52 protein-coding genes are annotated in these 55,572 nt (G+C 52.0%); 29 read left to right on the top strand and 23 right to left on the bottom strand.

All coding sequences use genetic code 11. The features are described 5' to 3' along the window. Positions 1–109: 109 nt before the first annotated feature. Positions 110–298: a hypothetical protein gene (locus ABD937_RS19645; RefSeq protein ID WP_345257605.1), complete on the bottom strand. Its 189-nt coding sequence runs from the start codon at positions 296–298 to the stop codon at positions 110–112. Between the two features lie 477 nt (positions 299–775). Here ABD937_RS19645 and ABD937_RS19640 point away from each other — a divergent pair, with 477 nt between their 5' ends. Both ABD937_RS19640 and ABD937_RS19635 read left to right on the top strand, forming a co-directional pair. Continuing rightward, complete coding sequence (locus ABD937_RS19640; RefSeq protein WP_345257603.1) at positions 776–1,819, top strand: DUF932 domain-containing protein; 1,044 nt, start codon at positions 776–778, stop codon at positions 1,817–1,819. A gap of 279 nt (positions 1,820–2,098) precedes the next feature. Next, the gene (locus ABD937_RS19635) at positions 2,099–2,569 is read left to right on the top strand and encodes a JAB domain-containing protein (protein ID WP_345257602.1); all 471 of its coding nucleotides are present in this window, start codon (positions 2,099–2,101) and stop codon (positions 2,567–2,569) included. Between the two features lie 15 nt (positions 2,570–2,584). Here ABD937_RS19635 and ABD937_RS19630 read toward each other — a convergent pair whose 3' ends face one another. Continuing rightward, positions 2,585–2,887, bottom strand: a complete 303-nt coding sequence (locus tag ABD937_RS19630) for a hypothetical protein (protein WP_345257601.1) — start codon at positions 2,885–2,887, stop codon at positions 2,585–2,587. A gap of 148 nt (positions 2,888–3,035) precedes the next feature. Here ABD937_RS19630 and ABD937_RS19625 point away from each other — a divergent pair, with 148 nt between their 5' ends. The 4 genes from ABD937_RS19625 to mobC all read left to right on the top strand — a co-directional run bounded on the left by ABD937_RS19625 (position 3,036) and on the right by mobC (position 7,731). Beyond that, a complete protein-coding gene (locus ABD937_RS19625; protein WP_345257600.1) occupies positions 3,036–3,947 on the top strand; it encodes a toprim domain-containing protein in 912 nt (303 codons plus the stop codon). Between the two features lie 151 nt (positions 3,948–4,098). Next, the gene (locus ABD937_RS19620; RefSeq protein ID WP_345257599.1) at positions 4,099–4,485 is read left to right on the top strand and encodes a plasmid mobilization protein; all 387 of its coding nucleotides are present in this window, start codon (positions 4,099–4,101) and stop codon (positions 4,483–4,485) included. Next, entirely contained in the window at positions 4,479–5,729 is a 1,251-nt protein-coding gene (locus ABD937_RS19615) for a relaxase/mobilization nuclease domain-containing protein (protein WP_345257598.1), read from the top strand. Before ABD937_RS19620 ends, ABD937_RS19615 begins: the two co-directional genes overlap by 7 nt. A gap of 19 nt (positions 5,730–5,748) precedes the next feature. After that, positions 5,749–7,731, top strand: a complete 1,983-nt coding sequence (gene mobC / locus ABD937_RS19610; RefSeq protein ID WP_345257596.1) for a conjugal transfer protein MobC — start codon at positions 5,749–5,751, stop codon at positions 7,729–7,731. A gap of 89 nt (positions 7,732–7,820) precedes the next feature. Here the strand turns inward: mobC and ABD937_RS19605 are convergent, their stop codons facing one another. Continuing rightward, positions 7,821–8,114, bottom strand: a complete 294-nt coding sequence (locus ABD937_RS19605) for a hypothetical protein (protein WP_345257595.1) — start codon at positions 8,112–8,114, stop codon at positions 7,821–7,823. 176 nt (positions 8,115–8,290) lie between these two features. Between ABD937_RS19605 and ABD937_RS19600 the strand changes: the two genes are divergently transcribed. From ABD937_RS19600 to ABD937_RS19590, 3 genes are read left to right on the top strand one after another with little or no spacing between them, the layout of a single operon-like run. Further along, entirely contained in the window at positions 8,291–8,644 is a 354-nt protein-coding gene (locus tag ABD937_RS19600; RefSeq protein WP_345257593.1) for a hypothetical protein, read from the top strand. A 39-nt stretch (positions 8,645–8,683) separates the two neighbouring features. After that, on the top strand, positions 8,684–9,085 hold the full coding sequence (locus tag ABD937_RS19595; RefSeq protein WP_345257591.1) for a heavy-metal-associated domain-containing protein: 402 nt from the start codon (positions 8,684–8,686) through the stop codon (positions 9,083–9,085). A gap of 10 nt (positions 9,086–9,095) precedes the next feature. Then, entirely contained in the window at positions 9,096–11,315 is a 2,220-nt protein-coding gene (locus ABD937_RS19590; RefSeq protein WP_345257590.1) for a TonB-dependent receptor, read from the top strand. Positions 11,316–11,948: 633 nt separating this feature from the next. On the opposite strand, the gene ABD937_RS19585 is transcribed toward ABD937_RS19590, so the two are convergent. Further along, complete coding sequence (locus ABD937_RS19585) at positions 11,949–12,950, bottom strand: hypothetical protein (RefSeq protein ID WP_345257589.1); 1,002 nt, start codon at positions 12,948–12,950, stop codon at positions 11,949–11,951. 42 nt (positions 12,951–12,992) lie between these two features. After that, the gene (locus tag ABD937_RS19580; protein ID WP_345257587.1) at positions 12,993–16,541 is read right to left on the bottom strand and encodes a metallophosphoesterase; all 3,549 of its coding nucleotides are present in this window, start codon (positions 16,539–16,541) and stop codon (positions 12,993–12,995) included. A gap of 190 nt (positions 16,542–16,731) precedes the next feature. Between ABD937_RS19580 and ABD937_RS19575 the strand changes: the two genes are divergently transcribed. Then, positions 16,732–17,301 (top strand): DUF3347 domain-containing protein, encoded by a 570-nt coding sequence (locus tag ABD937_RS19575; protein ID WP_345257586.1) that lies wholly within the window; start codon positions 16,732–16,734, stop codon positions 17,299–17,301. Between the two features lie 12 nt (positions 17,302–17,313). Here ABD937_RS19575 and ABD937_RS19570 read toward each other — a convergent pair whose 3' ends face one another. Both ABD937_RS19570 and ABD937_RS19565 read right to left on the bottom strand, forming a co-directional pair. Further along, positions 17,314–17,598, bottom strand: a complete 285-nt coding sequence (locus tag ABD937_RS19570; protein WP_345257585.1) for a hypothetical protein — start codon at positions 17,596–17,598, stop codon at positions 17,314–17,316. A gap of 188 nt (positions 17,599–17,786) precedes the next feature. After that, the gene (locus ABD937_RS19565) at positions 17,787–18,107 is read right to left on the bottom strand and encodes a hypothetical protein (protein WP_345257584.1); all 321 of its coding nucleotides are present in this window, start codon (positions 18,105–18,107) and stop codon (positions 17,787–17,789) included. Between ABD937_RS19565 and ABD937_RS23955 the strand changes: the two genes are divergently transcribed. Continuing rightward, complete coding sequence (locus tag ABD937_RS23955) at positions 18,069–18,440, top strand: four-helix bundle copper-binding protein (RefSeq protein ID WP_484489539.1); 372 nt, start codon at positions 18,069–18,071, stop codon at positions 18,438–18,440. The genes ABD937_RS19565 and ABD937_RS23955 overlap by 39 nt on opposite strands. Positions 18,441–18,483: 43 nt before the next feature. Continuing rightward, positions 18,484–19,380: a cation diffusion facilitator family transporter gene (locus ABD937_RS19555; RefSeq protein WP_345257581.1), complete on the top strand. Its 897-nt coding sequence runs from the start codon at positions 18,484–18,486 to the stop codon at positions 19,378–19,380. Between the two features lie 25 nt (positions 19,381–19,405). On the opposite strand, the gene ABD937_RS19550 is transcribed toward ABD937_RS19555, so the two are convergent. Beyond that, entirely contained in the window at positions 19,406–20,167 is a 762-nt protein-coding gene (locus tag ABD937_RS19550) for a murein L,D-transpeptidase catalytic domain family protein (protein WP_345257580.1), read from the bottom strand. 264 nt (positions 20,168–20,431) lie between these two features. On the opposite strand from ABD937_RS19550, the gene ABD937_RS23930 reads away from it, so the two are divergent. From ABD937_RS23930 to lpdA, 7 genes are all read left to right on the top strand, one after another. Beyond that, on the top strand, positions 20,432–20,749 hold the full coding sequence (locus ABD937_RS23930; protein ID WP_425185815.1) for a DUF6660 family protein: 318 nt from the start codon (positions 20,432–20,434) through the stop codon (positions 20,747–20,749). A gap of 213 nt (positions 20,750–20,962) precedes the next feature. Then, on the top strand, positions 20,963–25,351 hold the full coding sequence (locus tag ABD937_RS19545) for a CusA/CzcA family heavy metal efflux RND transporter (protein WP_345257579.1): 4,389 nt from the start codon (positions 20,963–20,965) through the stop codon (positions 25,349–25,351). Positions 25,352–25,364: 13 nt separating this feature from the next. Continuing rightward, positions 25,365–26,609, top strand: coding sequence for an efflux RND transporter periplasmic adaptor subunit (locus ABD937_RS19540; protein WP_345257577.1), 1,245 nt, complete (start codon positions 25,365–25,367; stop codon positions 26,607–26,609). 91 nt (positions 26,610–26,700) lie between these two features. Further along, entirely contained in the window at positions 26,701–27,312 is a 612-nt protein-coding gene (locus tag ABD937_RS19535) for a hypothetical protein (RefSeq protein WP_345257576.1), read from the top strand. 10 nt (positions 27,313–27,322) lie between these two features. Beyond that, positions 27,323–29,359, top strand: coding sequence for a heavy metal translocating P-type ATPase (locus ABD937_RS19530; RefSeq protein ID WP_345257575.1), 2,037 nt, complete (start codon positions 27,323–27,325; stop codon positions 29,357–29,359). A 41-nt stretch (positions 29,360–29,400) separates the two neighbouring features. Then, positions 29,401–30,003: a lipoprotein signal peptidase gene (locus tag ABD937_RS19525; RefSeq protein WP_345257574.1), complete on the top strand. Its 603-nt coding sequence runs from the start codon at positions 29,401–29,403 to the stop codon at positions 30,001–30,003. Between the two features lie 12 nt (positions 30,004–30,015). After that, positions 30,016–31,416, top strand: coding sequence for a dihydrolipoyl dehydrogenase (lpdA, locus tag ABD937_RS19520; protein WP_345257573.1), 1,401 nt, complete (start codon positions 30,016–30,018; stop codon positions 31,414–31,416). Positions 31,417–31,722: 306 nt separating this feature from the next. Here the strand turns inward: lpdA and ABD937_RS19515 are convergent, their stop codons facing one another. Together ABD937_RS19515 and ABD937_RS19510 are read right to left on the bottom strand one after the other, a co-directional pair. Further along, positions 31,723–32,097: a hypothetical protein gene (locus ABD937_RS19515; RefSeq protein WP_345257572.1), complete on the bottom strand. Its 375-nt coding sequence runs from the start codon at positions 32,095–32,097 to the stop codon at positions 31,723–31,725. 51 nt (positions 32,098–32,148) lie between these two features. Further along, positions 32,149–32,547, bottom strand: coding sequence for a hypothetical protein (locus tag ABD937_RS19510; RefSeq protein WP_345257571.1), 399 nt, complete (start codon positions 32,545–32,547; stop codon positions 32,149–32,151). Between the two features lie 17 nt (positions 32,548–32,564). Between ABD937_RS19510 and ABD937_RS19505 the strand changes: the two genes are divergently transcribed. Then, a complete protein-coding gene (locus ABD937_RS19505; protein WP_345257570.1) occupies positions 32,565–33,224 on the top strand; it encodes a hypothetical protein in 660 nt (219 codons plus the stop codon). Between the two features lie 13 nt (positions 33,225–33,237). Here the strand turns inward: ABD937_RS19505 and ABD937_RS19500 are convergent, their stop codons facing one another. Further along, positions 33,238–33,900, bottom strand: coding sequence for a metal-dependent transcriptional regulator (locus ABD937_RS19500; protein WP_345257569.1), 663 nt, complete (start codon positions 33,898–33,900; stop codon positions 33,238–33,240). Positions 33,901–34,006: 106 nt separating this feature from the next. On the opposite strand from ABD937_RS19500, the gene ABD937_RS19495 reads away from it, so the two are divergent. The 3 genes from ABD937_RS19495 to ABD937_RS19485 are packed head-to-tail and all read left to right on the top strand — an operon-like array spanning position 34,007 to position 36,881. After that, positions 34,007–35,209 (top strand): di-heme oxidoredictase family protein, encoded by a 1,203-nt coding sequence (locus tag ABD937_RS19495; protein ID WP_345257568.1) that lies wholly within the window; start codon positions 34,007–34,009, stop codon positions 35,207–35,209. A gap of 2 nt (positions 35,210–35,211) precedes the next feature. Next, positions 35,212–35,661: a Rieske (2Fe-2S) protein gene (locus ABD937_RS19490; protein ID WP_345257567.1), complete on the top strand. Its 450-nt coding sequence runs from the start codon at positions 35,212–35,214 to the stop codon at positions 35,659–35,661. Then, entirely contained in the window at positions 35,658–36,881 is a 1,224-nt protein-coding gene (locus ABD937_RS19485; RefSeq protein ID WP_345257566.1) for a hypothetical protein, read from the top strand. The genes ABD937_RS19490 and ABD937_RS19485 overlap by 4 nt, the downstream gene beginning before the upstream one ends. 458 nt (positions 36,882–37,339) lie before the next feature. On the opposite strand, the gene ABD937_RS19480 is transcribed toward ABD937_RS19485, so the two are convergent. The 12 genes from ABD937_RS19480 to ABD937_RS19425 form a co-directional block, all read right to left on the bottom strand. Continuing rightward, a complete protein-coding gene (locus ABD937_RS19480) occupies positions 37,340–37,708 on the bottom strand; it encodes a transmembrane 220 family protein (protein WP_345257564.1) in 369 nt (122 codons plus the stop codon). An 88-nt stretch (positions 37,709–37,796) separates the two neighbouring features. Next, complete coding sequence (locus ABD937_RS19475) at positions 37,797–39,152, bottom strand: alkaline phosphatase family protein (RefSeq protein ID WP_345257563.1); 1,356 nt, start codon at positions 39,150–39,152, stop codon at positions 37,797–37,799. A gap of 12 nt (positions 39,153–39,164) precedes the next feature. Continuing rightward, positions 39,165–40,385 (bottom strand): metabolite traffic protein EboE, encoded by a 1,221-nt coding sequence (gene eboE / locus ABD937_RS19470; RefSeq protein ID WP_345257562.1) that lies wholly within the window; start codon positions 40,383–40,385, stop codon positions 39,165–39,167. Further along, complete coding sequence (locus ABD937_RS19465) at positions 40,382–41,554, bottom strand: 3-dehydroquinate synthase (RefSeq protein WP_345257560.1); 1,173 nt, start codon at positions 41,552–41,554, stop codon at positions 40,382–40,384. The genes eboE and ABD937_RS19465 overlap by 4 nt, the downstream gene beginning before the upstream one ends. Before the next feature lie 49 nt (positions 41,555–41,603). Further along, a complete protein-coding gene (eboC, locus tag ABD937_RS19460; RefSeq protein WP_345257558.1) occupies positions 41,604–42,509 on the bottom strand; it encodes a UbiA-like protein EboC in 906 nt (301 codons plus the stop codon). Next, positions 42,509–43,513: a TatD family hydrolase gene (locus tag ABD937_RS19455; RefSeq protein ID WP_345257557.1), complete on the bottom strand. Its 1,005-nt coding sequence runs from the start codon at positions 43,511–43,513 to the stop codon at positions 42,509–42,511. The genes eboC and ABD937_RS19455 overlap by 1 nt, the downstream gene beginning before the upstream one ends. A gap of 49 nt (positions 43,514–43,562) precedes the next feature. Next, entirely contained in the window at positions 43,563–44,444 is an 882-nt protein-coding gene (locus ABD937_RS19450; protein ID WP_345257556.1) for an EboA domain-containing protein, read from the bottom strand. A gap of 328 nt (positions 44,445–44,772) precedes the next feature. Next, complete coding sequence (locus ABD937_RS19445; RefSeq protein ID WP_345257554.1) at positions 44,773–47,001, bottom strand: TonB-dependent receptor family protein; 2,229 nt, start codon at positions 46,999–47,001, stop codon at positions 44,773–44,775. Positions 47,002–47,136: 135 nt separating this feature from the next. After that, complete coding sequence (locus ABD937_RS19440; RefSeq protein WP_345257553.1) at positions 47,137–48,147, bottom strand: cytochrome-c peroxidase; 1,011 nt, start codon at positions 48,145–48,147, stop codon at positions 47,137–47,139. An 8-nt stretch (positions 48,148–48,155) separates the two neighbouring features. Further along, positions 48,156–48,989, bottom strand: a complete 834-nt coding sequence (locus ABD937_RS19435; protein ID WP_345257552.1) for an MbnP family protein — start codon at positions 48,987–48,989, stop codon at positions 48,156–48,158. 209 nt (positions 48,990–49,198) lie between these two features. Beyond that, positions 49,199–49,360, bottom strand: a complete 162-nt coding sequence (locus tag ABD937_RS19430; RefSeq protein WP_165871596.1) for a hypothetical protein — start codon at positions 49,358–49,360, stop codon at positions 49,199–49,201. A gap of 53 nt (positions 49,361–49,413) precedes the next feature. Next, positions 49,414–49,983: a DUF6934 family protein gene (locus ABD937_RS19425; protein ID WP_345257551.1), complete on the bottom strand. Its 570-nt coding sequence runs from the start codon at positions 49,981–49,983 to the stop codon at positions 49,414–49,416. Positions 49,984–50,155: 172 nt separating this feature from the next. Here ABD937_RS19425 and ABD937_RS19420 point away from each other — a divergent pair, with 172 nt between their 5' ends. From ABD937_RS19420 to ABD937_RS19395, 6 genes are all read left to right on the top strand, one after another. Next, positions 50,156–50,623, top strand: coding sequence for a glycine-rich domain-containing protein (locus tag ABD937_RS19420; protein ID WP_345257550.1), 468 nt, complete (start codon positions 50,156–50,158; stop codon positions 50,621–50,623). A 14-nt stretch (positions 50,624–50,637) separates the two neighbouring features. Next, a complete protein-coding gene (locus tag ABD937_RS19415; RefSeq protein WP_345257548.1) occupies positions 50,638–51,588 on the top strand; it encodes an SDH family Clp fold serine proteinase in 951 nt (316 codons plus the stop codon). Between the two features lie 169 nt (positions 51,589–51,757). Further along, positions 51,758–52,321 carry a helix-turn-helix domain-containing protein gene (locus tag ABD937_RS19410; RefSeq protein WP_345257547.1) on the top strand — a complete coding sequence of 188 codons (564 nt, stop codon included), beginning with the start codon at positions 51,758–51,760 and terminating at the stop codon, positions 52,319–52,321. Between the two features lie 85 nt (positions 52,322–52,406). Continuing rightward, positions 52,407–54,827, top strand: coding sequence for a heavy metal translocating P-type ATPase (locus tag ABD937_RS19405; protein ID WP_345257545.1), 2,421 nt, complete (start codon positions 52,407–52,409; stop codon positions 54,825–54,827). Between the two features lie 79 nt (positions 54,828–54,906). Next, entirely contained in the window at positions 54,907–55,116 is a 210-nt protein-coding gene (locus ABD937_RS19400; RefSeq protein WP_345257544.1) for a heavy-metal-associated domain-containing protein, read from the top strand. Between the two features lie 222 nt (positions 55,117–55,338). Then, the coding region (locus ABD937_RS19395) for a hypothetical protein (RefSeq protein WP_345257543.1) at positions 55,339–55,572 on the top strand (234 nt) is incomplete at its 3' end.

Here is a 55,572-nt window from a genome sequence, read left to right as displayed (position 1 = left end):
CAATCCGCTGCCAAACTTCATCAGGTACACTGTATCTGCTCTTCACGGAAGTTTATCTACAAAAAGCAAACCCTCCGCCAATTGTCAACACAACCTAGGAATTGTCCTGTTAATGTAACACATCTTCAGCGCCCAGAAGTGTTGCGTGAAACGTTCCTGCCCGATCAATTTGATCATCAGTCAGCTCTGCCGTAAAGGTGTATTTTTCATAGTCGATAGAAGGACGGCGAACATTTATGTGAAACATACATTCAGCGAGGTCACCCAGAGAAGGAAAAGAAAGTGTAGCTAGTTTCATAACAGAGTAAGCAAATTTACTTATAGTGCCCCCTGTTGCACGCATTTGTTCGGTCAAAGCGAGGAATTCTTAGGCAGGACGGGTGGTGAACGTTTTCTCTTGTGCTGTTGCTCACGATTGGAAAGCTTTGAGAACAACAAGATCTGGACTGTGCACCTAAACGTTAAGCCGGTCGCAGGGATCAAACTAGAATCCAACTTTCGAAATGCCGGCCAGTTTTGTAAGAAACGGGTAAAAGCGAAAGCAAAGTTAGCGGCTGCACTGCCGCAGGTTCAGTACGCTGCCCAAAAGACTACGGCATAAAACAAAGCGGCCAATCATTTCTCTACCCACGATTTATTCCGTTTCCTTTTGGGACTTCTGCAGCCGCCTTTGGGAAAGCTTTCTTTTTTCCCTTTTTCTTTTACAAAACTATTTTTTTAATCAAACCGCAGCAGTACCGCCTGCGGGATACAAATCAAAGCTGGGTAGCACACTATGGCACACAATCTTCATTTCAACGAAACGACGGGACAGCACAGCTTTTTCTCCGTAAAGCAAAAAGCCTGGCATGGTCTGGGAACCATCGTACAAGACTACCCTACGAGTGCCGAAGCACTCCGCTTCGCCGGGCTCGACTACCAGGTAGAAAAGCGTCCACTATTCACGGCCGCAGGTGCAGCGGATGAGAGCGGAACCATCCCTGTTTTGCAGTCAGTGGCCACCGTGCGTACCGACACCGGTGACGTTCTCGGGGTGGTCGGCAAGGATTACGAAGTCGTGCAGAATGTTGACGCGTTTGCGTTCTTTGATTCCATTGTTGGCGGCGATGGCATCCAGTATGAGACAGCCAGTGCACTTGGCAAAGGCGAGCGAATTTTTATAACTGCCAAGCTGCCCTCCTATATACGCGTGGGCCGGGAGGACTTGATCGAGCAATACCTTTTCTTGACCACCTCCCACGATGGCTACGGGAGTATTACAGCCGCGTTCACCCCGGTCCGGGTTGTCTGCGCCAACACGCTCAACGCAGCTATGAACCAGCGCAGCAATACCATTAAAATCCGCCATACTGCTGGTGCCGGTGCCCGCCTTGAGATGGCCCACCAGCTCATGGGAATTACCAACAGGCTGTCGAGCCAGCTGGAGGCAATTTTCAACCACTGGAGCCGGGTGCAGATTACCGACCGGGAGGTGAAAAAGCTCATTCAGCTCGCCCTGGCGCCGACAAAGGAGACGGTGGCGCAATTGCAGGGAAAGGGTAAGGATGGCCTGTCTACCTACTTTCAAAATATGTGCGAGGCTGCCTATGAATATGCCTTGAGCCACCCAAGCCAGAACACCGATACCACCCGCGGTACTCTCTTCGGCGCCTACAATGCTGTAACCGGGTACTTTCAGAATGTCCGGACCTATAAGAGCGAGGAGGCAAAACTGAAATCGCTGTTACTAAATGGCTCTGCTCAAAGCAAAGTGCAAAACGCCTTTCGGCTTTGCGAAGGCTTCGCTCAGAAAGGCAACTCAGCCTTATTCTTAAACTAGGGTGCCAGGGGCTGCGGCCCCTTTTCAACTATTCGCGGCCGCCCTCCGGGCGGCTTCGTTCGCCTGGAGCTTCCTTAAAGGCTTTACTGTAGAAGGGGTATTCATTGACAGCTTGCACAAAGTTCGCCCAAGGCGCCGCCGCAGGCGGGCAAGGAACTACGGCATAAAATCACCGGTAAGGATTTTCAAAGCAGGATTTATTCCGTTCCTCCTTGCGCCTGGTGCGCCGCCGGGCGGATGGGGTTCCATAATCAATTCAATCACTCTAAACAAACGATTATGGAAAAGAAGATCACGGTAGAAGCTATCGGTAAAGTCGCTGAAGTAGAACTGGTGTATAAGTCGCAAGTCAAGGCTTCCGAGCGGCCGCAGATCACTACTTCTTCCGATGCTTTCAATGTGCTGCACCTGCTTTGGGAAGATGGAAAAATGGACCTCGTGGAGCAATTCAAGGTGCTGTTCTTAAACCGCGCCAACAAGGTCCTTTGCATCTTCAACGTTTCTTCCGGCGGCATTACAGGCACCGTGGCGGATCCAAGACTCATTTTCACAGCCGCTCTGAAGGTTCATGCCGTCGGCCTGATCCTGGCCCACAACCATCCTTCCGGAAACCTGCAACCCTCGCGCGCCGATGAGGAGCTGACCCGGAAGATCAAAGGCGCTGGGGAATTCCTCGACATCAAAGTCCTGGATCACCTGATCCTCTCCTCTGAAGGTTATTATTCTTTTGCAGACGAAGGGCTTTTGTAAGCCCTTTTTTTACTCTTACCCCTTCCCGTCGCTCTCTCTGAATGCATCCAGCTTTTCGTTCATTTCGTGGAGGCCGGCCTTCTGCAGTAGCTCACTAGAGAATGCCGCCAGTTCCTGGAGCGTTTCTGGGGCGATCAAATCTAAAACGCCGGTGCCCTTCACTTCTTCTCCGTCGGGAGCCAGCCCGCGTTGGATCACTTTGCTAAGGAGTAATACGTTCTTTCGTGGCATGCGCAGATCCACCTTCACGGTGTCTGCCATGCCCGGGATGCTGAGGACGGTGTCATAGAGTTTGGCGAGGTCATTTTTTGAAAGCATAACATCACATTTTTCTTGTTCACAATTGCGGTTAACCATCCAAAACTAATTCCGCAATGCTGTATGCTCCCCCTCAGTATCTGAAGGGGTGATGAATGGAGCTTTTGTGCTGCCTAATTTGGTCAGGTGGATCTTGAAAATGTGTGGTATGAAAGAGTTTAGCAACGGGCTTTCCTGCAAGGACGCTAATAGCCTGGATCTGGTAGATTATCTTGCTCGGCTGGGGCACACGCCGCAAAAAGTCCGGGGTGTGGATTACTGGTATTTATCACCACTACGTAACGAACGGACACCGTCTTTTAAAGTCAACCGTAGGCTGAACGTTTGGTATGATCACGGAGAAGGTGCCGGCGGGACACTCGTGGATTTTGGGTTGCGTTATTTTGCCTGTACTATTCCCGAACTGCTGGTTCAACTTTTCGGAAGCTTTCCCACGATACAGCAGCTTCCCACTTTTCAGATCGGCGCACAGGAAGCCCCAGAAAAAAAGTTAGACATTCATGGTGATCGGCCGATCCAGTCACTGTCGCTACAGCGCTACCTGCATACCCGGAAAATCCCGATTTCACTCGCTCAAAAGTACCTGCGCGAAGTTGTCTTCTCCCTTGCAGGCAAGCGGTACCTGGCGCTTGGTTTTCCGAACCGTTCCGGCGGCTACGAATTGCGTAATGATTGGTTTAAGGGAAGCAGTACTCCCAAGGACATTTCCTGTTGCTTCCGGGGTAGCCGGGAGCTCGCCGTTTTCGAAGGCTTTTTCGACTTTCTTTCCTTTCTCTCCATCCATCAAAAACAAGAGGTACCGCGACTGGACTTCCTGGTTCTTAACTCCCTTTCTTTCGCTCCGAAAAGCCTCGACGTTCTGACAGCTTATAGGCAGGTTCGGCTTTACCTCGATAACGACAAGGCTGGGGAAAAACACCTCCGGCAGCTGCTCAAGGATTGCCCTCAGGCGAAAGATGAACGGCGCTTTTACCAAGGCTATAAGGACCTCAATGACTGGTTAATGCATATGGGTAAAGGCACGCGTTTCCGACAGCGCCCTCCCTTTCACTCGCCTTGAACGCTCTTTTTTGGTGGGCCGCACCGAGGCCAATTCAGGCTGCCGGTACCCGCACCCGGCAAGATGTACGATTGTCGGACAATCGGAGTCGCGGTCCCCTCTTGCTCGGAACTCGCGGGGACGTTAAAGAACGACAGAAAAGCGGAACACTATGGAAAACAAGCAGAATAAGAACCGATGCCGGAAAGTCACGATCCGGTTCACGGATGCGGAGTTTAGCATGCTGGACGGACGCTTTCGTGCGACTACAAAGCGCAAGCTGAGTGAGTATCTCCGCGCGCACCTTTTGGAAAAGAAGATTGCGGTGCTCACCCGCGATGCGTCGCTCGATGCACTGGTAGCGGAGCTAATTCAGGTTCGCAGGGAGTTAAATGCCATCGGCCAGAATTTTAACCAGGCTGTCAAACGCCTGCACGCAATGGAACACTTCGTGGAGCTGAAAGCCTGGGTTCTGGTAAATGAAAAAAGCAAGGAATTGCTCTTTCAAAAGGTGGGGGAAATCCAAGTGAAAATCGATCAAATCGCAGCCCGATGGTAGCCCGGATTGGCAGCTCGAAAAACATTCAGAAAGTGCTCAATTACAATGAGCAAAAAGTCGCAAAAGGCAGAGCTGTTCTCCTTGCGGCTGAAGGCTTTTTGAAGGATGCTGGCAGGCTCTCATTTTATGACAAATGGCGGGCCTTCCAGCGTCTCATCGAACTAAATGAAAGAGCCACCACAAATGCGGTGCACATCTCCCTGAATTTTGATCCCTCCGAGTCGCTTTCCAACGAAAAAATGGAGGCCATTGCCGCAGCCTATATGCAAGGGATTGGCTTTGGGGAGCAGCCCTACCTGGTCTACCGGCACGAAGATGCCGGTCACCCACACCTCCATATTGTGACGACCAACATATGCCGCGACGGAGGCCGGATATCGCTCCATGGTCTGGGGCGCGGCCCCTCCGAGCAGGTGCGTAAAAGTTTGGAGCAGAAATTTGGCCTGGTACCGGCACAGCGTAAATCGAATCAGGAGCAAGCCGCTGTGGCCCGGAAAGTGGTCTATGGAAACGATGATTTGCGACGGTCAATTGCCAACGTGCTGCAAGTTGTGCTCCCCCACTACCGGTTTGGTTCATTTCCTGAACTCAACGCTATTTTAGGGCTTTACCGCGTGCAGGCATCACGTGGTGCGGCGGACTCGCGAACCTTTAAAAGGGGAGGGCTTCTTTACCATGCGCTGGACGAAAAGGGGCGTCCTGTCGGCCCACCTCTAAAAGCCAGTATCCTGCCACAGAATCCCGGCTTGAAATACTTAGAGAAACGATTTGCTGAATCGATCGCTCAGAAGGTGGCGTTACAGCCTCGTTTGCGTACGAAGTTAGACTGGGCACTTTCATCGAAGGATGTACGTTCGTGGGATTCATTTTGCCAGGCGCTCGCCAAATCCGGCGTGGAGGTCGTATTGCGGCAAAATGAGGAGGGTTTCATCTATGGGGTCACCTACATTGACCATCAGAATAAGCTAGTGGCAAATGGCAGCGAGTTGGGAAAACGCTACAGCCCGAAAGGGCTGGGAGAGCAGTGGGGGATCTGTGGACCTGCGAATGGGCCGAAGCCGGCCGAATCTGGGCACCAGAAACAAGCCCTACTCCATCCATACAACGAAAAGAAAAGTGACCAACTGCCTGCTACGAGGAGTGAGCTACTAGAGGTCTTGCTTGCTTCTGAGTTTACAATCGAACAACAAGCGGCCCAAGGACAGAAGAAGCGTAAAAAACGTAAAGGGCGCCGCCCCAAATAGCCTCAAAAACAAAAAAGATATGGGTACTGGTGAAAATGAACAGGGACTGCGAAAGATCCTTGATATGACCCGATGGATCAGCCTTTTCTTCCTCCTGGTCCACTGCTATTACTATTGCTACGGCGTCTTTGCTGATGCCGGTTGGCGAAGTGCTGTTTCGGATAGGATGCTTATGAATCTGGAGACAGCCCGCTTATTCCTGCGGCCTTGGTATTCTAAAGGCTTTGCTTACCTGTTCTTGTTGCTATCGTTGATGGGTGCGACCGGTAAAAAGGAGGAAAATATTCGGGTGCGGAGCATTATTGTATCTCTTGTTTCGGGTAGTCTTCTCTTTTTTTTCAGCAGCCCGATTTTGCTACTGGATGCGCCTGCGCTCGTGCGATGCGTGTTGTATTGCGGGTTAACTGCTGCCGGGTATATACTGGTATTAACAGGAGGCGTACTGCTTTCGCGACTTATCCGACAGAAGCTGCGTTCCGGTGATATCTTCAACCGGGAAGGAGAGAGTTTTCCACAGGAGGAGCGACTCCTCGAAAACGAATACTCCGTGAACCTACCGGCACGATATTATTTCCGGGGAAAGGTGCTTCATAGCTGGATCAACATCATCAATCCGTTCCGTGGCGTTCTGGTTCTTGGATCACCCGGCAGCGGAAAATCTTACTTTGTGATCCGGCACATTTTGACGCAACACTTGCGGAAGGGGTTTTCGATGTTCATTTACGATTTTAAATTCGATGATCTTACCCGGATTGCCTATAATCACTACTTGCAACACCGGGGGCGGTACACTGTTCCGCCGGCCTTCTACCTGATCAATTTTGATGATCTGTCGCGGACCCACCGGTGCAATCCGCTGGATCCGACTGCCATGTTCGACATCACAGACGCATCCGAATCGGCACGGACGATCCTCATGGGCCTCAACCGGGAGTGGGTACGCCGGCAAGGGGACTTCTTCGTAGAGTCTCCAATCAACTTTGTAACAGCCGTCATTTGGTACCTTCGACGCTATCGCAATGGCGAATTTTGTACCCTGCCTCACGTAATCGAGCTGATGCAGGTGGAGTACGATACACTTTTTTCGGTCCTTAGGCTGGAGAAGGAGATTGAAGTACTGATTAATCCTTTTATCAATGCATATCTGAATGATGCTATGGAGCAGTTGGAGGGGCAGATTGCTGCCGCGAAGATCGCAATGGCGCGGCTAGCGTCACCTCAGCTTTACTATGTCCTTTCAGGCACGGACTTCACACTGGATATAAATAACCCGGAGGCGCCGAAGATCGTATGTATGGGCAACAATCCTCAAAAGCAACAGGTCTATGGTGCGGTCCTTTCTTTGTATGTCTCGCGCCTCATTAAGCTGGTGAATCGGAAAGGAGGCTTGAAAAGCTCCCTCATCTTCGATGAATTTCCGACGATATACCTCAACAATATGGACGGACTCATTGCCACGGCCCGCAGCAACAAAGTGGCCACTACGTTGGGCGTTCAGGATTTTAGTCAGCTTAAAAAAGACTATGGACGGGATGGCGCCGACGTGATCATGAACATCACAGGTAATGTCATCTCCGGACAGGTGATGGGTGAGACTGCCAAAAGCCTGTCTGAACGGATAGGAAGAACGATGCAGGAGCGATCGTCCTTTTCCATCAATAGAACAGATACATCTATCAGTCATTCCCGTCAGCTGGAAGCAGCACTTCCGCCTTCCAAGATTGCCTCGCTTAGCTCAGGCACGTTTGTGGGACTTGTGGCCGACGAGCCGCAGCAAAAAATTGACTACAAGGCCTTTCATGCCGAAATCATCAATGATCATACTGCGCTGGAAAGAGAGATAAGTGCTTATTTACCACTTCCGGAGGTGCGCCAGGTCACCCCTGCCATGGTAGAGCAAAATTACCTCCAGGTTCGGCAAGATATTCAAGACCTGGTTTACTCGGAAATGGAACGTTTGATTAACGACCCCGCCCTCGCAACTTTGCGTGTGAATAAATAAACAGCCGTTTGGATTAAAACTTTGAATCCTTGTCCAAGCCACATATTAATTCTGGCAGTGTGATAATATTCCTCCCTGCGAAACAGTGTCTAAACTTGGGCTCTTACGATCAACCTGGCTTTTTGCTGTTCAAATCCCGGTAGTACCTTAACCGCTCCAAGAATCGCTGATTTTAAATTCAGTAGGTCGGCGTCTGCCACGCGCCCTGCTTTTATTTCTTCAGACCCCGCGTCAAATTCGAAGTCAATGTCGGAGCCAAAACGGTCGACAATCTCCTTGTCTTTGACAATTGTAAAAATGAAGCATCCGTCATCCTGTAAACTGATATGAACGGTTGCCCGTCTTTCTTTTTCTTCGAAAAAGAAGCTGAACGGCTGTTCCATAAGTGTACGTGTAAAGTTTGGTTTTTCGTGAAGCAAATATATTTAAAAATAAACGTATGTGGCGGGCGCCAATTCTAAAGGATAGCAAATGTTGGCCGCAGTCCAGCACAAGATGTATCGTACTGAGCGTTGAAGCATGAAAGACGCCTTGCATACGTTATCTTGCAACAATAGTAATGAAAGTACTTGGAGTCATATTTTCCTTTTATCTGCTATTGCTGGCCCTGGAGCCCGGAATACGAGGCGTGTTCGGCAAGTTGACTGGCGATGCAACTAGTTGCTGCGTTTTGAGCTGTGAAGCGGTAAGCAATGAGGTGCCGCAGCAGGAAAAGTGCCCTACTCAAAATGATTGCACGAGCGGAGCCTGCCACCCCTTCGAAGTTTGTAAAAACAGCGTTGCTGTGAATTCCGATCTGATGATGGTTTCAAGTGCGGTTTCACTAAAGGCGAACTTAAATTTCCCGTTTTTTAAAGAGCATGTACCTGGAGAGGTCTACGGCGAATTTTGGCAGCCGCCTAAGTTATCCTAAATGTATTCGGCAACTACCGCAAAGTCTTAAGAACCATTTTTGAACTATTTTAATTCTCTCCAAATCGTCAAGATGAAATCTAATAATCAAATTTTCTATAGCCTCCTTGTGCTCACTTTCGTAACAGTTTTCGGCCATACTGCTGCCGCCCAAACGGCAACTGCTGCGCCTGCCACCCAGGCCGTCGCTCAAAAAGAAGCGAAGATCACGGTTAAGGTTAGCGGAATCACTTGTAGTGGCGACCTCAAAGACATCCAGAAAGCAATCCTGAAGGTGGCCGGAGTGACTGCTTGCCAGCCCGCCCGAAAAGCTTCTGCAACCTCTGCCTTTGAAGTGACCTACCAGCCTTCCGTTGCCACGGAGGCTGAGATCCGCAAGGCCATCGAGGCCACGCCTGGCTGCGACAACCCCAGCGAGCGTCCCTATCGCGCCAAGTTTTAATACCGGGACCATGAGAAAAGTTCTGATAGTATGTTCCATACTAGCAGGCTCTTCATCGTCCTATAGCCAGGAGTTACGTGGCAACGTATATACGCGTGACCGGGCTCCCGTAGAGGGGGCCTCCGTCACCTGGCTGCAGGGACATGGAGGAGTCGCTACTGACAAAAACGGCGCTTTCCGGATTATAATGCCTACGGAAGGGACCGGAACCCTGATCGTCAGCCATACCGGCTACCGGTCCGATACCCTTCCCGTGCGCGACACGGCAGTCCTTGAGATCGTACTCCGCGAGCGGGGTCAGCTGGAAGGTGTGGTCGTAAGCGGCGGACGGAATGCTACCTATATCGCCAACCTGCCCATGAAGGTCGAGGTGATCACATCGCTCGAATTGAAGAAAGCCGCCTGTTGTGACTTGGCCGGCTGTTTCGAAACCCAGGCATCGGTACAGCCTCAGACCACGAACATTGTCACGAACTCCAAGGAGCTGCGCATATTGGGCTTGTCGGGCATCTACAACCAAGTGCTGGTCGACGGGCTGCCCATGATTCAAGGCGGCACCTACACCTATGGCATCAGCAGCATTCCTGGGCCGCTCGTGGAGAATATCTGGGTAGCTAAGGGCGCCAACTCCGTGCTACAGGGTTACGAGAGCATAAGTGGCCAGATCAACGTGCTGACCCGGGAGCCAGACCGCGCGGACAAGCTTTTGCTAAACGGGTACCTCAATAGCTTCGGAGAAAGCCATTACAATGCACTGTTTTCGCACAAGAAAGGAAAGTGGAGCAGCCTGGGGGCGGTACACGTAGTGCAGCCGGCCGCCACAGTCGACCGGGACCACGATGGCTTTCTGGATGTGTCCAAGCTCACCCGCTATATGGCCTTCAACCGCTGGAAGAGGGGCAATGAAGCCAAGTGGGGCTGGAGTACGCAGATCGGCGTCCGCTTCCTCTCAGAAAAGCGCATCGGCGGGCAAACAGGGTTTTCGCAGAATCTAAAAGGTAGTGACCAGCGTTACGGTCAGCTGGTTCAGATCGACCAGCCTGAGGCTTGGGTGAAACTCGCTTACCGCATGAATGACGAGCACCGCTTCGCCCTATACACCTCGGGCTTTTACCAGCACCAGGAATCCTATTTCGGTGTGACGAAGTACGCGGCCCGGCAGTCGAACGCTTATGCCAACCTGCAGCACGAATGGACTTACGCGCCTTCGGGCGTACTGAAAACCGGTTTTAGCTATAGGAACCTGCGCATAAGGGAGGCTGTCGGTTTTTCAAACAATAGCCTTGGGCGGACCTATGCCGGCGACTATCACAGAAACGAAAGCGTTCCGGGTGTGTTTGCAGAGAATACGCTGAACCTGTTTAGTGACAAGTTGACTTGGATGTTTGGTGTCCGCGCAGACCACCACAACCGTTTTGGCTGGACCCTCACGCCGCGGACGCTCCTGCGCTACAAGGCGGGCGAGCGAACGGATCTCCGGGCCTCGATCGGAACGGGATGGCGCACGGCCAATATCTTCAGCGAGAACGTCGGCCTGCTGGCGAGCTCGCGGGATATCCGCTTTGCAGAGGAGCTCGAACCGGAACGAGCGCTCAACTACGGCCTGAGCCTGACGCAGCGCTACAAAGGCACCAACGTGGAAGGCGCATTATCCCTTGACCTCTATCACACTCGTTTTCAAAACCAAATCTTTCCCGATTATGATGCAAGCCCGACACTGGCGGTGATCCGGAATTTCCGGGGGCGGTCCGTTTCCAACGCGGCCCAGGCCGAGGTGAGCGGCGTCTTCTACAAGCGGGTAAGTGCGAAAGTGGGCTATGTGTTCCTCGACGTCCACCAGGTGCGGGGCGGCGTGAAGGAAACACTTCCTTTCAACCCGAAGCACCGGGTACATACGTCCTTCTCTTTTCAGCCACTCAGCAAGCGCTGGCACCTTGATGCCAACATGCATTGGTATGGCCGGCAGTGGCTGCCGGATACAAAGGCAAATCCAGAGCCATTCCGCATGCCAGATCAATCGAATCCATATACTGTCGTAAGCGCCCAGTTTACTTACAATTTGAGCAAGAGTTGGGAGCTTTATACCGGGGTGGAGAACCTGTTCGGCTTTAGACAGCGACGCCCGTTGATCGGCTGGCAAGACCCTTTTGGCGCCTATTTCGATACGCAGTTTGCCTGGGGGCCAACAAGAGGCCGCGAGGGATACATCGGGTTCCGTTTCCGGCTCTAGAGGGCTTTTGGAACCATCACATGAGAAAAGCAGAACAGCCCTGTACAGGAAGGTTGCGTAGACAGCAACCATATGTGCAGGGCTGTTTTCATTTTGCCTGATGCAAGGGAGCGAGGTTTACTCGCGCAACAGGGCTTGGCCCTAAGTTAAATGCGACCTAGAACTCTCATTATATCAAATTCAGAGAATTTGCGAAAGCATTTTAATGTCTTTTTTTCACGAAACGTTACCCTCTACCTTTGAAATAATGGCTAGGTCACGTGTGCGGCGCAAAAGAAAACAATACTTTCAAAAGGCAAATAAGAACTGGCTTTTTGATCGGAAGAATCAATTCCCTCTGATTGTAGGGGCAATCATACTTGCATTCTTTGTGCTTTTGGCTATTGCAGGGGCATTGAGACAGTTTTTCAAATAGATACGTCCACTGCTGAATATGTCACTTAAGTCGCTCTAATCCTGCTGAACCTGGTTACGACAATCAGTCCCAGCAGGCATCCTCATAAGTGCGCAGGACCGCGTCCTGCAAATCAATCCTCAATGCCTTTCACTCAAGACGATCTTTTTGTCTTAGCGGGTGCAGTTGGAATACTAAAAAAATCAGCTGGTTGTATGGGCAAAAGGTGCCTAAAATTGCTACCGGTCAAATCCAATCAAAGATAGCCCAACCCCAAACCAGTAGGTGGAGGGGGCACTGTGCTCGCCAAAACGTACGCGTCCGAAGCCCTTACTGTAGCGCGCTTTCATATTGACGAAAAAGTCTGGATTATGGCGGTTCGATAGGACCTTATAAGAAAGATCCAGCCCGGGTTGAAGAAGGTAGAAGTAGTTTGTGGCTATCCTTTTGGGTACTTCACGCTCGCCATAGCGCGATCGGACTTTCTGTGTTTGCGAGTTGTCTCTTAAGGTGGCCATTGCAAAGCCATTGGTCAGATTGATCCCCAGCCTGAAGTATTTGTTTTGCCAAAGGTCGTACTGGTTGATCCAGCCGGCTTCCAAATATTGAAGTCGTGGTTCTTTGATGGAAAAGCCGAATGTATCGGAGACTGCTTTTCCGCTGCCAGAGAGCGTCAATCCTGTGGCCCAGCGCAGACGGGGATAAAACTTGAATTCGAGCCCGCCGCCCCATAACTCGTGGCCCAGCACCTTGGCATTTAGTGCATAAAAGTCAAAACTCAGCTCCTTTCTGTGAGTTGCTGCAGCTTGTGCTATTGTTGCGTACGTCATCGAATCTGCAGTCAACCGCAACTGCTTGGCAGTAAAGGCGTGGATTGGCTCATCGGGGGACATGCTGAAGTGCCGCTCCCAGTCTTTACCTACGCAGTGGATATAGCGGACTAAAGGTGACAACTCATCTGCCCTGTAATAGCTACCCTCGTAGAGCCGCAAAGGACTGCAATTTTTTTGTTCAAATCCCCAGATGCTGTCTTTGAAAACAAGACGTACTTCTCCGCTCCGGAATTTAATTTTTACCTTGCCAGTAGCCGCAGGATTGATTCTTTGAATGTTTTCATTACAGGCGGTATCAGCCAGCCGCCATGAGGCATGTAGTTGCCGCTCATAGGAAGCTTTCGACATTTGCACAAAGTTTGGAGAGCAAGCCCAGAGAAGCCCAAAGACTGGCAGAATTCTTCTCATGATGAAGTTTTTTAGTTGGATGGTTTTCCCACGGCAAGATTATTAAAACTGAAAACCAACACTTACCATCGGCAATGCTTTTTCTTCCTTCGAATACGACAATGTGCCCACGAGCACAAACCGCCGGATCGGGGCGATCCAAAGGCCACCGCCGTATCCTGTATGCCAACGGCGCGAAGACTCATCGTCCGCCCACACCCGACCCACGTCGTGAAAGGCGACTACCCCTATTGACGTCGAAAAGATATATGTGGGAAACTCGATCAGCTTCAAACGCAGCTCTGTGTTATTGAACATCATGCCTCTTCCCGCAAAGCGTTCGCGGCGGTAGCCCCTCAGGTTTTCCGTTCCGCTGAGGTACTGCGCCTGTTGAAATTCAAAGTGCCCGAAATTGCGGGCCATTCCGAAGCGGGTTGCCAAAACCAGCTTCGTCTGCGGCACAAAGCTCATAAAAATGCGCAGGTCCAGGCCTGCCTGCAGCAGCGGTTTACTGGGCGCATTTAACCCCCAGAGCTGGCGCGCATAGGCGCTGATCAGGGCGCCCCGCGTAGGTACTGCGGCATTGTTCCGGGAGTTGATGTCGAGCCGGCCTTCCAGGCCCGCATACCATTTATCTTGAAAAAGGACAGCCGAGTCGGCGCTCTTTAATCCGGCATCGGTTACGAGCTTGCCGTTATTTTCATTTCTACTTGTTGAAAGGAACTGTACCGTCGGCCCCAATCCGACCCGCATCCAAGACTGTAGCTGCTTACCGAGCAGGAGCGAAAGATTGCCTGCGTTGTAATGGGTCCGGAAGTAGCCAATGCCCTTGCTTTTGTCGAATGCCGTGTTGTTCCCGATGCCGAAGAAGTTGGTGACGTAGTCGGGGCCCTTGAAGTCGGCCCGCACATTGATGTCGTAGGACTTCAGCACCTTTACATAGTCGCTTTCGTAGCGGAAACGGAAGGACCCGGTGCCAAATGCCTTCTCCATACGCAGGGATTGCCTCATGCTATACGGATTTCTGCGAAACCCCTGTTTGAAATAATCAAGCTGCAAGCTGACCAGAACGCCATCATCCCGGTTGTAGGCTGCAAAGACGCCGGGGTCGATGTAGTTGTACCGGAAGCCGAAACGATTGTACCGGTTTACCTCAGGATCGGAAATAAAATGACGGTCAAGGCTCGCCGTGTCGCCCCAAACCCGATTGGGCTCGAAGCTTGCATCGTAGAGCTTGACGTTTGAGCCGTCTCCCCGCACTTCGAAAACATCCTTTCCCGCGCCTCCGATGATGCGCACAAGGATAGGGGTCCGGCCGCCGGCAATGACCACGCTGTCATCGTTCTCAAGCGCGTAAATGCGAAGTTCCCTGGTGATATCCGGATCAAAGGTGCGATCGTAAAATGGCGTGGCAACGGGAATTACCATGCTGGTTGCGGTCACCCGCACCCGGCCGTCCTGCATCCGGGCAATCAAAAAAAAGTCTTTCTGGTCGCTGCCCAGCACATCCACCTGTCGCGACAGAAAGCGATAGTAGGCCATCATTTCGTTTCGGAAGTATGCTTTACGTTTTTTGAGCGTACGGCTGATTTCCGATGCGCGGAACTTTCTGATTTCAACCGGTTGCTGCAGGAGCGCGGCATCGATGATTTCGTCAGTCAGGCGATTGATGAAGGTGTCGGTTTCCTGCTGCCAATCCTGCGCAGAAAGGCTGTTGAGGTAAAAGCGGTCGAAATTGCGGGCTGTCCGGTTAAATGTCTTGATGTTTTGAGCCCTGGGGCCGAAGCCCTGCGTTTCCGGCATGAACCAGGGCTGGCGTAGAAAGGCGGCCAGCAGGCCCTGATTTTCAAAGAAGGCCTGATCATGGTCGCGTGGGATGGGGAAATAGGTTTTCCGCCCGCCCGAATCCCGGACGGCCCACCGGAACTGCGCTTCGTGCCGGTCGAAGTCCATCACAAAATTATCCATCAGCCTTGCGCGTAGTACCGCCCGTTGATCTACCTGGTTGCTGTTGTCTGCCCTTAGCCTCGTTATCAAATCGTCGCTCCCGATTGTTTTTCCGGCGCTCACAGGCTCCCGTTCTTCAAGGATCGCCAGTGAATTTTTAAAACCGGTTCTAAAACGGTCCAGGCGCGGATCATCCGGCACAAACACCAGCTTTCTTCGGACGGTGGGTATGCCTACCGCTTTTTCCAGCACCGGCACGCTTAAAGAAGCATAGGGGTATACGCCGGAAACGCCCCTGTTCAGCGTTTTATTCTGCAATTCGGTTCGCAGGTCGGAGGGAATGGCCGCCGGCGGAAAGCGTTCAATATAGCGAAGCACCCATTCCTTGCCGCTTTTATCGGCTAGTGTCAGCGTTTTGGTTTGCTGGCTTCCTTGCTGCCGCACCGGTTTCAAGCCACCCGCTTCCCCGCCCAGGTCCAGTGTCGGCACACCGACGGGCTCCTTCCACTCCCTGCGGTAGTTTTTGCCCCACAGGAAATTGCGGATGCGCCCTTCGTTCATTGTACTGCTTGCCGGCACCTGCACGGCACCCATAACGGGCAATAAGGTGTCCATTGCCGCTTTGGGTGTTATGGGCACGATCGTTTTGAGCTCGCGCGCGTATAAGGGCGCGCTCATGTCGGAGCTTTCCAGCGTATGATATTTCACCTCCACTTTCCCGCTTTTGCGAACCTCCAGAACCGAGAAGCCGTAATCCAAAGTCGAGAACAAGAGCTCCTTGCCCTTGCGCAGGCGGGTTAATTTGGCAGCGGAACCACTGACGATGTAAGGAATACTATCCTTCATGATGAGCTGGAGGCTGTGCTCATGGCCCGCAACGGCGATCGGATTGGGATGGTCTTTCAGCACTTGCTCGATCTCGTTGATCATCGTCCGGTAAAGCGGGTGATAACTGTCCTGCAGGCTTCCAAACAGTCCGCGCGCAAGCGGATACACCGAACCCAGGATGGGAAGGGGTACATAAAATCCTTTGATGGCGTCAGCAAAGGGGAAGAGATGCTGTTTCAGGCTGTAGGCCCCGCCATGAACCCCAAACGTATACATAGGGTGGTGCATGACCAGAACCAATAGTTGATTGGGATGCGACTCTGCGATCTGGCGAAGCTCGGCGGTAAACTCTTCAATACTTCTGGCCTCGCAGGAAGACTCTGCCCCTGGCTTGTCATGAATGTGCAAAAACCATTGGGAGTCCATCATAACCAGCAGTACTTTTTCATTCAGTTCCACCGGCACCGGGCCAGGACATCCGTTCAGAGGCCAGGCGCGCACGTTGGGCGCCTGCAGGGAATTGATATAATTCACCTGGTTGAGCACCCGTTCCCAGCCCCCGATTTTGCCCCCCTTCCAGTCATGATTGCCCGGTACAAAAAAAGCTTTCCCCTTTTTTCCCCTGACTAACCCGATCTGGTAGTCGATCACCTTGCGGGTATAGGCATATTCAGCACTTCCTTCGTCGGGCATGCCATCGGGATAAATGTTGTCGCCCAGAAACAGGGCCACGTTCTTTTCATCGTTCCAATTCACGTTCTTGGCAAGCCAGTCAAGCACGGGCTGCCGGTTGTCTTTTAGCTCGCCGGCATCGCCGATAAGGAACAGTCGTTGCACGATGCTATCGGTTTGAGCGTACGGGAAAAGGGAAACGAGCAAAAGAGGTAGTAAGTAAATGAGTCTCATCGCGGAAAACTTTAGAAGCCGAATGGAAATGGAAAGGACAGCTGTGCCTTAGGGCAGGCAAGCATTTTTTGTGCCACCCCTGGGCATGGTATAGGTACCTGCCTTGCGATACCTTTATCGAATGCGCAATTCTATTTTTCGTGGATTCATGAGCAGCGCCATTGTGTTAGCGTTGCTTCTTTCCTGTGGTGACGGCCATTCAAGCCCGGAATCCCAGGCTGACCATAAGCGGGGAGCGGCGGACGGGAAAACGGCTAAAGCTCAGGCCGGGGTGCTTATCGCACACTACCTGCGCATTAAAGATGGCCTGATCAAAGGGGACGGACATCTGGCTGCAGCGGGAGCTAGCGCTATACTCTCGGACCTGGAAGAAAAAAACGTGGCATCTTCTTCGGAGCAGGAGGGAACTGCATCGCTGCGCGTTCGGGAAAGCATTAAAGACATGGCAAGCCACCTGGTTTCGACCGCCGGCAACATCAATCATCAGCGCGAACATTTCAGAAGACTGAGCCAGGATATACATTTCTTAGCCACATCTTTTGGATTCTATAACCCATTATATGTACACCGCTGTCCGCAGGGAACTGACAAACTGGATCTGCTTTGGCTTTCTGAGCAAAAAGACGCCGCGAGCCCATATACCGGAAAGCCAGAGCCAAGCTGCAGCAGCGCGCCCGAAATAATCAGGTGATTCATCAAGTTATTATTGGAAGGCTTCTATGATACCTTTTGCAGCCGCAAAATCCCCCAGGCGCACGAAATCAGTTTCGGGGCGCCGGAGTTCCTCTATGTACAGTGCCATATCGCAATGTCCAAAATTTGCGAGCGCGTATGTGTAGGTCGAATCCCGCCACCTTTTAAGAAAACTCATGAACTCGCTTTCAGAGGAGGGCGCGATCAGTACGATTACTTGTGCCAGGTCGAATCCAAGCTCCTTCAGCTTTTGTTCCACCTGGGTCCTTTGCAGTTCAGCTTCCTGAAGGGTCATGTCCTTTTTTACCGTGCTGCTGCTTTTTCCATGCCACGTCCATAATCGTTATAGGTCCTCTTGTAGCGGCGCCGATTTCTTAACCTCAATGCGTCTCCAGGTGGCTTGGTTGTTGCAATCACCTATTCAAAACAGTTTATATGGAAAATAGAAATCAGAATGCTGGTCAGGGAGCTGCAGGTCAGAACTTATCCGGAAATCAGGCAGGAACCGAGCAGCACAAGCACGCTGAGCATCATCCCGAGCAGGAGCACCATCAGCACAAGGAGCACCATGCCGGCTTCGATCCCAACCAGCCGGAGCAGCACGCGGAGCCGGAACATCACCAGCATCCGGAACACCATAAAGAACAGGAGCACCACCGCGGAAATCAGTAATCTCTGAAGCCTCTGACAGGCCTGTCCGGTGGACAGGCTTTTTTTATAGGTACGTGGACCGCTTTTTGATAGCCTACCGTAAAAATAACGGTCATGCAGAACCAAAATCCAACCCACCACCACTCTGGTCATCCGCACAGTGATCTGATCAATACTCTATTGGAATGCGCCCAGGCCTGCGAACGGTGCATGTCTGCCTGCCTGGATGAAAGTGACGTCACGCCCATGGCGCACTGCATTGAACTGAACCGCGATTGTGCCGAAGTGTGTTTCCTTGGTGCCAGGCTCTTGTTACGGGACTCGGAGGTCGCGCATCAATACCTGCTGGTGTGCGAGGAAGCCTGCCGCTTGTGTGCGGAGGAATGCAGCCTGCACGGTCACGAACATTGCAAGCGCTGCGCCGAGGCCTGCCGTCGCTGCCAGGAGGCTTGCCACCAACATCACGGTAAGGCACATCTTTCCTGACACCTGTCAAAGGCAGTAGCGAAGATTAGCAGAAACCGTATCTATGAGTGGAAATCACAGCGCTGTCCAATCTGCGGGCGGGCGGAATAAGAAAAACCTCGTTACCGTACTGGCCCTCAGTGGGTTCTACCTGGTAGCGGAGGTGATCGGCGGTATAATGACGAAAAGCCTCGCCCTGCTCGCCGACGCGGCACATATGCTTACCGATGTAGGCGGGTTGGCACTTGCATTAATCGCCATCAAGCTGGGAGAGCGGCCGGCCAGCCCGCAAAAAACCTACGGTTTCTACCGGGCCGAGATTCTCGCCGCCCTGGCAAACGCGGTCATTCTACTGGTTGTTTCTCTTTACGTGCTTTACGAAGCATACCAGCGGTTTCGGAATCCTCCCGAGGTGCAGAGCAAAACGATGCTTGTCGTTGCCGCTATTGGACTGCTGGTAAATCTGGTCGGCATGGCCATCCTCCGGAAGGGATCCGGAGAAAGCCTGAACATGAAAGGGGCCTACTTTGAGGTCCTGTCGGATATGCTGACCTCTATTGGCGTCATCATTGCCGGGGTCATTATGCTGACTACCGGTTGGTACTATGCCGATCCGCTCATTTCGGCTGGTATCGGCTTGTTCATCTTTCCCAGAACATGGCGTCTGCTCAAGGAGGCAACCGGGGTACTGCTCGAGGGAACTCCGGCTGAGGTGAATGTGGACGAGGTGCGCAAGGCGATGCTTGCCGTTCCGGGCGTCGGGGGCGTGCATGACCTGCACATATGGTCACTGACAACAGGGGTCAACGCACTCAGCGCACATGTCGTGGTGGAAGCGCCCCTCAGCTCTAACGACCTCCTGCAGCTTGTTTCCAAGGCAGTGCTGGATAACTTCAAGATCAGCCACACCACCATTCAGCTGGAGTTTCCCGGATACGAGGAAAAAGAAACGCATCTCTGACAGCAATGACGCTTGTCAGCACCACTTAGCTCAACAGGTCTGAATTGTTCAGGTAGGTGGGATCAGGCGAATAAATAAACAGAGCGGTTCCGTCTTTGATTTCGCTGATGATCCGACGGTAGTCGTCCATGGGAACGGCCGGGCAACCTTGGCTACGGCCCATATAGGCGGAGGATACGCGGCCCGCGTTTACATAATCGGCGCCATGCACGACAATGGCCCGGCTTTCGGCGTTATCGTTAAAGCCCTTTTCCAGGCCGCTAAGACGCAGAGACATACCATGCTTCCCGGTGTAGGTGCCTTTTGTCAGGTAGAATCCCAGGCTGCTCTTCTCAGAGCCGATCACGTTTGAAAAGTCATTTGCCATATCTACACCGCTGTTCTTTGCATGCGACACAAAGGTGTTTTCCAGCAATTGCATGTTCTTCGTATCCAGCAAGTAGAGTCGCTTTTTCCGCGATGACTGACTGAAGTCGACAATAGTCAGAAGGTCGGAGTTTTTCAGCGCGCCTTGCTCCTGCAGTTTCAGGTACCCTTTCACGGCAGCCTCGAGTGTAGGCATTTTCAGGCCCTTTCCCTCCAACCGAAGGGTGGTAAAAAGGGTCGTGCTCAGGCTGCCAACCTCTGCATCATGATCGTGCGTTTTCGCAACATCGGCCGGGTTGCTTACAGCGGTTGAAGCTGACTCCACGACGGGCGCTTTTCGGTTTTCGGGCTTATTAACGAATGAAAAAGAAATCGCAGCAACGGACAGGATAGAAGAAAAGATGAGTATTGGATTTTTCATGGATATCAAAGGTTTGGATTAGAATGCAAAGGTCGTTTATTGAATCAGCAAAGGCTGTTAGCGTTTCGATAAGAGCGCGATAATGCAGCCATCTTAATGGTTGCTTAACATCTCTACAGGTCCAAAATCGTCATATCCTCAGCTTTGTTATGGGAGAGCTAAAAAAATACCCGCTGCGCTACGTAGTCGGTTTTTTGCAGCAGTTTTGTAAATTTTCATTTCAGACAGAAAAGTGCATTGCCCTACTTTTGTCTCCTATCAGAAATGAGGCACCTCCTGTTCATACTCAGCTTTCTTGTGCTCGGATTGAGCTGTCTGCCCTGTGCGGATATACCGTCCATGGGCAATGATGGTATTGAAGTCAGCAAGGCTAGCCGAGAGGATGCAGGCAAGCATGATGCAGACATCTGCAACCCATTTTGTACCTGTGCCTGTTGCGGCCTCATCAAGACAAATGTAAAGGGAGCGACCTTTGAAATTGCTTCAGTGCCTTTCGTTTCCTCCTTTATCGACAGCTACCAATCCGAGCCCCTGCTCACCGTAGCCTTACCCATTTGGCAACCGCCGCAGTTACTTTCCTGAATCACATCGCTATTTAGACATCCTGTCGTCATTGCAGACGTCACGGGCAAAAAATCCGTTCATTGCGTCGGTAATGTCCAATACACGTCATTTCGCGACCAGCGCTACACGCGCCGGTCTGCCACATGCGGATGATCCGGGTGCCTTTTGGCCGCAGAAGCTCATAGTGCTCGCGGCTGTCAATTCCCTATCACATAATCCAGAATCGCAGAAATGCTAAATAGACTAATCGAATTTTCGATCAAGAACAAGCTCGTTGTCGGCATCTTTTCTCTAGCGTTGATGATCTGGGGCATCTTCTCACTCCGGCAGCTTCCGATCGATGCCGTGCCAGATATTACCAATAATCAGGTCCAGATCATCACTACAAGCCCTTCGCTGGCCTCCCAGGAGGTAGAGCAGTTTATTTCCTATCCCATAGAGCAAACGATGGCGACCATTCCTAATGTTCAGGAAATTCGCTCCATCTCCCGTTTTGGCCTCTCCGTAGTAACCGTCGTGTTCCAGGACAACGCGGACATTTACTGGGCACGCACCCAGGTTGCCGAGCGATTGACAGCGGCGCGGAACAATATCCCTCCAGGCGTCGGAGAACCGGAAATGTCCCCAATCTCCAGCGGTCTCGGGGAGATTTACCAATTTGTCGTCAAGCCAAAGAAGGGGTACGAAAGCAAATACGGGCCGATGGAACTCCGGACTGTTTTGGACTGGATCATCCGCCGGCAGTTGTTGGGTACCCCTGGTATCGCCGAGGTGAACAGTTTTGGCGGTTTTTTAAAGCAGTATGAAATCGGTCTGAATACGGACCGACTGCGGAGCTATAATATTTCCATTTCGGAAATATTCGAGGCGTTGGAGAAGAACAACCAGAACACCGGCGGCTCCTACATCGATAAAAAGCCCAATGCCTATTTTATCCGCAGCGAGGGGCTCATCTCCTCTATCAGTGACATTGAAAAGATTGTCATCAAAAACTCGGAGGGAGGTATCCCCGTAACGATCCGGGATGTCGCCAATGTGCGCCTCGGAACGGCGAACCGGTATGGCGCCCTCACACGCGATGACAAGGAGGCCGTCGGCGGTATCGTAATGATGCTGAAAGGAAGCAACTCCAACGAAGTGGTCGGTCGGGTAAAAGAGAAGATCGAGCAGATCCGGAAATCACTGCCCGAGGGCGTGGAGATCGAGCCCTTTTTGGATCGCAGCGAGTTTGTTGGCCGTGCCATCAGCACCGTGAAGACGAACCTCATCGAAGGGGCCCTCATCGTAATTTTCGTGCTCGTGTTGTTCCTGGGCAACCTGCGCGCTGGACTCATCGTAGCTTCCGTAATTCCGCTGGCGATGCTCTTCGCCATCTCGCTCATGAACGTATTTGGCGTGTCGGGCAACCTGATGAGTCTCGGCGCAATTGACTTCGGGTTGATCGTTGATGGGGCTGTCATCATTGTGGAAGCCACCATGCATCACCTGGGATTACAAAACAAAGGAAGGCGGCTGACCCAGGCGGAGATGGATGACGAGGTTTATACCTCTGCGTCTAAGATCCGGAATAGTGCGGCATTTGGCGAAATCATCATACTGATCGTATATCTGCCCATCCTTGCCCTGGTGGGAATCGAAGGCAAAATGTTCCGTCCAATGGCGCAGACAGTAGCGTTTGCGATCCTCGGCGCATTCATCTTATCGCTTACCTATGTTCCGATGATGAGCGCGCTTTTTTTAAGCAAAAACACGACCCATAAGCGGAACTTATCGGACCGTATGATGGACCGTATCCACCGCGCCTACGAGCCACTGATAAAAGGAGCACTACGGCTTAAAAAAACAGTGGTGCTTATTACCCTGGCACTGTTTGCCGCCGCGCTCGCCATTTTCTCATTCCTGGGAGGTGAATTCATTCCGACCCTGGAAGAAGGAGACTTCGCGGTGGAAACACGCCTGCTTACCGGAAGCTCGCTTAGTCAAACGATTGAGAAAGTCACACAGGCGGCCACGATTTTAAAGAAGGAGTTTCCCGAAGTGCGCGAAGTAGTCGGAAAGATCGGTGCGTCGGAAATCCCCACCGACCCGATGCCGATTGAGGCCTGTGACCTGACCATCATCCTCAAGCCCAAAAAGGAATGGACCAGCGCTAAAACCCGCGAGGAGCTGGCAGAGAAAATGCAAGAAGCGTTGGAGGCAATCCCAGGCGTGAACTTCGGTTTCTCCCAGCCGATCCAGCTGCGCTTCAACGAGCTGATCTCCGGGGTGCGGCAGGATGTCGGTATTAAGATCTTCGGCGAAGACCTGCAGGTGCTGACCGAACTCTCCCGTAAAATCGGGGCTTTGGTTCCGGGTGTTGCCGGGGCTGAAGACTTATATGTGGAGCAGGCCGGCGGACTTCCACAAATCTCCATCAAGCTGAACCGCGACCGCATCGCACAGTACGGCCTCAATGTCGCCGACATCAACCAGGCGATCAATTCTGCCTTTGCAGGCGGAGTAGCCGGGACCGTATTTGAAGGCGAGCGCCGCTTTGACCTCGTGGTTCGCCTCGAGGAAGCGCAACGCCAGAGCATTGAAGATGTGCGACGCCTCTTTGTCACCACTTCGACCGGCCTGCAGATTCCCCTGGAACAGGTGGCCGATGTTGTATTGCAAGTCGGACCCAACCAGGTCCAGCGGGAACAAGCCCAGCGCCGGATCATAGTGGGCTTCAATGTCCGCGGGCGGGATATTGCTTCGGTCGTAGGAGAAATTCAGGAAAAAATTGACCGGCAGGTGAAAATGCCGCCGGGCTACTACATTACCTACGGAGGCCAGTTCAAAAACCTCGAGGAAGCAAACAAACGTCTGTCGGTAGCTGTACCGGTTGCCCTCGGCCTTATTCTGTTGCTCCTGTATTTCACCTTCGGGTCATTCAAGTACTCGCTGCTCATTTTTACGGCCATCCCGATGTCGGCCATAGGCGGGGTCTTTGCTTTGTGGCTGCGGGGCATGCCCTTCAGTATCTCAGCCGGCGTTGGCTTCATCGCCTTGTTCGGTGTCGCGGTGCTCAATGGCATTGTTCTTATTACAGAGTTTAACCGCTTAAAGGCTGAAGGTATGTCAGATACGAACGAGATCATTTTGAAAGGAACGGCAGTTCGCCTGCGGCCGGTGCTGATGACTGCGTCCGTCGCTTCGTTAGGCTTCCTGCCCATGGCCCTGTCCGGAGGTGCCGGCGGCGAGGTTCAAAAGCCGCTGGCCACCGTAGTCATCGGTGGTTTGGTGACCGCAACCCTGCTGACCCTGATTGTCCTGCCGGTGCTGTACACTTATTTCGAGAAGATCGGCAAGAAAAAGCGGAAGAAAGGTGGCATGCCTCCCTCCGCGTTGGCGGCCGGGTTGACCATTGTTTTCGTAACCGCTACACTGGCTGCGGGTGCCCAGAGCACCGTTCCGGGAACAACACCGATCAACCTGCAAACAGCTATTTCGAGGTCTTACCAGGTCAACCCGGGCAGCCGCGCCGCCAATCTAGGTGTTGAATACCAACAAGCGCTCAGCGGAACCGTGCGCGACTTCGGCCGCACGAATATCAACCTGACACTCGGGCAGTACAATAGTCCCGTTTGGTATGACAATAACATCACCATCACCCAGGATATTCCCAATCCTGTGTATTTGAAACGTGCGGCTGAGTTGGCACAGGCGAATATTGCCGCAAGCCGTACGCAGCTGCGGGTGTACCAGTCGCAAGTGGCTTACCAGGTAAAGACGGTTTACTACCAGCTCCTTTACCGGCAGGAGCAGCGTAAGCTGGCCCAAGAGCTTATCCGGTTGTATGAGCGGGTTTACCGCGCAGCGGACATTCGCTTCCGGACGGGTGAAACCAATATTTTGGAACGGTACAATGCCAATGCGCAATTGGAGGAAGGGCGCTCACAACTCCTGCAAACAGAGGAGTATATCCGTTCCGGTCTCGGACAGCTTCGCTGGTTTACGGGGGATAGTTCGATCGCCGGGATTGAGGATACTTCCTTCCGGGAGAAGCCGGTGACGCTTTCGATGGACAGTGCCGTGCTGGCCAACAGTCCGGAGCTCGCTGCACTCAGAAGTCAGATCGACGTCGCTTCCCGCGAGGTCCGGGTAGAACGCAGCCGCCTGCTGCCAGATTTTTCCGTCGGGTATTTCAACCAATCGCTGGTGGGCACCCATGAAAAAAACGGGGTAGAGCGTTATTATGGCGTCGGTAGCCGTTTTCAAGGCATTGAGGCAGGCATCAGCATCCCGCTATTTTCCAAAGCGCAACGGCAACGCGTACGTGCCGCGGAGATCAATCAGCAGATACGGCAGGCAGAGGTGCAGTCTTTTTACTTTGGGTTAGTACAAAGAGGGAACCTCCTTCTTTCAGAGCTGCGCCGGTTGCGTATTCAGCTTGACTACTACCGGAACACGGCACTACCGCAGGCTAACCTGCTCATCAGCACCTCGCAAAAAGCCTTCGAGGCCGGGGAGGTCGATTATTATCAACTATCGCAGTCTTTGAATAACGCCAACTCCGTGCGGCGGCAATACCTGGATGTGATCAATCAGTATAACCAGGTCGCCATCGAACTGGAACTCATTTCTGGACTTTAATTCTATTCAACATATGTTTACCTCATTCCATAAAGTATTTATTGTGGCTGCGTTTCTTCTGACAGCCTGCGGAACTAAAAAAGCCGAAGAAGCACCTGCCGAGGAAGAAGCTCATGACCCAAACGTCGTCGAGCTGACCTCGGAACAGTATAAAATGTCGGGTGTTCAGGTGGGACAGATCCTAAGCATCAATCTCAGTAATTACATAAAAGCAAATGGGACGATCGATGCGCCGCCACAAATGCATGTCAGCATCACCTCCCCTTACGGCGGGATCATCAAATCCACCACTGCACTTGAGGGAAAGTTTATCGGCAAAGGCCAGGTAGTAGCTACACTCGAAAACCCGGAGTTTATCCAGATCCAGCAGGATTACTTAGAGAGCAGCAGCCAACTAACCTATCTGAGCCAGGATCTGAAGCGCCAGGAAGAACTTGTTCGGGAGCATATTGCCGCTGCCAAGTCGCTCCAGCGGGCGCGCAGTGAATACAACACGATGGTGGCCCGGGTTGAAGGCCTACGATCTCAGCTTCGTTTGATCGGGATCAGCCCTGCTAGTGTACGATCGGGTAAGTTCACCTCTCGAGTAAGCATTACTGCACCGATTGGAGGATACGTCACACATGTTTTGTCCAATGTCGGGAAGTTTGTGAGCGCCAATGAGGTGATTGCAGATATGGTGAATACCAACGATTTGCACGCGGAAATCAAAGTATTCGAAAAGGACATCGTACGGGTTCAAAAAGGACAACGAATTCGGTTCCGCGCAACCGGCGACAGCATCGAGCGCAATGCGGAGGTATACCTAATCGGGAAGGATATTGGCGCCGACCGCACGGTGGATGTCCACGGGCACCTGACCATGCCGCCCCGGAACTTATTGCCCGGGATGTTCATCAGTGCGGTGATCGAAACCGGAGCTGCAGCAACGCCTGCTGTACCTGCCGAGGCGGTCGTGCAAGCAGGTGGTAAGTCTTATATATTCATTTTAGAGGAGGGCACAGCGGAAAAGCATGAGGAAGGCAAGAAAGAGGAAGCCGGTCATGCTGGTGAAGGCAAAGAAGGGGAAGGGGAGGGAAAAGAGGAGGGACCACATTATACGTTCCGGCGTGTTGAAATAGTCGCGGGCGTTACCGAGAATGGTTACACGGCCATCACCCTGCCCGAAAGTTTCAAGGCAGGTGCAAAGATCGTCTTTAAAGGCGCGTACGACCTTCTTTCCAAAATGAACAACTCCGAAGAAGAGGGCGGACACTAAGGCAAGACTGGCACTAATGGCCGGCAAGACGACTGAAAGGTGGAACAGTAATTTTATTGGTTCATGACTTTCGGCTGATCAATACACTAAAATGGCGCAACTCTTAAGCGGAACGATACTGATTGCTCTCCTGCATGCCTTGATCCCCAATCACTGGCTTCCCTTGATCGCAATTGCCCGAACGGAACAATGGACAGTTCGCAGCCTTTTGAAAACGGCTTTTCTCTCTTCTGCGGCGCATGTCCTCGGTACCGTTCTGTTAGGCATCCTTCTGGGAAAGGTTAGCGGTGAGCTCGCATCACGGTTCGAAGATTATGTTCACGTTTTCGGGTCGCTCATTTTGGTTGTCTTTGGCATTTACTATTTTTTTTCGAAACACCGTCACGCTGGTTACCATAAAACACCGTCGGATACAAAGCGGTCGCAATTTCGCTGGTTGCTCTTCTTTTCAACCATTATGTTCTTTTCACCCTGCCTTGAAGTACAAAGCCTCTTTATCTCTGCCGGCGTGTATGGAATGAACAACACGCTGCTGATGGCGGCTTTCTATGGCGTAATCAGCGTGAGCGGGATAATGCTGCTTGTTTTTCTGACTTTCCGGGGGGTGCGACTTATCGACATGCACATCCTGGAACGTTTTGAAAAGCAGATCACCGGCTCTGTACTGGTCATCGTCGGGATACTAACATTTTTCATTCATTAAAAATTTTGTCATGAATACGCACGAACACGAAGCACCTGCCAATAAAGACGATCAGGGCGATGCCAATGAAGCTCCGATCCGCAGCATGTTTATGCCCCAGGAGCAGAAAGACGCCGGCAGTGGCGCGCATCAGCACAGTGCTGATGACGGACATGATCATGATCATGGTGGACATGCATCAGGAGCTGCTCCTTCCGCCTGGAAGGAGCATTGGGACCTGCTGACCGCCCTTGCCATCCTGGTAGTGCTTCTCGTTCTGGAATACGGCTTCAAGTACGAGCTGCCGAAATGGCCATCGTTGGCTGTAAATACAATAGCGTACCTCCTGGCAGGCTGGAAGGTGCTCCGTCTGGCCTTCCGCAAAGCGATCCGGGGTGATTTTTTCAACGAGTTCGTGCTGATGAGCGTAGCCACGCTGGGAGCGTTCGTGATTGGCGAATACACTGAGGGCGTGGCCGTGATGGTATTTTACACCATTGGAGAATGGTTTCAGGATGCGGCAGTGCGCAGGGCCAAGGCCAGTATCAAGGCACTCCTTGATATCCGGCCTGAGTCCGTCACGGTCCTTCGGAACGGTGCTTCGGAGGAAGTACATCCTTCGGCGGTAACACCGGGTGAGCTGATACAGGTAAAGCCGGGCGAAAAAGTAGCCCTGGACGGTGAGCTGGCTTCGGAAAGCGCTTCTTTCAATACCGCAGCCCTCACCGGCGAAAGCAAACCCGATACGAAGTACAAGGGGGAGGCAGTATTGGCTGGCATGGTGAACCTGAATACCGTCGCAGAAGTAAAAGTCAGCGCCTTGTTCAAGGACAGTAAGCTGAGCCGGATCCTGGAAATGGTTCAGGATGCAACAGCGCGTAAATCGCAGACCCAGTTATTTATTTCCCGCTTCGCAAAGGTGTACACACCCATTGTATTCGCGCTTGCCTTTCTCCTGGTAGCGGTTCCTGCGCTTTTCGTCGAGAACTACGAGTTCTATACCTGGTTTTACCGTGCGCTTGTGTTCCTGGTAATCAGTTGCCCGTGCGCCCTCGTAGTATCCATCCCCTTAGGATATTTTGGTGGCATTGGCCTGGCAAGCCGCAACGGTATCCTTTTTAAGGGTGGTAATTTTCTAGACGTGATGACTAAAGTTGATACCGTTGTCATGGATAAGACCGGGACGCTTACCAAGGGTGTGTTCCGGGTGCAGCAGGTCGTACCGGTTGGATTGGAAGCAAATGAACTGGTTTTGATTACTGCAGCCCTGGAGCGCAATTCCACGCACCCTGTAGGCCGGGCAGTTGTAGAATACGCAGGCAAGAGCGCAAGCGGACCCCGTGTGGAAGCCGTTGAGGAAATCGCCGGGCATGGGTTGAAAGGGCGCGTGGACGGAAAAGATGTGCTGGCAGGCAACCTGAAATTGATGAAAAAGTTTGCTGTCCCCTATCCGGAAGAAGTGGCGCAGGTAACGGACACGATAGTTGTGACGGCTGTCAACGGCACCTACGCCGGTTATATTACAATTGCCGACGAAATAAAGGAGGATGCTGCCGATGCGGTCCGGAATATGCATAGCCTGGGCATCAAGACCGTAATGCTTTCCGGCGATAAGCAGTCTGTCGTGGATGTGGTATCAGCAAAAATCGGGATCGATGAGGCATATGGTGACTTGCTTCCGGATGGAAAGGTGGCAAAAGTACAGGCGCTGAAGGAGCAGGGCCGGCATATTGCGTTTGTAGGCGACGGGGTCAACGACGCCCCGGTGGTGGCGCTCGCAGATGCCGGGATCGCCATGGGCGGGTTAGGAAGTGACGCCACCATCGAGACGGCAGATGTGGTGATACAAAATGATCAGCCTTCCAAAATAGTTTCAGCGATTCGCATCGGAAAAATCACGCGACGCATTGTTTGGCAGAACATCATTCTGGCAATGGCAGTGAAAGTGATTGTGCTCATTTTGGGAGCGGGTGGAGTAGCGACACTCTGGGAAGCCGTGATCGCCGATGTTGGCGTGGCTCTTTTGGCCATCCTCAATGCCGTCCGCATCCAAAAAATGAACGTATAGAATTTCTTGTCTTGCAGGCAATTTTCGGCAAGATCAGTACGATGAAAGGAAAAACAATAATAGCGCTGATATTGATTTTGGTATGCCTGGATCAGGCTATCAAACTCTATGTCAAAACCAATTTTTATTATAGCGAGCAACGAGTCGTTTTTGATTGGTTCCGCATTCATTTTATTGAAAACCCTGGGATGGCCTGGGGTTTGAAACTAGGTAAAGGTGATCTGGGGAAATTGGCGCTGACACTTTTCCGCCTGATTGCCGTGATCTGGGGATGCTTTTATATCCGGCGGATCATTCAGCAGAAATACCATCGGGGTTTTGTCGTCAGCGTAGGTTTTATTTTTGCCGGAGCGCTGGGAAATTTGCTTGATAGTCTCTTCTATGGGCTAATCTTCGAAAAAAGCGATCCGTCCACACAAAACATTGCACAGGCATTCAGCCCTGGAGGCGGGTATGCAGGTTTCATGTATGGCCATGTGGTTGACATGTGGTACTTTCCTTTCATTCAAACGACCCTCCCCAAATGGGTGCCGTTTTGGGGAGGCGATTATTTTGAATTCTTTTCCCCTGTTTTCAACACCGCCGATGTTTGGGTGTCTGTTGGTGTCATTACGCTATTGCTCTTTCGACGAAATAAACAATAAATACTGGCAAGAATGAATTACGACGTCATAATTATCGGTTCGGGTCCAGGTGGCTACGTCTGTGCCATCCGCTGCGGCCAGTTAGGACTGAAAACGGCCCTGATCGAAAAATACGATGCTCTGGGTGGCACTTGCCTGAATGTAGGTTGTATTCCTTCAAAGGCAATGTTGGAGAGCAGCGAGCATTACCACAACGCCAAAGAGAAATTTTCAGCGCATGGGATCCATCTCGACAACCTGCAAATCAGCCTCTCAGAGATGATTGCGCACAAAGCCGATGTAGTCAAAAAAACGGGCGATGGTGTCAAGTACCTGATGCGCAAGAACAAAGTGGACGTATATTATGGCGTTGGCTCCTTTCTCTCGGCAAACAAGGTTCGGGTGACGGCTAACGATGGAAAAGAAACTGATTTGGAAACAATACGCGTAGTGATTGCAACAGGGTCCAAGCCTTCATCACTGCCCGGCGTGACGATTGATAAAAAGCGCATTATTTCTTCTACCGAAGCGCTGGCGTTGCAGGAAATTCCGAAGCACCTGATCGTCATTGGCGGCGGGGTTATCGGCATGGAACTCGGCTCGGTGTATGCCCGCATCGGTGCTAAGGTCACCGTTGTCGAATACATGGACCAGATTCTTAGCACGATGGACAAGGCCTTGGGAAAGGAATTGCAAAAACCGCTTTCCAAACTGGGATTTACGTTTCATTTCAATCATAAAGTCACTGGAGCAACCAACCATGGCGATAAGGTAGTGGTGACGGCCGAAAATAAGGCAGGTGAAACCGTTTCGTTTGAAGGCGATTACTGCCTCATGGCCATCGGCAGAAAGCCCTACACTGCCGGATTAAACATAGAATCCATTGGTATAGCCACTGAAAAAGGTGGACGGATTGCGGTAGATGAAAATTTCAGAACCAGTGTGGAGAATATCTATGCCATTGGCGATGTGGTTCGCGGACCTATGCTTGCCCATAAAGCGTCTGAAGAAGGCGTGTACGTGGCGGAACAGTTCGCGCGGAAGCACCCACACATTAACTACCGCTCCATTCCCAACATTGTTTATACCTGGCCTGAGGTCGCAAGTGTGGGGCATACTGAAGAGGAACTTATAGCAAATGGTATCGAATATAAATCCGGTTCCTTCCCTATCCTGGCTAATGCCCGCGCGCGCATGAATATGGACACCGACGGCTTTATTAAGGTGCTCGTTCACGGTCAGACCGATGAGATTTTAGGCATACACATGATTGGCCCCCGCGCAGCCGATATTGTCGGTGAAGCTGCGCTTGCTGTGAATGACCGTTGTACGGCCGATGGTCTTTCTAAAGTAGTGCATGGACATCCGACTTTTTATGAAAGCCTGAAGGAAGCATGCCTCGCCGCAACGGGAAAAGGCGCTATTCATTTCTGAACAGGAACAGCTTGAGACAGAGGGACTTTTATTTGGACGTCTTACTTGGCCGACGTACAATTGCGATTGCCGCAGTAATGAAGCCAGGTAAAGAAATGTAGAGCGGCATCCATTGACGGATGCTCCGGCACGTAAGTCGAAAGGTAGCATCTGAGCGGCACTTAGGCTCTTCTTAACAGAACGCCGCAGGCATTTTGCCTACCTTCAAGAACAAAAGTTATGAAAATGAACAGACTGAATTGCTGGAAATGTGTGGCGCTGTTGGCTTCTCTTTATGCAATGACCCATACCTTGATTTCTTAAACTCTATTCGATCCGTTTGTAGTTAGCGGTGTTTTCTGAAATCGCTTCTTTGTCGTGGTAAAGTCTGAAGATTGTGCCATCATGGATGTCCTGCAGGTGTCCCAGGTGCTCTTCGTAGGTAGCCATATGTACTTTCGTAATCATCTGGCACGCGGAATCACCTTGCGGGCGTTTTTTAATAAAACATACTTTATGCGTAACGGTGTAAAGGCTTTGTTGGACGCTTTGGGTTTTCACTTCAATAGTATCCCGGGTGATCCCGTAAGGAGAAGACACCTCAATAGCATAAACACCTGCAATATTTACAGGCGTCTCCTTTGGTTTGTCTTTGCACCCGACAATGAGCAGAAAGATGGTGGGAAGATGAATAAAGCGCATGTTCAAAGGTAGGAAAACGCGGCGCTATCGTTCAAAGGCTGCCGGCGAGACTTACTTTATTTTTCGATATCCTCCCTGCTCGTTCAGGTAGCGCCGGTTGTCGTAGTTTATCAGAAAGACGGTTCCGTCGTCAATATCCTGTAAGGTGGCGGAGTGCTTTTCGAAGATGGCGATATGCCGTTCCACGCGGTAATTGCGTTGATGTTGAAGGTCATGGGCGTTCGGTTGAAACTCCACTTTATGCGTGACCTCGTACGTAGTTTCGCCCGCCTTGCGAACCACTTCAATGGTATCAGACGTGACGCCATACCGGGTCTTAACGCCTAATACATAGGTGCCTGAAACATCTGGCGGATTCGATTCGTCCTGAAGCTGGCATCCAGAGAGAAGAAAAACCGAGGCCAACAAATACGACTGCCGGGTTTGAGCAGGAAAGGATCCGGATTTCAAATAGAAAAGTACGTCATATGACCAAATTCGTCGTGGCATGTATCTCTTTAACAATCATTTCTTGTACCAATGGTTCGAACCCGTCAGAGGCGGAAACCAGTGCTCCGGATGTGGCCCGGTCGACCACTGAGTCATCCACCGCCCCGGCGGTAAGTAAGCCTGCGATAAATCAGCGCGATCTGGAAGAATATAAGGCGGACCTGCACCGGATTGTGGAACGGCTAAGCCGGCAATTAAGCGAAGTGCCGCTGACAGGGGTGGCTGAGTCTGATTTATCCAAGCTCTTGATCATCGACTTTTTCAGTGCCCTTGAACTGTGCCGCCTCCAACAGAAGCGCGGTATTCATGAAGAATTTCGAAAGCTGGCCCAAAACGAAGCCCATTTTTTTGAGGGCGCCGAAGATTATTTCCACGAATACCAGCTCAGCCATGTCGGGGCTTACCGGCCACCCCAAAAAGGCAAGCGCTACCCGGTAAAACACATCGTCATCCCCGAGCAAACCGATATGGATGGTGCTTTTATCGCGGTGCTGGCAGAGTACAATGATCAAACAGCCCGACTCCTTCGTGATTTTCTGCCCAAACTGAAAGACACCGCTATGAAACGGAAGGTGAACGAAATTCTGCAGCACCTCCTACAGACGAACCGCGATTTGAAGTCCGTTAAGGAGGCCTAGAGTCGTCAGAATACTATGCGTCCGTAAGCAGGTTTTCCGCTACCTCCTTACTAAGGGTCAGCCTTTTCTTTTCAAAAAGCACCGTAAGCGACCCGTCAAAATCCTCTATTTCAAGAATTTCAAGCTTAGCTCCAATGGAGAGGCCGATCTTGTCGAGGTAGCGCAGAAAATCGTCCGATGTGTTGGCCAGACTGCGGATTGTGAGGCGCGTCTTCACTGGCGCCGTACCCAATGGCTGTGTTTTCAGCTTTTTGATCCGCCCCTGCTCATCAGGTATTGGGTCTCCGTGGGGGTCTACGGTTGGGTGTCCCAGGTAGGCCTCCAGTCGCTTAATCAGGTCTTCAGATTCAACATGCTCCAGCTGCTCGGCAATCTCATGGACCTCATTCCATTTATATTGCAACTTATCGACCAGGAAAACCTCCCAGATCCGGTGGCGTCGGACGATCTGCAAGGCCTTTTTTCGGCCATTATCAGTTAACTGAATTGTTTTATCCCCAAGAGTTTCCAGGAGGCCCCGCTCACTCATTTTGCGCACCATCTCCAAAACCGTTGCCGGATTCAATTCGAGTGTTTTAGCCAAAGCAATATTGTTGACCTTTTTAACCGGGCGTTGTTCGAGTTTATAAAGCGCTTTAAGGTAGTTTTCTTCGGACTGGTGAGCGAAATGCAGCATTCATCAAAGGTACCCATCCTGCCAAAAATAAAAAATTTGGGAAGCCAAATAAATCTACTTTGGTTATTTGGATTCGGTTTATCTTCATATCCAAATTAATTGAGGCATGGCAAAGAAGCTCTGGGTGCTGGCCGCTTTGGCAGCGACGTTCTCCCTCTATATTTCTTGCAATAAACTACTACCTGGTGCCCCCGGTGAAGATGAGGTCCTGGACGGCCCGGTTGCAGGATTGAGCTCGGAGCAACTGCGCCAATTCCTGGCCGGTGATGTCGCCTTCAACGAGGAAGTATTCACAAGAGAGACGGGGCTTGGCCCCATCTTCGTGGCCGCGTCCTGTGCCACCTGCCATGCCGGTGACGGGAAAGGGCACCCCTTCACGATGCTCACGCGATTTGGCCAGGCCGATACCCTGGGCAACCAGTTCCTTCAGCAGGGTGGCCCTCAATTACAACACCGCGCGATTTCCGGCTACCAGGCGGAAACCATCCCGGCCGGCGCCGCCTTTTCCCGCTTCATGCCGCCCGCGAACACGGGCCTCGGTTTTCTGGAGGCCGTCCCCGATTCCACGTTGCTTCGGCTCGCAGACGAGCATGATGCGGATGGGGACGGTATTTCCGGTCGGCCTAACTGGATAAATGTCCCGGGCTACTGTCTGCTTCGGCCTGGTACGATCGCACGCGGCGACGGAAAGTACATTGGCCGGTTTGGAAAGAAAGCAGCTGTTTATGACCTGTTGCAGCAAACGGTCAATGCCTATAATCAGGATATGGGCGTCAATAGCTCGTACGAGCACCAAAATACCTACAATGGTCAGGAGGCAGATCCTGAGGTCAGCAATCTAACCGTTCAGAACCTCGTGTTTTACCTGCAGACACTGAAAGCACCGATACAGCGTAGTGCGAATGATCCGGCTGTGCAGTCCGGGCGGCAGGTCTTCCTGCGCCTGCAATGTGGAACCTGTCATGTGCCGGAGCTCCGGACCGGCTATTCACCGGTGGCCCCGCTGTCCAACAAGGTGATACAGCCCTATACCGACCTGCTGCTCCATGATATGGGACCTTCTTTGAATGACGGGTATACCGAGGGCACGGCACTTGCGGCGGAATGGCGAACCCCACCATTGTGGGGGCTCGGACTCTCCAAAAATTCACAAGGAGGGCGCTACTTTCTGATGCACGACGGCCGGGCCGGGTCAATTGAGGAAGCCATTCAGCTTCATGGGGGCGAGGCGCAGCAAAGCCGTGCGGCATTCCAGCAGCTAAGCCCCGGCGATAAGGCCAATTTAATCCGTTTTCTTGAATCGCTTTAATTATGGACAGAAGAACTTTTCTAAAGCAGGGTTGCAGCGCCTGCCTCGCATTGACGGCGGTGGGAACATTAATCACCAGCTGTGCGAGTACCCGTTATATTTCAGGCGAATTGGGCAAGGATGGTGTCACCGTGCGTAAGGACGATTTCCTCGTTCGCCAGAAGGGAGGGGCAGCATTCAGTTCCTTCATCATCATCCGCAACGAGGCCCTCCAGTACCCGATCTGCCTGTTTCGAATAAATGACAGAGAGTTTTCGGCGCTTTGGATGCGCTGCAGTCACCAAGGGGCTGAGTTGCAGGCATCGGGAGATGTGTTGCAGTGTCCCGCTCATGGCAGCGAATTCGACAGGCAAGGGATTGCTACTTCCGGGCCCGCAACAGATCGTCTTCGCAGTTTCCCGGTCCGGATCGATGGGAACAACTTATTTATTGACCTCAGAAAGCAAGTATGAAACCACTTTTGATTTTTGCCCTGGCAGTGGGTGCGTCGGTTCCGGCGTTTGCGCAGATCGATCCGGTACTTCTCCGCCGGCCGGAGCAGGACTCCGGAGGGGCGCGGCTGAACATGGATGCGGTTTATAGCCGGCCTTTCAGCCAGTTCGGTAAGTTGCCTGTTGCGCTGGGAGGATATGTGGAAGCAAATTATCAATACGTAGGACAGGATGGCGTATCCGACCGGCACCAGTTCCAGTTTCGCCGGTTGACCCTTTTTGTGTCATCGTCGATCTCGAAGCGGATCCGGTTTCTGAGCGAGATTGAATTTGAAGATGGCGCCAAAGAGATCAGCGTGGAATTTGCGTCGGTCGACTTTGAGTTCAATCCCTTGTTCAACCTCCGTGGGGGGATTGTGCTCAACCCGATCGGAGCTTTCAATCAGAATCATGACGGCCCTAAATGGGAGTTTGTTGACAGGCCGCTTTCGGCTACCCGGATGCTGCCGGCAACCTTTTCGAATGTTGGCTTTGGCGTTTACGGAAAGAAGTATGCCGGTGATTGGGTTTACGGGTACGAAGCTTACCTGACCAATGGCTTCAACGAACGAATTGTGGACAATACAGAGGGGCGGACCTACCTGCCTGCCACCAAAGAAGACCCTGATCGGTTTGAGGAGAATTTCAGTGGCAGCATGCTCTTTACCGGGAAAACAGCACTTCGGCATCGAAAGGTCGGCGAACTGGGCGTTTCGTATATGAGCGGCGCCTACAATAAGTTTGAAGTAGACGGGTTAAAGATCGACAGGAAGCGCACCGTCAGCGTATGGGCGGTCGACTTCAATAGCACGCTGCGTTCGGGAACAGCGCTTACGGGTGAATGGGCATGGGTGAAAGTTGACCTGCCGGCCGACTATACCGAACAGTTCGGCAGAAAGCAGCAGGGCGGGTTTTTAGACATCGTGCAGCCGGTGTGGAAACGGAGTATGTTCGGATTTGACAACGCCGTATTGAATGCGGCCTTGCGGATTGAATATGTCGATTGGAACAGGGGACGTTTTGGTGCAAGCGGGAGTATGATCAGCGATCATCTTTTTTCTCTGGTTCCGGCTCTATCCTGGCGTCCGTCAGCTCAAACGGTTCTCCGGTTTAACTATAGGTACCAGTGGCAACGAGACCTCTTTGGCAATCCGCCGTCCCGACTCGCCGCATTCCAGTTTGGCTTCTCGAGTTATTTCTAATCTAGCACTGTGAGCCTTTGAAGGCTTTTTCTAAAAGTTTTGGTTTTCGCATATATAGGCCCTCTCTTGAAAAATGAGTGAGGTTGCCTGCTTGCCGCAGCTGTCCAATAACACTTCGGCAGTAAGCTTTCGATCTTTTTGCGACCAGGTAACGAATATTTTGTATTGCCATTGGGGAGGTGAAAGGCTGAATGTGGCCGTAGTTCTACCTTATAGTGCCAGCCCCCAGAGAGCCAAATGCTTTCTCGAGTTAGCTGTATCCGCCATTGTTAGCAGTAACTTTTTTGCTAATGCTACAAGATTGCAGGCTTGCGTTATCGTCGTCCGCCATAGCATTCCGTAGGCAATCCTTGACGATGTTACAGTTTGACTATGTTGCGTTAGATTTGATGACCGTGCAACTCGAGTAGAGATTCGGAGTCAACTCTTGGTTTTTTCCTGAAATTGCGTTGAGTTGCTTACTTGCTTGACAAGTAGTTTATCAAAAGCGCCGCGGTAATGATCAGCAGTCCGAAGAATTCTCTTGTTTTTTCTATGTAAGGTTTGGTCGCTTTCATGCTTTCGGTAATGCTGGGACTTCTGTATTTAACGACCCAGTCGCGGACGCCATCTTTAGCGAAGAACAAAACAAAGGCGTGGGCCAAATAGAAGGCGCCCAGTGCCATGTAGATGCGGGGAAGAAAAACAGAAAAGACGGCCAGTGCACAACAGATTGCGGCCGCCATATAGATGCTCACCCAAAGCCAGGCATCGCTGTCATTAAAATTGAAATAGGCAAAAAGTACGAAGGCGAGAAAGAAAACAATATTTATGATGGAGAGCAGCATAGTTGAACACGATAGCGTGAAGAATATTATTATCCCGGTGTACGGAAGGGGTAAATTACCTTTGAAATAGCTATGCCATGCGACTGAATTATTCGCGTGTGAGTTGTTGCCAGATTATATGGTACACATCAGGAGCTGTAAGCTCTTTACTGCGCCAGGCGTCTTTTGTGATCAGCACCGGTTGGTAGGCGCGTTCCGTTACCAGCCGTCCATGCGAGCCTTTTATCAAAGTGGCATCGAGCGGAATCACATCCATCACATAGCGGAGGCCCGCTTTTTTCCGGAGCAACTTATACGCGGCTCTTGCCTTCGATGTCATGAACAACTCCACCGGATCATAACCGGGCTTTTTATGAATGTCCACCACGCGGGCATAGTCAGGTGCTTTTGCGTCATCCAGCCAGAAATAGTAAGTGAACCAACTCTGTTCGTCCGCCATGACCACGAAATCCCCGGCACGCTCATGGTGAATCTTATGGTCTTCCTGTGCAGCCCGATCCAACACCAGCTCCACACCCTTGAGGCTCTCTACGATCTCGCGCACCTGGCCCATTGCGGCTGGATCGTTGACGTAGACATGGGCCACCTGGTGGTCGGCAACTGCAAAGGCTTGCGACGCACCTGCATCCAGCAACTCAAGGCCCCGCTCTAGGCGGACGGCTAGTAATCCCCGTTCCCTGAGTGCCCGATTGATATGGACAGGCCGGCTGACATTCGTGATGCCGTATTCGGATAAAATAACGATACGTGCTCCATTAGCTGAATAATGACCAACCAGCCCTTCCACCACCTTGTCGACCTCCTTCAAGTCGCCGCTGATCTTTTCGAGATTCTGCCCCCATTTCTGCAGACCATAATCCAGGTGCGGCAGGTAGATCAGCGTGAGGGTAGGATCATACTTTTTATCGGTATATACAGAAGCGTCTGCGATCCATTGCGTGGAGCTGATGTCGGTAGCAGGTCCCCAGAATTTGAAGAGCGGGAATTGACCGAGTTCCTGTTGCAATTCATCCCGCAGGCCGGCCGGCTGGGAGTAACAATCGGGTATCTTTCTGCCGTCCGCCAGGTAGTTCGGACGGGGCGTTACCGAATAGTCCGCCGATGAATACATGTTGTACCACCAGAACATATTGGCGCAGGTAAACGAAGGGTCTTCTTTTTTCGCCCGCTCCCAGATCTTTTCTGCCTGCACCAACTTATTGGACTGCTTCCAGAACTTGACCTCGCAATCGGTGCGGTCATACCACCCGTTGCCTACGATTCCGTGTTGGGCGGGATACTTCCCGGTAAGATAGGTTGATTGTACGGACGTAGTAACGCCGGGTAGCAGTGGCCGGATGGTATGAAGGTGGGCGCCGGAAATATATTTCTTCAAAAAGGGGGTATGTTCACCAATCAGCGAAGAGGATAATCCAACGATGTTGATGACAACGGTTTTTCGCATGTTGTATCGTACTTAGTGATTACTTCTGTTAAGTGTTTGCAGGACCCAATCGAGCTCCCGGGAAATGGATTGCTGGAGTGGCAGCTTGAGTTCCTCCGGCAGCACTTCCCAGGTATAGGTCTCGATTTCCAAATGGGCGGTGAACGGTTTCCTCTGTTGTAGTCCGAGCACTTCCTCGATATCGGCTCGCGTTGCCTTCAGCACGCCAAAACCTTCTACAAACAGTGGTACATGATAGTGGGCCCGCCATTCGCAGACAGAGCTATCCCCGGCTTCTTTCAATGCATCCGGCAGGTCGGCATAGCGTTTCAAGGCACCGTCCTTTGTCCGGGCCACTAACTGGTGCAGGTACACCGGCTCATTGAACTGCCGGAAGGCATCGATCACCGCCGCTCTTTCCTGCGCATCTCCGTTCAGGGCAGCCTTCAGTGCCGCACTGATCTGGATCTTACCAATGCGGATTCCTTGTTGCTGCAACTGTTGCACGATGGCCTCGTGGTTCTCATACTCTATGGCGAAATGGCAGATATCATAGCAAAGCTGCACATGCTCCCTGAGCATCCTTTCAGCTTCTGTCTTGCTGCAACGAAACTGCTCCATCAGGAAACAGCCCCCCCGGGGCAAGAGGTATTGCCAGTACCATTCTAAAAACTCTGCTCCGCATTCCAGCAGGCCGTCCGGCTCCGGCTCGAGATCAATATGAATGACTTTGCCGGTCTGTTCTTTTAGTTGTACGAGGCTTTTTACTACCTCCAAGAGGTTGTCGGTGGCCCGCTCAAAGGCGAGCTGCTTTTCAGCGTCCGTTGGGTGCCAATGCCGGTAGCTGAGCGGAGAGGTTGAAATGCCGCCCTCCATGCCCTGTGGCAACAGGGCTGCCAGAATCCTGGCGAGGCGAATCGTATAGACAACCCTGTCGCCGGTTGTCCAATCAGGCGCATGCACCCCATCTTTCACCACTTCATGGTGAAAGCCGCCGTAGGGAAAGCCATTCATCGTAAAGACGTAGCAGTCGTGCACCTGAAGCCATCCCTGGAATTCTTCCAGCTTTTCTTCTTTTTCCAGCTCGATGCTGGCCACATTCGATAAGCGTAAGCCCACACCAAAGGACTTGTCCGGGCAAACCGCCTTTTTTATTTCCGGGAGATGTTGCTTCAAGGCGGCGAAATGATCGCCCCAGCTTTCGCCGGCGTGTATGTTGGTGCAGTACGTAAGGTGTCCTTGCGCCGTTTTCATCGTGTATCCTTCTTTTGTTCTTTCAGGCAGTATTCCTGCAGCCACCTGCTTGCCCTGATGATCATGCGTGGCTCCATCTGGTGCACTTCGTCTCCCACGCCGATCTCTTTTAGCAGGGTTACGGTTAGCCTGCCGCCAAGGTGCTCGCGGAACTCGGTGAGCCCCTGAAGCAAGGCGTTCTGCGCATCGGCTACTTCGAGCAACGGGTGCATCAGCTCAAAGCCCAGAGCTTCCAGAAGAGAAAGGATGCGGCGCAGCGATGGTTCATCTAATTTCCCCGACAGGTAGGAATAGGTGCTGTCCAGCGCGATGCCCAGCGCCACGGCTTCGCCATGCCGTACGGAGAAATCCGTAAGCTGCTCGAGCTTGTGCGCGCTCCAGTGGCCGAAATCCAGCGGGCGGGCGGAGCCCATCTCAAACGGGTCGCCTGAGGCAATGTGCTGCAGATGCAATTCCGCGCAGCGTTTGATGTGGTAGTGCATGGCGTCCATATCCCGGGCCATCATGGCCGCAGCATTTTCCTCGAGCCAGCGAAAGAAGGCCGCGTCCTTGATCAGCGCCACTTTCACCGCTTCGGAAATTCCCGAACGCCAGTCGCGCTCACTCAAAGTGGTCAGGAAATGAGTATCGTTGAATACAGCCACGGGCGGCGCGAACGTGCCCAGGAAATTCTTTTTCCCGAAATAGTTCATGCTGTTCTTGACGCCGACACCGCTGTCGTTTTGTGAGAGCACGGTCGTAGGAATACGGATGTGGCGAACGCCCCGGTGCGCAACGGCACTTGCGTATCCCGCCATATCCAGCACGGAGCCACCGCCAATAGCCACTACATAGGAGTGCCGGTCGATGCCACACTTGTTGATGGCATCCAGCAGCGTCTGAAAATCCGCGTCACTGTTCTTCACCTCTTCGCCCCCGGTTACCGGGACAATGGCAGCAAGTGCGTAAGCAGGCATCGCGCTGCAATACTCTTCGATCTGCTGTTCCAGTTGCGGATGATGGCTGGCCACCTCCTCATCGATCACAAAAAGTAATTTCTTGATGGCACCATCCTGTGCCTGCTCCTGCAAAAAATCCCTCAGCAGCAGATTGGAAGTGTCAAAGAGATGACTGGTAAAAAATACCCTATACTGGAAGCGGACGGTAAATGATTGTTGTAAGAAATCCATAGCAGGACATTGGTGTTTTTACGGTTATGATTCGGTTACTTTCCAACCATTAGGTTACGGCAAATGCTTTTGCGAGCCAGAGCGAAAGGGGCAGCAACAGCAGGATCATTAACGCAACCGAGAGGGTGCCAAAGGCTGCCGCCCAGGCTGCATTCATCAGGATCAGTGCCAGCACGCCCGCCTTCACCGCTTTCCCGATAGAAGGCCCGACAGGGTTACGCACTGCTTTTTGCAACGGCCAGAAGATCATCGCTGCAAAAACAGCCAGGAACAACAAGGCAAATAGGAAGGTTCCGTTCCGGTAGGCGATCCATAAGATACTGCCGATGACCAGCGCATAGAAAATACCCGCCGTCCTGAGAATGCTGCGGCGCCCCCCATGCACTTCGCCACGACTGATCATGGTGATCGCAGCAATGTAGAGAACCGGTATAATGCCGATGACCCAATGAGTGCCCAACGCAGCAGGCAGTATGCTCATACCCAGGCATATGTTCAAGCCTCGGCACAATCCCATATTCAGCGGCCCCAAAAAATAATGATGCTTTCCCCACTTGTCATACAGCAGCGCCGCAATGGCAATAGCAACGGCAATAGCGGCTGAGGGCGTGAAGCTCCGGTGGACGAAGTAAGCAGCTACAATTCCCATGAGCAGCAACAGGCCTCCCAAAATAGCAGCGTTCGTTCTTGCAATTAGTCCGCTTGGAATAGGACGCTCAGGCCGTTCCATTTTGTCCAGGTCTGCATCGAAGACGTCATTGAATACTACGCCGCCGCCGTACAGCCCGATGGTAGCGAGGGCGAGCAAGAGCACCGGGGCAAGCTGCAGCCCGCCGGGCTGCAACTTGCCGAAATAGCCGGCAATAGCCACGCCTGCCAGTATATCGGAGATCGCCGTTACAATATTGGCCGGGCGCATCAGGCGAAAATATCCCTTCACTTGTCTCGGTGACATCAGCGTATGATCAATGAGTTCTTGTCGATCCTTGGTTGTTGTCCGCCCCGAAGAATGCTGTTGCCTTCAAACTTGCGGCTCTGGTCAATGTCTTTGATGGCTGAAAAATCCGCTTCGTAGATCTGCCCGCTGTGGCTGAAGGCGGTAATGGCGTTCTGGTAGGTCACCAGGCGGATGGCCTCCTCGCTGATACCCTGCTCCTTCATGAGGGCAGCCGTTTTCGGAACCGCCAGCGGATCGGAGATGCCCCAGTCGGCAGCAGAATTGACCATGATGCGCTCAGGGCCATATTGCTTTACGATCTCCACCATGCGTTCATTGCCCATTTTAGTGAAGGGATAGATCGTGAAGGCGACCCAGAAGCCGCGGTCGAGCACCTCTTTTACGGTCTCCTCGTTATTGTGGTCTACGATCACGGTAGCAGGGTCCAGTCCATGCTCAAGGGCAATGTCCATACTGCGGGTGGTGCCGTGCTTTTTGTCACGGTGCGGGGTATGTATCTGCACGGGCAAGCCTGCTTCTTTCGCCAGCTCCAGTTGCAGGCGGTAGTATTTTTCCTCGGCAGCAGTCTGATCGTCAAAGCCGATCTCGCCGATACCGACTACGCCTTCCTTGTAGATGAAGTGCGGAAGGATCTCCATTACCTGTTCCGCGAGCGCCTCGTTATTGGCTTCTCTTGAATTTAGCCCGATGGTGCAGTAATGCTTGATGCCGAACTGCGAAGCGCGGAAACGCTCCCAGCCGATCAGGCTGCTGTAGTAATCCTGGAAGGAAGCAACACCGGTGCGTGGCTGCCCGACCCAGAACGCAGGTTCAATGATGGCCACCACGCCCGCGTCGGCCATCGCCTGATAGTCGTCGGTAGTGCGGGAGGTCATGTGTACATGCGGGTCGAAAAACTGCATGCCCTTGACACTATCGAGCGAAAAAGGCTTGCCGGATGGAGGGTGAAGGTCTTTTTCCGTCAGGCTCCTCTTGTCGAAATCATCGTGGCTGCAACACATGCGTTCAATATTTTGGTGTAAATGAGGTTTAGGTTTCGGGGTATATGGATCAAAGGGCGGCAGCTTTTGCTTTTTTGCTGATGCCGTTCCATCGTTCTTTTTCTTCTTCTGCGGAGAGTGCAAAGGCACCATGCTGCAGCAACGCCTGTGCAGGTGCATAGTTGCTGCGGCTGCACGCCAGCAGGGCCGCTTCCCTTTCGAGCGGTTGCTCTGAGCGGGCAATCTTTTCGATGTCCGGAAAGATCTTTTCGTCGATGAAAGGACCGACGCAGCGCCACAGCAGCGGGTTCACCGGGCGATGTGCGGCCCAGCGCTCGTGGGCATAATCCGACAGGATCTTAGCCAGTTCCCGGTTCGCTCGTTCGTCGAGGCCGATGATCTGCTCCACGGGCTTCTCGGTAAAAAAGGCTTTCAGCACCATTTGGTTCCAGGCAGCTTCCTCCAGGTTCTCCGAGGGGTAAGGGTTGTTGCACATAATGGCCTGCAACACGTCGCCGATATTGCTCCGGATCCCTTCCGCACAACGCATCCGCCATCGCTGGGGGTAAGCAAGCACGGGTAGGGCTGAATATAAGGCAACCTGCTCGGACATTTCAGCCCCGGAAAACAAGCTTTCTATTTTTTCGACGTACGCGTCTTCAGCGCAAGCATCCAGTTGCAGGAAAAGCCATACGCGGCAAAGCCGGTCTATCGTCCAGCCGTTCACCGAAACCCCGGGGCGTATGTTCCCCATTATTTTTTGCTCCCTTTCTCTTATCTGCACGTCTGCCTTCCCTGTTTTTTGAGGGATAAGGGCGAAGGTGCGGCTGAGGGCATTTCCCGATGCCGAAGCCGCGCTTTGGATTAACCAAAACCAGGCAGCCGGCGTTATATTTCTTTGGATAATGGTGCCGCACGTACCAAGTAAATCGGCAGCAGAAAAGATGTGCATGTTTGCGTATTCGTTGCGAGTTTGTATCAATAATTATACCCGGCTGTAGCTGTTTCATTGGTTTTACCGGAGTGATACGAGCCAGGGCGGATCATCGGCTCACCTGGGCCGAACTATTCTACCGGCCACGAATACCGATCCGTTGGCTCTGAGCAAGATTTTCGTTGCAGCAGGCATTTACCGGAAGACATCAAATCAGCACTGGAAGGTTGGCGAACTGGGCATACAGTTTATGAGTGGCGCCAATAATTTCAAGGAGCATGGCCTGCTATTGGTACGAAATGAAAAAGGACCCTCCAAAGGTCCTTTTTCATTTATTAGAAATCTGCTAGAAGCGCGCTCCAACAGATACAAAAGCCGTGCGGCCGTCGCCGGGAAGTACACCGGGGCCGGGATAACCGCCCGCGCGGCGCGTGAAGTAGCGCTTGTCGAACAGGTTGTTGATACCCGCCTTCAGCGTCAGGCTTCGTGTGGCCTTGAAGGACGCCGACAGGTCGGTGATGGTATATGCGGGAATGGGACCGCTTTGGCCGTTGGCGGCAATAGCAGTGGTGTTGGTAGCGTCAGAGAAGGTCAGACCCGTGTGGCTGATCTGGCCGGTGAGCAGGAAGCCTTTGTAGCCGGCGCTGATGCCACCGCGGAAGATATCCTGCGGGGCGTTCTCTACGCGCTTGCCGGCAATGATGCTGTCTTTGAACGAGCTGCTGTAGCGTGCATCAAGGTAGCTGTAGGAGCCGAACACGATCAGGCCCCAGTTGCTATTGCGGCGGAAGGCGCGCACCGGGTTGAACTCTACAAAACCTTCGAAGCCCTTGCTCGTGCTCGAGCCGAGGTTGGTGACGAGGCGGTAGGCCGGCGTGCTGCCCGTTGCGGCGAAGGTGCGGGTGCCCACGCGATTGTCGTACTGCAGCAGGAAGCCGCTGACGTCAAACTGCAGGTAGCTCTTCAGCTTGCCGCGGTAGCCGAGGTCGATATTATAGCCCTTCGAATCCTTCAGATCCTGGTCAATGATATCGGTGGTAGCGGCCGGCGCCTGCAGGTTGGCAAACTGGATGGGGCGGTAGGCCTGGGCGAATGAAGCATAAACTTCGGTGGTCTTCGTTACATGAAATTCGGCGCCGATGCCCGCGAGCAGGAAGGAGCGGCTGCGCGTTACATCCTGAAGCAGGCTGTCCTGCCCGTTGGTCTTGTAACCGATGCGGCCCGAAGCGTTGCCGCGGAGCCACTCATAGCGCAGACCGGGAATAAGGAGGATGCGATCGGAGATGCGAAAGACGTTTTCGACGTAGGCGGCCAGATTCTGCGATCCGAAGTTGATGTCGCGGTCGTAGCGGCCACCCGGGGCAAGCGACATGTCGTAGTCGGTGCCCGTGGTGCCGCGGCCTTCGGCGAGGCGGTGGGTATTGCCCGTGTAGGCACGGATGCCACCCGAGAAGGTATGATTGCGGCCCGCGAGTTTATAATCGGTGATGATGCGGCTCTCGAGCACGTAGTTGCGGTAAAAGTCGCCATTGAGCACGCGATTATTATACTGCATCGTGCTCTTGTTGATCGTATCGGCAATATTGATGGCACGGGTGAAGCCTACCGAATTGCGGTCGCCGATGGTGGCCGAAACCTTGGTGGTCCAGCGGGTGCCCGGATTGATCTGCCAGTTGGCTGTGAGCGCGGGCATCGTCCAGGTAACGTCGAACCAGTTGCGGCTGCGGAGACTTTGCTGTGCGTTCTGCTCAAACTGCAGGTCGGTGAGGCCGCCCGGCTGCTGGCTGCGGATGTTGGAGCGCATCAGTTCGGCCGAAAGCGAAAACTTAGGCGTGAAACGGTAGGTAACGGTGCCGAAGCCTGCGTTGGTATAGTAGCGGCTGTTCTGACGCCATCCATCCCCGTTGCGGTGGTCGAAGAAAGCGTAGTAATTCACTTTGGCTGTATTGCCACCGATCGCGTTATAGGAGTTGAAAAGGCGGTTGGACCCGACGGTCTGCTGCGTTTCGAATTCAAAAGGCTTGCTGATCTCGGAGCCGTTGCGGAGTATGTAGTTGACCATGCCGCCAAACTGCGGACCGTATTGCAGCGCGCCCTGGCCGCGAACGACTTCGATGCGCTGCACCGCCTGGAGTTGCGGGTTGTAATAGGCTTCGGGGTAGCCGAAGGGGTCGGCGGCAATGTCGTAGCCGTTCTGGCGTACGTTGAACTCCCAGCTGCGATTGGGACTCAGCCCGCGGGCGGCGATACCGATCTGGATACCTGAGGGGTCGCTTTCCCATACGTGGATGCCCGGCACCTTCGCAAGGACTTGGCGCATGGTGTTGGTGACCACATTGCCCTGAACGTTGTCGAGAACGATCAGGGCGCTTTTCTTGCCTGCATAAATATTGGTACCTACGACCTCAGGAAGGGCCTGGTAGTCGGATCGGCTGCCGCGGCCTACCACTGTGATCTCGGAGAGGTACCGGGTTTTCGGCGCCGTACTATCGTCGGCAAAGGATTTATCGGGAGTATTCTGGCCAAAGGCGCCAAGGCCTAACAGAATGCCGGTAGCAACAAGGGTCGTCTTCATTAAGCGGTTCGTTTAAGCCCGCAAATGTCGACGAGCTTTCAGGTCGTCTATTTCGAATTCGGGAAAAAGTATTTCGATAAAGGAAAATCCTAGCCAGACGTCTGACTCCGAAGCTTGCTTTGCGCGAAGCCCACCTTATTGCTCCGACAACGATTGGTTCGCTAAGAACTTCCGGTCGCTCAACGTGCGCAGGAATGCAAGCAGGTTCGTCTTTTCTTCTGGTGTCAGGGCAATTCCATTTCTAACCAGGCTGTCGACATTGGGTGTTTGTTGAACACCACCTGCATAGTGGTTGAGGACGGCGTCTAAGGTCACAAAGCGGCCGTCATGCATGTAAGGGGCTGTGAATTCAACGTTTCGGAGGCTGGGAACTTTAAACCGGAACCGGTCTGATGGATTCAAGGTGACTTCGGCACGTCCTTCATCTCCGTTAAGGCCAATCGCCAGGCCGTTATTCCGGAAGCTATGGTCCGTAAATAGCGGCTCTTTGTGGCATGAAGCGCATTTCTGCTTGAAGATCGCATACCCGGCCTCCTCAATGGGAGAGAAAGCGGATAGCCCCCGCACAACGCTATCGTACCGAGCATCGGCACTGACACACATGACCATGAACTGAGACAGCGCCTTCATCGTCCGGGCCGTGCTAATTTCATCGGAGCCAAATGCCTTTTTAAAAAGTGCAGGATAATCGGGATGTGACCGGAGCTTCACCAATATGTTATCTATGGATTCGTCCATTTCCACATGGTTCGTGATCGGTGCTATCGGCTGGAAGTCGAGATCGAAGATGCCCCCGTCCCACATAAAGGTCGGCGACCAGGCGAGGTTCATAATTGCCTGTGAATTGCGGCGGCCGAGGCGATCGTCGATTCCGTGGCTTACGTCATGACCGTGTTGGGTAAATGCAGCGGATTGGATATGGCAACTACCGCAGGAAATGCTGTTGTTCCGAGAAAGGCGCGGCTCATAAAATAGCTTTCGTCCGAGCTCGAAGCCTGCCTGGGTGACGCCGTTATTTTCAAAACGGTAAGCCGGTTCCGGAAAATGCGCCGGATTCCGGAAGCCGCCAAATGCCTCCAACACCTCCTTTGAGCAGGAGAGGAGTAGCATAAAAGCTGTGCAAAAAAGGATATAGCGCCGTTGCATGGGCGGATTTAGTTTTCGGTATGATCGTGCCGGAACGCCTGAACATAATTGTTGGCCACCGTCTGGCTGAAATCACTGAACATGACGCTGGGATTGGCTGCAATGCTTACCGGGGTCGGGCCGTCAAAGACCTTCATGGCATCCACCACGAAGTGGATGTTGACATTTCGCCCGGAGCGGGGACGGGCGTTCCCGGCCACACTCAAGTCAAAAGTGATGGGTTTGATATTATTGATAGTGGGTGCCGAGTAACCGCCAAAGCCGCCGACGTGGTATCGGAACTTATTTTGCCCGCTTGGGTCAACCGGTGCTGTGGGAGACAGTCCCTCCAGCTTCATGAAAATGTATCCGCTGTTCCATCCCCAGTACATACCATCGTCCATGCTTCCGGCAGGGTCGAGCACGCCGGTACGGCGCGAAATGTCCATAGTGCTCCTGAGGCTGTCCACGCCAACAGTGAAGCGAAGCTCCCGGTATTCGCCTGCCGGTACGCGCAACCGGCAGTACCGCGAGTCGGGTATATGTTCCCGAATGAGGAAATAGCTGCTATCCTGGGGTACGGTGTAGCGGGTGCCGTCGGTCTTTACCAGGCTGATGTTGGAGATGAAGTACTGGAAGCGCGAAACCGTAAAGGCCTCACCGGTGCCATTTGTATAGGTTACGGCGTTTAAAAAGAGGTTTTGCCCCCCGATGATGTTGTCGAATTCTATGGTAAGCGGCACCAGGTCAGATTCGGCCGGCGTGCCAGGAGTGGCGGGCGCTTCTGCGCTTTTCTCGCACGAAACACCGATGGTGCTTATGAATGCCGCGAGCAGTAGCGTTAGGTGTTTACGTGTTACCATTGTGGGACGAATGATAGGTGGGCGAGCGGGTTACATATACTGAAATCTATTTTAAGCAACTCCAAATTGCAGGGCTCTATTGTAAATTTAGCCAATCATGCCAATATTTTCATTTATGCCGCCGGCAAGAACGATAGAGATCGAAGTCTGGCGATTGGTGAAAAACAAAAAGCCTGCATTAAGCAGGCTTCGAATAAAAGTTATTATAATTAAGCAGACTTGAGCAATTTCATGAATCGGTCGGCTTGCTCTTTTGTCTTGATGATTTGAGACAAAGAAGAGCGGTTACGACGGGTTGAATGAGTAACCTTGCCATTTCCCTGAGCTTGTTTCTGCAGGGCCTCTAACTTTTGTTGAAGTTTCTTTTCCACAGGATAAAGTTATTACTATTTCTAATAATTATTATTAGTAAAATATACAAAATTCAGGCCTGCTGTTCCTTTTTAAGCCCAAAAACGAAATAGTTAAACATAGGCCTGGGCCGTGGGTCATTCTTGTTGATGCGAATTGGAACAGGCATAATGTCTTGAAAATCAAATGGATTTTCATATTGCGTCTTGCCAAAGCGGGTGATTCTGACATAATACTTGATGCCAAAAAATTCGAAGAATTGATCTAGGTAGTCGTAGTTGACTTTCAAAAGGAAGTGGTATAAGGCTGCCCTTTCATTATTCGATCCGTCGACTCCCAAAAAGTGGTCGGGGTTCTTACGGAGGTAGCCCAATGCTTCAAACATTATTGTTGAGAATACGGCTGAATAATCTTTATGTGTAAGCTGGACTTTATCATCAATGCCACCTCTTGCATCCATCGGTCCGAACGCCAGATTGTAAACGTTAGGAAGAAATTCCATCTCCTCGTTATGTATTTCGACTTTCAGTGGCACGGAATGCCCGTCAATTAACTCAGTAGGGAAAACCCCGTTGCGAAAATCTTCGGATATCTCAGTAAAATTAAATTCACGATCAAAGTCAATTCGGACATTTAGAGCCATGAAGTGGTTTGTGCTAATATATTAAATCTCTGAAATTATTTTTCACATTAGCAATGAAGCTCGGCAGTCCCCATTTTCTATTTATCTTAGTAACGAAGCGCTATGTGTGACAACCTATCTCGGCGGTGTTATGCATGGAAATTGATAAACAAAATAATTTAAAAGAATAATCATGGAACTGTTAGTAGCATACCAACCAGAGGTATTATTTATGAACGATATTGATCAATTGGATTTTTCAATGATCAAAATGAAATTGCAGGACAAGGAAGAGGGACAAGGCTGGACAAAAAAACAGTGTGAAGATGCGGAAATAGAATATAAACGCTTCCTTTCCCTAAAACGGACGTACCCGAATTTGGAAGTGGTTCCTAATAAAGCCATTGATATGTTCTGGCATCAACATATCCTGGACACAGCTAAATATGCCGACGATTGCGAGTCGATTTTCGGATATTTTCTTCATCACTATCCATATTTTGGCATGAACGGGGAGCAAGACGCCGAAAATTTAAATACTGCGTTTGAGGAAACAAAAGTGCTTTATAGGAAACATTTTGGAATCGACTATGTGGGCGAAGCTCCGAAGTGCAAGGCGCCTAAATGCCGCACGGCATGTAAGCCGATGAAGTGTCGTTAATAAAGACAATATAGATGAGTCAAACCCATTCTCAGTTAAGCGAAAGTGCCCCTGAAAAAGGGGCTTTCGCTTATAATTTGGCAAAGCATGACCATATTGAAGCATTATGTGAAGACTTGGATCAGGAGGGGATGCAAAGAGAAGTAGAAAAACACCTGCTTCAGCTAACGCAACGTTTTGTCCCAAATTACAATGTCTTATTCCTATTTGACGAGTTTACCCTGATTTCATCATGGGAAGCAAACACTATATACCAAGCTTTAAATCAATTCTCCGAAGAAAAGGATCTTTTGTTGGTGCTGCATAGTATTGGTGGTTCTATTGAGCCGGCTTATCTAATCAGTCAGACCTGCAAAAAGAAAACAAAACAGAAATTCTGCGTTACAGTTCCCCGTAAAGCTAAGTCTGCAGCCACACTTCTTTCTCTTGGTGCAGATGAGATTCATATGGGAATGCTAAGTGAGTTAGGGCCGATTGATCCTCAAATTAAACTTCTAGGAGAAACAGAGAGCTGGCCTGCATTGGGGGTCGGCCATTCCTTAGAATATATTGCCAAATTAGTATGCCAACATCCGGGATCCGCCTCAATGTTCGCTCAGTATTTGACCAACAAATTAGAGCCGAACCAACTTGGGTACTTTGAACGCGTTTCCGAATCAGCCGTTCAATATGCTGAGAGGTTACTTGGTACCAAAGAAGTTGCTGCTGAAGAAACGGTGCAGAGTGTTGCAGGAAAATTGGTCTATCATTATAAGGACCACGACTTTGTCATAGATATCGATGAAGCAACAAAGTTACTCGGAAGTACTATTGTCAGAAAACATACATCTGAATATCAGTTCGGAAGTGAAGTCTACGATTTATTTGATCGGATGACCTTACAAATTTTAAAAAGACACGACCGGCATTTTACTTACGTCGGCAATGTTTCAAGCGGGTTGAAAGTCGTCGGGTTATCGTCCTAAGAATGGATATTTAGCTAGATGAAGTGAGATTTGAACAAAATAGCCTGAGATCAAATAGGCTCTTTTGATAATTTTTCTCGTACAGTCAAGAGCTGCCTTTCCATTTCTGGTGTGACCAATTGTCCAGACACTGCAGTGTCACTACTTTTGTATTGGTTAGAGTCTATCCATGAAGTTGATGATCAAAAATATGGTTTGTCCGCGCTGCATTATGTCCGTAGAGCAGCTCTTGTCCCAGCATGGGATGCAGGCCAGTGCCGTCAGGCTTGGTGAGGTCGATCTGGCCATTGCTCCCCAACCAGAAACCCTGCAGCGGTTTTCTGAAGCGCTGGCGCAGGTGGGCTTCGAGTTACTGGACGACCAGAAGAAGCAGCTTATCGACCGCCTAAAGACACTGCTCCTGGAAAAGGTTCAATCAGGAAGCATCGAGGAACATTTCAGCATGTCGAAGTACCTCACTGCTGCCGTTCATAAAGATTACTCCAACCTGAGCCGACTTTTCTCCGAAGTGGAGGGCGTGACGCTGGAGCAATACTTTATCCTTCAGAAAATTGAGAAGGCCAAGGAGTGGCTGATCTACGGTGAGCACACCCTAAGTGAGATCGCTTGGCGACTCGGCTACAGTAGCACCCAGCACCTTTCCAGCCAGTTTAAGAAGGTCACCGGCATGACGCCCAGCCAGTTCAAAGATCGGGGCACCTCGTTGCGACGTTCTTTGGATGATGTCGTTTGAACCAATTAAGTATACAAGTTAGCCATGAGGATGTAACAGCAGGGGCCTTTGTTGGTGCCACCTTTGTGTGATCAAATCCATCGTTATGGCAACAAACACTGATCATACAATCGAACTCCCCCTGGCTGGCGTAGAGAGCGAGCACTGCGCGCTGATCGTCGACAAGGGCCTTGCCACTGTCCCTGGCATCCGGGAACACCATGTGGAACTCAACAATCACAAAGCTATTTTCAAAGCGGATGATGAGGAAGCTGTGGCCAAAGCGGTCACGACCATACGTGGCCTCGGCTACGACGTCGAAACGATCCGCCAAACCTTTCCGGTAACGGGAATGAGCTGCGCTTCCTGCGCTGGCAGCACCGAGTCGATGATCAAAGCCCAGGTCGGTGTGGTGGATGCTGCGGTAAACTTTGCCAACTCCTCCGTGAAGGTGGAATATGTTCCTACGGTAGTTACTCCAGAAGCGCTAAAGGCCAGCGTGCAGTCCATCGGTTTCGACCTGATGATTGAAGACTCAAAGGAAGCTAAAGAGGCCCTGGAGGATCTGCACCGCGAAAAGCTCCGTTCCCTGCGTCAGCGTACGATCTGGTCGGTTCTGCTTTCGGTACCGCTGGTGATCATCGGGATGTTCTTCATGAACATGCCCCACGCGAATTACATCATGTGGGCGCTGGCAACCCCGGTGGTGCTCCTCTTCGGACGGCAATTCTTCATCAATGCCTGGAAGCAGGCCAGGCACCGTTCGGCGAATATGGACACGCTGGTAGCTCTCAGCACCGGCATCGCCTACGCTTTTAGCGTCTTCAACACCTTAAATCCAGCTTTCTGGCACAGCCGCGGCCTGCACGCGCACGTTTATTTCGAAGCGGCGGCCGTCGTCGTAACATTCATTCTGCTGGGGAAGCTCCTGGAGGAAGGAGCTAAAGCATCCACCTCCTCAGCCATCAAAAAGCTCATGGGCCTTCAACCGAAAACAGTTACGGTAGTTCATGAGGGCGGTCACATGATGGAAATGCCGATTGAGAAGGTAGCGGTAGGCGATACCCTCCTGGTCAAGCCAGGTGAAAAGGTAGCCGTAGACGGTACCGTGATCACTGGGGAGTCCTACGTGGATGAAAGTATGATCTCTGGCGAACCAGTCCCCGTTGCTAAGAAAACGGGAGAAAAGGTTTTCGCCGGTACCATCAATCAGAAAGGGAGTTTCCAGTTCCAGGCCGACAAAGTAGGCGGCGAAACCTTGCTGGCCCAGATCATCCGCGCCGTACAGGATGCGCAGGGGTCAAAAGCACCTGTGCAAAAGCTGGTCGACCGCATCGCCGGGATCTTCGTGCCGGTGGTGATTTTGATCGCCGTAGCAGCCTTCATAGCATGGTGGGTCCTCGGTGGAGAGAACGGACTCACTCAAGGATTGCTTGCCCTGGTGACGGTGCTTGTGATCGCCTGCCCCTGCGCGCTTGGCTTGGCAACCCCCACGGCGATCATGGTTGGTGTAGGTCGGGGCGCCGAGCAGGGCATCCTGATCAAGGATGCAGAAGCACTGGAGGTCGCGCATAAAGTAAACGCCATCGTTCTGGACAAAACAGGGACCATTACAGCCGGTAAGCCGGAAGTGGTGGATACTTTGTGGCTCAACGACTCTCAAGGCCATAGAAACGTCTTATTTGGCCTGGAAAGCGCATCGGAGCACCCGCTCGCTGAGGCTATTGTGAAGAGCCTCCAGAACACGGCCCGGCCGGTAGCAATCGAGCGGCTGGAGTCGATCACTGGTGCTGGTGTTCGAGGAGTGTTCGAAGGCAAGGTCTACTACGCAGGCACTGCGAAGCTGCTGCAGGAGTCCGGGATCACCCTGCCAGAAGCCGCAACCGCCTGGAGCGACCGGCAGCGGGCCGAGGCACGAACCGTCATCTATTTTGCGACTGCAGGTCAGGTCTTGGCCGTGATCGCCATTGCCGATACGATCAAACCCTCCTCAGTCGCCGCTGTACAGCGCCTTAGAAGCCTGGGTATCGATGTCTACCTGTTTACGGGCGACAACCAGCAAACAGCTGCCGCTGTAGCCCGCCAGGTCGGTGTCGAGCACTTCAAGGGGGAAGCCCTCCCGCAAGACAAAGCGGCCTTCGTTAAAGAGCTGCAACAGAAGGGGAAGACAGTTGCCATGGTTGGTGACGGCATTAACGACAGCCACGCCCTCGCCCAGGCCGATGTGAGCATTGCTATGGGTAAGGGTAGTGACATCGCGATGGATGTGGCCAAAATGACGCTGATCAGCTCTGACCTAGAGCGCATTCCAACAGCGCTGAGGCTCTCCAGGCTTACCGTGCGCACAATCCGCCAGAACTTGTTTTGGGCCTTTATCTACAACCTGATCGGCATCCCGATTGCAGCCGGTCTGCTTTACCCTATCAACGGCTTCCTGCTGAACCCGATGATCGCTGGTGCGGCAATGGCTTTAAGTAGTGTGAGCGTAGTCGCCAACAGCCTCCGACTCAAATGGGCGCGCCTGTAACCAATAAAGTATACTTCAAAAACAAAATTGTATAACAATAAGGCTCCAGCTATACAGGAGCTTTGCAAAAACGAAACAGATGAAACACGAATTCAAGACAAACATCAACTGCGGCGGCTGCGTCGCTGCGGTCACCCCCCACCTGAACGGAGAGAAAGCGATTACCAATTGGAAGGTGGACACACAAAACCCGCAAAAGGTGCTGACGGTCGAAACCGACGACCTGAATGCTGATCAGGTTTGCGCGCTGGTACAGAAAGCCGGGTTTAAAGCGGAAGCATTGAGTTAACAAAAGGGTGGCACTTGCCGCCCTTACTTTTGCAAAATGAAGGCAATTGTGATGGTTACAAAATGGCTGAGGTGGCTTCTTGCTACTATGGTGCTGCGCAAGAAAAGCTGCTGCGAATAGCGGCCCTAGCTTCGAAATTCCCTAATCCGACAATGGTGTTCCTGAAATCGAAACTCATCCGTTTAAGTTTTGTTCACCTTTGCGGCCACAAACGGAATGTTAATGAAAACGAGTTTTTTCTCGATCGCAATACTTCTTTCGTCAACCGGCGCTACTGCGCAGGATACGACCAGCCAGACCTTGCTGGGTGATACCATCACACCGAAAACGAAATATCTGTCGGAGATCACCGTGGTGGGCCGTGGCAGCCGCTCCGACTATCAGGCGCTTCCCGAGATCGTGGGCACCAATATCTACGCGGGCAAGAAAAACGCTCTTATCGTGCTCGACAACGTG

Origin of the sequence: Flaviaestuariibacter amylovorans, assembly GCF_039541815.1 — a bacterium.
Taxonomy (GTDB): Bacteria; Bacteroidota; Bacteroidia; order Chitinophagales; family Chitinophagaceae; genus Flavisolibacter; species Flavisolibacter amylovorans.
The sequence above is the reverse complement of the archived record's forward strand: the minus strand, read 5'-3'. Positions and strand labels throughout refer to the sequence as shown.

Excerpts from the sequence above, each read along its gene's own strand:
- ABD937_RS19645 (WP_345257605.1), bottom strand. The coding sequence starts at position 298 with ATGAAACTAGCTACACTTTCTTTTCCTTCTCTGGGTGACCTCGCTGAA.
- ABD937_RS19640 (WP_345257603.1), top strand. The coding sequence starts at position 776 with ATGGCACACAATCTTCATTTCAACGAAACGACGGGACAGCACAGCTTT.
- ABD937_RS19635 (WP_345257602.1), top strand. The coding sequence starts at position 2,099 with ATGGAAAAGAAGATCACGGTAGAAGCTATCGGTAAAGTCGCTGAAGTA.
- ABD937_RS19630 (WP_345257601.1), bottom strand. The coding sequence starts at position 2,887 with ATGCTTTCAAAAAATGACCTCGCCAAACTCTATGACACCGTCCTCAGC.
- ABD937_RS19625 (WP_345257600.1), top strand. The coding sequence starts at position 3,036 with ATGAAAGAGTTTAGCAACGGGCTTTCCTGCAAGGACGCTAATAGCCTG.
- ABD937_RS19620 (WP_345257599.1), top strand. The coding sequence starts at position 4,099 with ATGGAAAACAAGCAGAATAAGAACCGATGCCGGAAAGTCACGATCCGG.
- ABD937_RS19615 (WP_345257598.1), top strand. The coding sequence starts at position 4,479 with ATGGTAGCCCGGATTGGCAGCTCGAAAAACATTCAGAAAGTGCTCAAT.
- mobC (WP_345257596.1), top strand. The coding sequence starts at position 5,749 with ATGGGTACTGGTGAAAATGAACAGGGACTGCGAAAGATCCTTGATATG.
- ABD937_RS19605 (WP_345257595.1), bottom strand. The coding sequence starts at position 8,114 with ATGGAACAGCCGTTCAGCTTCTTTTTCGAAGAAAAAGAAAGACGGGCA.
- ABD937_RS19600 (WP_345257593.1), top strand. The coding sequence starts at position 8,291 with ATGAAAGTACTTGGAGTCATATTTTCCTTTTATCTGCTATTGCTGGCC.
- ABD937_RS19590 (WP_345257590.1), top strand. The coding sequence starts at position 9,096 with ATGAGAAAAGTTCTGATAGTATGTTCCATACTAGCAGGCTCTTCATCG.
- ABD937_RS19585 (WP_345257589.1), bottom strand. The coding sequence starts at position 12,950 with ATGAGAAGAATTCTGCCAGTCTTTGGGCTTCTCTGGGCTTGCTCTCCA.
- ABD937_RS19575 (WP_345257586.1), top strand. The coding sequence starts at position 16,732 with ATGCGCAATTCTATTTTTCGTGGATTCATGAGCAGCGCCATTGTGTTA.
- ABD937_RS19570 (WP_345257585.1), bottom strand. The coding sequence starts at position 17,598 with ATGACCCTTCAGGAAGCTGAACTGCAAAGGACCCAGGTGGAACAAAAG.
- ABD937_RS23955 (WP_484489539.1), top strand. The coding sequence starts at position 18,069 with ATGCAGAACCAAAATCCAACCCACCACCACTCTGGTCATCCGCACAGT.
- ABD937_RS19565 (WP_345257584.1), bottom strand. The coding sequence starts at position 18,107 with ATGACCAGAGTGGTGGTGGGTTGGATTTTGGTTCTGCATGACCGTTAT.
- ABD937_RS19555 (WP_345257581.1), top strand. The coding sequence starts at position 18,484 with ATGAGTGGAAATCACAGCGCTGTCCAATCTGCGGGCGGGCGGAATAAG.
- ABD937_RS19550 (WP_345257580.1), bottom strand. The coding sequence starts at position 20,167 with ATGAAAAATCCAATACTCATCTTTTCTTCTATCCTGTCCGTTGCTGCG.
- ABD937_RS23930 (WP_425185815.1), top strand. The coding sequence starts at position 20,432 with ATGAGGCACCTCCTGTTCATACTCAGCTTTCTTGTGCTCGGATTGAGC.
- ABD937_RS19545 (WP_345257579.1), top strand. The coding sequence starts at position 20,963 with ATGCTAAATAGACTAATCGAATTTTCGATCAAGAACAAGCTCGTTGTC.
- ABD937_RS19540 (WP_345257577.1), top strand. The coding sequence starts at position 25,365 with ATGTTTACCTCATTCCATAAAGTATTTATTGTGGCTGCGTTTCTTCTG.
- ABD937_RS19535 (WP_345257576.1), top strand. The coding sequence starts at position 26,701 with ATGGCGCAACTCTTAAGCGGAACGATACTGATTGCTCTCCTGCATGCC.
- ABD937_RS19530 (WP_345257575.1), top strand. The coding sequence starts at position 27,323 with ATGAATACGCACGAACACGAAGCACCTGCCAATAAAGACGATCAGGGC.
- ABD937_RS19525 (WP_345257574.1), top strand. The coding sequence starts at position 29,401 with ATGAAAGGAAAAACAATAATAGCGCTGATATTGATTTTGGTATGCCTG.
- lpdA (WP_345257573.1), top strand. The coding sequence starts at position 30,016 with ATGAATTACGACGTCATAATTATCGGTTCGGGTCCAGGTGGCTACGTC.
- ABD937_RS19515 (WP_345257572.1), bottom strand. The coding sequence starts at position 32,097 with ATGCGCTTTATTCATCTTCCCACCATCTTTCTGCTCATTGTCGGGTGC.
- ABD937_RS19505 (WP_345257570.1), top strand. The coding sequence starts at position 32,565 with ATGACCAAATTCGTCGTGGCATGTATCTCTTTAACAATCATTTCTTGT.
- ABD937_RS19500 (WP_345257569.1), bottom strand. The coding sequence starts at position 33,900 with ATGCTGCATTTCGCTCACCAGTCCGAAGAAAACTACCTTAAAGCGCTT.
- ABD937_RS19495 (WP_345257568.1), top strand. The coding sequence starts at position 34,007 with ATGGCAAAGAAGCTCTGGGTGCTGGCCGCTTTGGCAGCGACGTTCTCC.
- ABD937_RS19490 (WP_345257567.1), top strand. The coding sequence starts at position 35,212 with ATGGACAGAAGAACTTTTCTAAAGCAGGGTTGCAGCGCCTGCCTCGCA.
- ABD937_RS19485 (WP_345257566.1), top strand. The coding sequence starts at position 35,658 with ATGAAACCACTTTTGATTTTTGCCCTGGCAGTGGGTGCGTCGGTTCCG.
- ABD937_RS19480 (WP_345257564.1), bottom strand. The coding sequence starts at position 37,708 with ATGCTGCTCTCCATCATAAATATTGTTTTCTTTCTCGCCTTCGTACTT.
- ABD937_RS19475 (WP_345257563.1), bottom strand. The coding sequence starts at position 39,152 with ATGCGAAAAACCGTTGTCATCAACATCGTTGGATTATCCTCTTCGCTG.
- eboE (WP_345257562.1), bottom strand. The coding sequence starts at position 40,385 with ATGAAAACGGCGCAAGGACACCTTACGTACTGCACCAACATACACGCC.
- ABD937_RS19465 (WP_345257560.1), bottom strand. The coding sequence starts at position 41,554 with ATGGATTTCTTACAACAATCATTTACCGTCCGCTTCCAGTATAGGGTA.
- eboC (WP_345257558.1), bottom strand. The coding sequence starts at position 42,509 with ATGTCACCGAGACAAGTGAAGGGATATTTTCGCCTGATGCGCCCGGCC.
- ABD937_RS19455 (WP_345257557.1), bottom strand. The coding sequence starts at position 43,513 with ATGTGTTGCAGCCACGATGATTTCGACAAGAGGAGCCTGACGGAAAAA.
- ABD937_RS19450 (WP_345257556.1), bottom strand. The coding sequence starts at position 44,444 with ATGCACATCTTTTCTGCTGCCGATTTACTTGGTACGTGCGGCACCATT.
- ABD937_RS19445 (WP_345257554.1), bottom strand. The coding sequence starts at position 47,001 with ATGAAGACGACCCTTGTTGCTACCGGCATTCTGTTAGGCCTTGGCGCC.
- ABD937_RS19440 (WP_345257553.1), bottom strand. The coding sequence starts at position 48,147 with ATGCAACGGCGCTATATCCTTTTTTGCACAGCTTTTATGCTACTCCTC.
- ABD937_RS19435 (WP_345257552.1), bottom strand. The coding sequence starts at position 48,989 with ATGGTAACACGTAAACACCTAACGCTACTGCTCGCGGCATTCATAAGC.
- ABD937_RS19425 (WP_345257551.1), bottom strand. The coding sequence starts at position 49,983 with ATGGCTCTAAATGTCCGAATTGACTTTGATCGTGAATTTAATTTTACT.
- ABD937_RS19420 (WP_345257550.1), top strand. The coding sequence starts at position 50,156 with ATGGAACTGTTAGTAGCATACCAACCAGAGGTATTATTTATGAACGAT.
- ABD937_RS19415 (WP_345257548.1), top strand. The coding sequence starts at position 50,638 with ATGAGTCAAACCCATTCTCAGTTAAGCGAAAGTGCCCCTGAAAAAGGG.
- ABD937_RS19410 (WP_345257547.1), top strand. The coding sequence starts at position 51,758 with ATGAAGTTGATGATCAAAAATATGGTTTGTCCGCGCTGCATTATGTCC.
- ABD937_RS19405 (WP_345257545.1), top strand. The coding sequence starts at position 52,407 with ATGGCAACAAACACTGATCATACAATCGAACTCCCCCTGGCTGGCGTA.
- ABD937_RS19400 (WP_345257544.1), top strand. The coding sequence starts at position 54,907 with ATGAAACACGAATTCAAGACAAACATCAACTGCGGCGGCTGCGTCGCT.